General features: G+C 66.8%; 55 protein-coding genes and 2 pseudogenes. 26 read left to right on the plus strand and 31 right to left on the minus strand.

The window, feature by feature from the left end; translation table 11 throughout:
* The first annotated feature begins 128 nt into the window (after window positions 1-128).
* On the plus strand, window positions 129-329 hold the full coding sequence (locus tag ACFYE3_RS04450) for an IS3 family transposase (protein WP_387606416.1): 201 nt from the start codon (window positions 129-131) through the stop codon (window positions 327-329).
* Between the two features lie 241 nt (window positions 330-570).
* Here ACFYE3_RS04450 and ACFYE3_RS04455 read toward each other — a convergent pair whose 3' ends face one another.
* Window positions 571-1,818: an RNA polymerase sigma factor gene (locus tag ACFYE3_RS04455; RefSeq protein WP_387606418.1), complete on the minus strand. Its 1,248-nt coding sequence runs from the start codon at window positions 1,816-1,818 to the stop codon at window positions 571-573.
* A 3-nt stretch (window positions 1,819-1,821) separates the two neighbouring features.
* Entirely contained in the window at window positions 1,822-2,223 is a 402-nt protein-coding gene (locus tag ACFYE3_RS04460) for a YciI family protein (RefSeq protein WP_387606420.1), read from the minus strand.
* 1,121 nt (window positions 2,224-3,344) lie between these two features.
* Here ACFYE3_RS04460 and ACFYE3_RS04465 point away from each other — a divergent pair.
* The gene (locus ACFYE3_RS04465) at window positions 3,345-4,880 is read left to right on the plus strand and encodes a glycosyltransferase family 39 protein (protein ID WP_387606422.1); all 1,536 of its coding nucleotides are present in this window, start codon (window positions 3,345-3,347) and stop codon (window positions 4,878-4,880) included.
* A gap of 146 nt (window positions 4,881-5,026) precedes the next feature.
* Window positions 5,027-5,851, plus strand: coding sequence for an alpha/beta fold hydrolase (locus ACFYE3_RS04470; RefSeq protein WP_387606423.1), 825 nt, complete (start codon window positions 5,027-5,029; stop codon window positions 5,849-5,851).
* A gap of 119 nt (window positions 5,852-5,970) precedes the next feature.
* Here ACFYE3_RS04470 and ACFYE3_RS04475 read toward each other — a convergent pair.
* The 4 genes and pseudogenes from ACFYE3_RS04475 to ACFYE3_RS04490 form a co-directional block, all read right to left on the minus strand.
* Window positions 5,971-6,537: pseudogene (locus tag ACFYE3_RS04475) on the minus strand (transposase); the annotation flags it as partial.
* A gap of 57 nt (window positions 6,538-6,594) precedes the next feature.
* Window positions 6,595-7,176: a dihydrofolate reductase family protein gene (locus ACFYE3_RS04480; protein WP_387606425.1), complete on the minus strand. Its 582-nt coding sequence runs from the start codon at window positions 7,174-7,176 to the stop codon at window positions 6,595-6,597.
* Between the two features lie 63 nt (window positions 7,177-7,239).
* On the minus strand, window positions 7,240-8,079 hold the full coding sequence (locus tag ACFYE3_RS04485; RefSeq protein ID WP_387606427.1) for a helix-turn-helix domain-containing protein: 840 nt from the start codon (window positions 8,077-8,079) through the stop codon (window positions 7,240-7,242).
* A gap of 307 nt (window positions 8,080-8,386) precedes the next feature.
* Window positions 8,387-8,977, minus strand: a complete 591-nt coding sequence (locus ACFYE3_RS04490) for a GNAT family N-acetyltransferase (protein ID WP_387606429.1) — start codon at window positions 8,975-8,977, stop codon at window positions 8,387-8,389.
* Between the two features lie 246 nt (window positions 8,978-9,223).
* Between ACFYE3_RS04490 and ACFYE3_RS04495 the strand changes: the two genes are divergently transcribed.
* The 5 genes from ACFYE3_RS04495 to ACFYE3_RS04515 all read left to right on the plus strand — a co-directional run bounded on the left by ACFYE3_RS04495 (window position 9,224) and on the right by ACFYE3_RS04515 (window position 11,718).
* Window positions 9,224-9,472, plus strand: coding sequence for a YdeI/OmpD-associated family protein (locus ACFYE3_RS04495; RefSeq protein ID WP_387606431.1), 249 nt, complete (start codon window positions 9,224-9,226; stop codon window positions 9,470-9,472).
* On the plus strand, window positions 9,469-10,065 hold the full coding sequence (locus ACFYE3_RS04500) for a CGNR zinc finger domain-containing protein (RefSeq protein ID WP_387606434.1): 597 nt from the start codon (window positions 9,469-9,471) through the stop codon (window positions 10,063-10,065). Before ACFYE3_RS04495 ends, ACFYE3_RS04500 begins: the two co-directional genes overlap by 4 nt.
* Window positions 10,062-10,454, plus strand: coding sequence for a RidA family protein (locus ACFYE3_RS04505; protein ID WP_387606436.1), 393 nt, complete (start codon window positions 10,062-10,064; stop codon window positions 10,452-10,454). Before ACFYE3_RS04500 ends, ACFYE3_RS04505 begins: the two co-directional genes overlap by 4 nt.
* A gap of 51 nt (window positions 10,455-10,505) precedes the next feature.
* Window positions 10,506-11,369: a sigma factor-like helix-turn-helix DNA-binding protein gene (locus ACFYE3_RS04510; protein WP_387606438.1), complete on the plus strand. Its 864-nt coding sequence runs from the start codon at window positions 10,506-10,508 to the stop codon at window positions 11,367-11,369.
* 112 nt (window positions 11,370-11,481) lie between these two features.
* Entirely contained in the window at window positions 11,482-11,718 is a 237-nt protein-coding gene (locus ACFYE3_RS04515) for a hypothetical protein (RefSeq protein WP_387606440.1), read from the plus strand.
* A 46-nt stretch (window positions 11,719-11,764) separates the two neighbouring features.
* On the opposite strand, the gene ACFYE3_RS04520 is transcribed toward ACFYE3_RS04515, so the two are convergent.
* Genes ACFYE3_RS04520 through ACFYE3_RS04530 form a run of 3 tightly spaced genes read right to left on the minus strand, consistent with a single transcriptional unit; the run spans window position 11,765 to window position 13,237 of the window.
* A complete protein-coding gene (locus ACFYE3_RS04520) occupies window positions 11,765-12,385 on the minus strand; it encodes a dihydrofolate reductase family protein (protein ID WP_387606442.1) in 621 nt (206 codons plus the stop codon).
* Complete coding sequence (locus ACFYE3_RS04525) at window positions 12,385-12,891, minus strand: SRPBCC family protein (RefSeq protein ID WP_387606444.1); 507 nt, start codon at window positions 12,889-12,891, stop codon at window positions 12,385-12,387. The genes ACFYE3_RS04520 and ACFYE3_RS04525 overlap by 1 nt, the downstream gene beginning before the upstream one ends.
* A 4-nt stretch (window positions 12,892-12,895) precedes the next feature.
* Window positions 12,896-13,237: an ArsR/SmtB family transcription factor gene (locus ACFYE3_RS04530; RefSeq protein ID WP_387606446.1), complete on the minus strand. Its 342-nt coding sequence runs from the start codon at window positions 13,235-13,237 to the stop codon at window positions 12,896-12,898.
* A 362-nt stretch (window positions 13,238-13,599) separates the two neighbouring features.
* Here ACFYE3_RS04530 and ACFYE3_RS04535 point away from each other — a divergent pair, with 362 nt between their 5' ends.
* Both ACFYE3_RS04535 and ACFYE3_RS04540 read left to right on the plus strand, forming a co-directional pair.
* Entirely contained in the window at window positions 13,600-14,436 is an 837-nt protein-coding gene (locus ACFYE3_RS04535) for a methyltransferase domain-containing protein (RefSeq protein ID WP_387606448.1), read from the plus strand.
* Between the two features lie 12 nt (window positions 14,437-14,448).
* Complete coding sequence (locus ACFYE3_RS04540; protein ID WP_387606450.1) at window positions 14,449-15,687, plus strand: aminotransferase-like domain-containing protein; 1,239 nt, start codon at window positions 14,449-14,451, stop codon at window positions 15,685-15,687.
* Window positions 15,688-15,748: 61 nt separating this feature from the next.
* On the opposite strand, the gene ACFYE3_RS04545 is transcribed toward ACFYE3_RS04540, so the two are convergent.
* From ACFYE3_RS04545 to ACFYE3_RS04555, 3 genes are all read right to left on the minus strand, one after another.
* Window positions 15,749-16,450: a class I SAM-dependent methyltransferase gene (locus tag ACFYE3_RS04545; RefSeq protein WP_387606452.1), complete on the minus strand. Its 702-nt coding sequence runs from the start codon at window positions 16,448-16,450 to the stop codon at window positions 15,749-15,751.
* Between the two features lie 214 nt (window positions 16,451-16,664).
* The gene (locus ACFYE3_RS04550) at window positions 16,665-17,198 is read right to left on the minus strand and encodes a hypothetical protein (RefSeq protein WP_387606454.1); all 534 of its coding nucleotides are present in this window, start codon (window positions 17,196-17,198) and stop codon (window positions 16,665-16,667) included.
* Window positions 17,195-19,102 (minus strand): penicillin-binding transpeptidase domain-containing protein, encoded by a 1,908-nt coding sequence (locus tag ACFYE3_RS04555; RefSeq protein WP_387606457.1) that lies wholly within the window; start codon window positions 19,100-19,102, stop codon window positions 17,195-17,197. Before ACFYE3_RS04555 ends, ACFYE3_RS04550 begins: the two co-directional genes overlap by 4 nt.
* A gap of 189 nt (window positions 19,103-19,291) precedes the next feature.
* Here ACFYE3_RS04555 and ACFYE3_RS04560 point away from each other — a divergent pair, with 189 nt between their 5' ends.
* Together ACFYE3_RS04560 and ACFYE3_RS04565 are read left to right on the plus strand one after the other, a co-directional pair.
* Window positions 19,292-20,254, plus strand: a complete 963-nt coding sequence (locus ACFYE3_RS04560) for a LysR family transcriptional regulator (RefSeq protein ID WP_387606459.1) — start codon at window positions 19,292-19,294, stop codon at window positions 20,252-20,254.
* A 1-nt stretch (window position 20,255) separates the two neighbouring features.
* Window positions 20,256-21,179, plus strand: a complete 924-nt coding sequence (locus tag ACFYE3_RS04565; protein WP_387606461.1) for a serine hydrolase — start codon at window positions 20,256-20,258, stop codon at window positions 21,177-21,179.
* 119 nt (window positions 21,180-21,298) lie between these two features.
* On the opposite strand, the gene ACFYE3_RS04570 is transcribed toward ACFYE3_RS04565, so the two are convergent.
* The 11 genes from ACFYE3_RS04570 to ACFYE3_RS04620 form a co-directional block, all read right to left on the minus strand.
* On the minus strand, window positions 21,299-21,778 hold the full coding sequence (locus tag ACFYE3_RS04570) for a mycothiol transferase (RefSeq protein ID WP_387606462.1): 480 nt from the start codon (window positions 21,776-21,778) through the stop codon (window positions 21,299-21,301).
* On the minus strand, window positions 21,775-22,176 hold the full coding sequence (locus tag ACFYE3_RS04575) for a VOC family protein (protein WP_387606465.1): 402 nt from the start codon (window positions 22,174-22,176) through the stop codon (window positions 21,775-21,777). The genes ACFYE3_RS04570 and ACFYE3_RS04575 overlap by 4 nt, the downstream gene beginning before the upstream one ends.
* 363 nt (window positions 22,177-22,539) lie before the next feature.
* Complete coding sequence (locus ACFYE3_RS04580) at window positions 22,540-23,016, minus strand: hypothetical protein (RefSeq protein ID WP_387606468.1); 477 nt, start codon at window positions 23,014-23,016, stop codon at window positions 22,540-22,542.
* 50 nt (window positions 23,017-23,066) lie between these two features.
* Window positions 23,067-23,345 carry a helix-turn-helix domain-containing protein gene (locus ACFYE3_RS04585; RefSeq protein ID WP_387606470.1) on the minus strand — a complete coding sequence of 93 codons (279 nt, stop codon included), beginning with the start codon at window positions 23,343-23,345 and terminating at the stop codon, window positions 23,067-23,069.
* An 822-nt stretch (window positions 23,346-24,167) separates the two neighbouring features.
* A complete protein-coding gene (locus ACFYE3_RS04590; RefSeq protein ID WP_387606473.1) occupies window positions 24,168-25,265 on the minus strand; it encodes a zinc-binding dehydrogenase in 1,098 nt (365 codons plus the stop codon).
* A gap of 156 nt (window positions 25,266-25,421) precedes the next feature.
* Window positions 25,422-26,792, minus strand: coding sequence for an MFS transporter (locus tag ACFYE3_RS04595; protein WP_387606475.1), 1,371 nt, complete (start codon window positions 26,790-26,792; stop codon window positions 25,422-25,424).
* A gap of 173 nt (window positions 26,793-26,965) precedes the next feature.
* Window positions 26,966-27,880 (minus strand): alpha/beta fold hydrolase, encoded by a 915-nt coding sequence (locus tag ACFYE3_RS04600; RefSeq protein ID WP_387606478.1) that lies wholly within the window; start codon window positions 27,878-27,880, stop codon window positions 26,966-26,968.
* A 3-nt stretch (window positions 27,881-27,883) separates the two neighbouring features.
* The gene (locus ACFYE3_RS04605; RefSeq protein WP_387606480.1) at window positions 27,884-28,258 is read right to left on the minus strand and encodes a hypothetical protein; all 375 of its coding nucleotides are present in this window, start codon (window positions 28,256-28,258) and stop codon (window positions 27,884-27,886) included.
* Window positions 28,251-29,159: an NAD(P)-dependent oxidoreductase gene (locus ACFYE3_RS04610; RefSeq protein ID WP_387606482.1), complete on the minus strand. Its 909-nt coding sequence runs from the start codon at window positions 29,157-29,159 to the stop codon at window positions 28,251-28,253. The genes ACFYE3_RS04605 and ACFYE3_RS04610 overlap by 8 nt, the downstream gene beginning before the upstream one ends.
* Window positions 29,156-29,548, minus strand: a complete 393-nt coding sequence (pcaC, locus tag ACFYE3_RS04615; RefSeq protein WP_387606484.1) for a 4-carboxymuconolactone decarboxylase — start codon at window positions 29,546-29,548, stop codon at window positions 29,156-29,158. Before pcaC ends, ACFYE3_RS04610 begins: the two co-directional genes overlap by 4 nt.
* A complete protein-coding gene (locus ACFYE3_RS04620) occupies window positions 29,545-30,951 on the minus strand; it encodes an NAD-dependent succinate-semialdehyde dehydrogenase (RefSeq protein ID WP_387606486.1) in 1,407 nt (468 codons plus the stop codon). Before ACFYE3_RS04620 ends, pcaC begins: the two co-directional genes overlap by 4 nt.
* A gap of 367 nt (window positions 30,952-31,318) precedes the next feature.
* Between ACFYE3_RS04620 and ACFYE3_RS04625 the strand changes: the two genes are divergently transcribed.
* The 10 genes and pseudogenes from ACFYE3_RS04625 to ACFYE3_RS04670 all read left to right on the plus strand — a co-directional run bounded on the left by ACFYE3_RS04625 (window position 31,319) and on the right by ACFYE3_RS04670 (window position 41,006).
* Window positions 31,319-32,215 carry a LysR family transcriptional regulator gene (locus ACFYE3_RS04625; protein WP_387606489.1) on the plus strand — a complete coding sequence of 299 codons (897 nt, stop codon included), beginning with the start codon at window positions 31,319-31,321 and terminating at the stop codon, window positions 32,213-32,215.
* Between the two features lie 413 nt (window positions 32,216-32,628).
* On the plus strand, window positions 32,629-33,063 hold the full coding sequence (locus ACFYE3_RS04630) for a MerR family transcriptional regulator (protein ID WP_387606993.1): 435 nt from the start codon (window positions 32,629-32,631) through the stop codon (window positions 33,061-33,063).
* Between the two features lie 54 nt (window positions 33,064-33,117).
* Window positions 33,118-34,458, plus strand: coding sequence for an NtaA/DmoA family FMN-dependent monooxygenase (locus tag ACFYE3_RS04635; RefSeq protein WP_387606492.1), 1,341 nt, complete (start codon window positions 33,118-33,120; stop codon window positions 34,456-34,458).
* Window positions 34,455-34,961, plus strand: a complete 507-nt coding sequence (locus ACFYE3_RS04640; RefSeq protein ID WP_387606495.1) for a flavin reductase family protein — start codon at window positions 34,455-34,457, stop codon at window positions 34,959-34,961. The genes ACFYE3_RS04635 and ACFYE3_RS04640 overlap by 4 nt, the downstream gene beginning before the upstream one ends.
* A gap of 115 nt (window positions 34,962-35,076) precedes the next feature.
* A pseudogene (locus ACFYE3_RS04645) lies at window positions 35,077-35,826 on the plus strand (NADPH-dependent F420 reductase); the annotation flags it as partial.
* A gap of 55 nt (window positions 35,827-35,881) precedes the next feature.
* A complete protein-coding gene (locus ACFYE3_RS04650) occupies window positions 35,882-37,105 on the plus strand; it encodes an MFS transporter (protein ID WP_387606497.1) in 1,224 nt (407 codons plus the stop codon).
* Window positions 37,106-37,448: 343 nt separating this feature from the next.
* Entirely contained in the window at window positions 37,449-38,882 is a 1,434-nt protein-coding gene (locus ACFYE3_RS04655; RefSeq protein WP_387606499.1) for a DHA2 family efflux MFS transporter permease subunit, read from the plus strand.
* Window positions 38,883-39,080: 198 nt separating this feature from the next.
* Window positions 39,081-39,233: a hypothetical protein gene (locus ACFYE3_RS04660; protein WP_387606500.1), complete on the plus strand. Its 153-nt coding sequence runs from the start codon at window positions 39,081-39,083 to the stop codon at window positions 39,231-39,233.
* Window positions 39,230-40,003: an NmrA family NAD(P)-binding protein gene (locus ACFYE3_RS04665; protein ID WP_387606502.1), complete on the plus strand. Its 774-nt coding sequence runs from the start codon at window positions 39,230-39,232 to the stop codon at window positions 40,001-40,003. Before ACFYE3_RS04660 ends, ACFYE3_RS04665 begins: the two co-directional genes overlap by 4 nt.
* A 586-nt stretch (window positions 40,004-40,589) precedes the next feature.
* Entirely contained in the window at window positions 40,590-41,006 is a 417-nt protein-coding gene (locus ACFYE3_RS04670) for an OsmC family protein (protein WP_387606504.1), read from the plus strand.
* 767 nt (window positions 41,007-41,773) lie between these two features.
* Here ACFYE3_RS04670 and ACFYE3_RS04675 read toward each other — a convergent pair.
* From ACFYE3_RS04675 to ACFYE3_RS04710, 8 genes are all read right to left on the minus strand, one after another.
* Window positions 41,774-43,576 (minus strand): thiamine pyrophosphate-binding protein, encoded by a 1,803-nt coding sequence (locus tag ACFYE3_RS04675; protein ID WP_387606506.1) that lies wholly within the window; start codon window positions 43,574-43,576, stop codon window positions 41,774-41,776.
* Window positions 43,577-43,704: 128 nt separating this feature from the next.
* Window positions 43,705-45,138 carry a 2-hydroxycarboxylate transporter family protein gene (locus ACFYE3_RS04680; protein WP_387606509.1) on the minus strand — a complete coding sequence of 478 codons (1,434 nt, stop codon included), beginning with the start codon at window positions 45,136-45,138 and terminating at the stop codon, window positions 43,705-43,707.
* Window positions 45,139-45,210: 72 nt separating this feature from the next.
* Complete coding sequence (locus ACFYE3_RS04685; RefSeq protein WP_387606510.1) at window positions 45,211-46,086, minus strand: hydroxymethylglutaryl-CoA lyase; 876 nt, start codon at window positions 46,084-46,086, stop codon at window positions 45,211-45,213.
* A 7-nt stretch (window positions 46,087-46,093) separates the two neighbouring features.
* A complete protein-coding gene (locus ACFYE3_RS04690; RefSeq protein ID WP_387606512.1) occupies window positions 46,094-47,329 on the minus strand; it encodes a CaiB/BaiF CoA transferase family protein in 1,236 nt (411 codons plus the stop codon).
* A gap of 159 nt (window positions 47,330-47,488) precedes the next feature.
* The gene (locus ACFYE3_RS04695; RefSeq protein ID WP_387606514.1) at window positions 47,489-48,100 is read right to left on the minus strand and encodes an IclR family transcriptional regulator; all 612 of its coding nucleotides are present in this window, start codon (window positions 48,098-48,100) and stop codon (window positions 47,489-47,491) included.
* Window positions 48,101-48,498: 398 nt separating this feature from the next.
* Window positions 48,499-49,488, minus strand: coding sequence for an NAD(P)-dependent oxidoreductase (locus ACFYE3_RS04700; RefSeq protein ID WP_387606516.1), 990 nt, complete (start codon window positions 49,486-49,488; stop codon window positions 48,499-48,501).
* 84 nt (window positions 49,489-49,572) lie between these two features.
* Window positions 49,573-50,694: an isocitrate/isopropylmalate dehydrogenase family protein gene (locus ACFYE3_RS04705; protein ID WP_387606517.1), complete on the minus strand. Its 1,122-nt coding sequence runs from the start codon at window positions 50,692-50,694 to the stop codon at window positions 49,573-49,575.
* A 623-nt stretch (window positions 50,695-51,317) separates the two neighbouring features.
* Window positions 51,318-52,160, minus strand: a complete 843-nt coding sequence (locus ACFYE3_RS04710) for a PhzF family phenazine biosynthesis protein (RefSeq protein ID WP_387606518.1) — start codon at window positions 52,158-52,160, stop codon at window positions 51,318-51,320.
* 48 nt (window positions 52,161-52,208) lie between these two features.
* On the opposite strand from ACFYE3_RS04710, the gene ACFYE3_RS04715 reads away from it, so the two are divergent.
* From ACFYE3_RS04715 to ACFYE3_RS04730, 4 genes are read left to right on the plus strand one after another with little or no spacing between them, the layout of a single operon-like run.
* Window positions 52,209-52,814 carry a helix-turn-helix domain-containing protein gene (locus ACFYE3_RS04715; protein WP_387606520.1) on the plus strand — a complete coding sequence of 202 codons (606 nt, stop codon included), beginning with the start codon at window positions 52,209-52,211 and terminating at the stop codon, window positions 52,812-52,814.
* Window positions 52,807-52,950 (plus strand): hypothetical protein, encoded by a 144-nt coding sequence (locus ACFYE3_RS04720; RefSeq protein WP_387606523.1) that lies wholly within the window; start codon window positions 52,807-52,809, stop codon window positions 52,948-52,950. The genes ACFYE3_RS04715 and ACFYE3_RS04720 overlap by 8 nt, the downstream gene beginning before the upstream one ends.
* A gap of 4 nt (window positions 52,951-52,954) precedes the next feature.
* Window positions 52,955-53,854 (plus strand): dihydrodipicolinate synthase family protein, encoded by a 900-nt coding sequence (locus ACFYE3_RS04725; protein WP_387606526.1) that lies wholly within the window; start codon window positions 52,955-52,957, stop codon window positions 53,852-53,854.
* Window positions 53,826-55,043: an MFS transporter gene (locus tag ACFYE3_RS04730; RefSeq protein ID WP_387606528.1), complete on the plus strand. Its 1,218-nt coding sequence runs from the start codon at window positions 53,826-53,828 to the stop codon at window positions 55,041-55,043. Before ACFYE3_RS04725 ends, ACFYE3_RS04730 begins: the two co-directional genes overlap by 29 nt.
* The last annotated feature ends 87 nt before the right edge of the window (window positions 55,044-55,130 follow it).

The raw sequence follows: 55,130 nt of genomic DNA on the forward strand, positions 1-55,130 counted from the left end.
GTGTCTTGCCAGTGCTGGCGAGGCGAAAGGGACCGCTTTACATATGGCCGGTTAGTGGTGTTCCGCCCGCCTGGGGTTGGCGCCGAGTCCACTCGATGGGCCGGGTCGGTTCGGCCTTTGATAATGCGATGGCCGAGACCCTTTGCGCCACGCTGAAGACCGAGCTCGTCTACCGCCGGTCCTGGCCCACCCGGCACGAGCCGGAGATGGAGGTCTTCTCCCACCCCGAGGGCTTCTACAACCCTCGCCGCCGTCACTCCCGGCTGGGTGACCTCAGTCCCACCGACTGCGAGCAGCAGCTCGTGACACACAAAGAGGCGTCCGCCTGACGGGTGTCACTTCACGCCGAAACCGGTCCAGTTTTCGGCTAAGCGGGCCACCTGCCGCTTTACATATGGCCGGCTCATGGACACTGCCTACGGGAGACGATGCAGTAGGGGTTCCTCTGCGGTCGTTCCTTCCGAGTGAGGGATCAACGGTGGCACGTCGTCGCTCCCGCAAAGGAGCGGCGAGATCGGGGTCAGTGCGTCCGAATGGAGCCAGGAAACCTGTGGCGAGGGGCTGACTGGGTCAATGACGGTCGGTTTCGGTGCTGTTGAGTTGTGCCGCCCTGGTCGTCAGGTAGTACCGCTCTGCGGTGTTGGTGCTCAGCCGGGCGGCGAGCTCGTACGCGGTGCGAGCCTCCACCGGTCGCCCGGCACGTTGAAGCAGGTGCGCGCGGACGGCGTGGAGCCGATGGTGATCCGATAGAGCCTCCAGGCCCTCAAGCAGACCGAGTCCCGCCAGCGGGCCGGAGACCATCCCTACAGCAACCGCTCGGTTCAACGTCACCATGGGGCTGGGCACCATTCGTTCCAGGAGCGTGTACAGGGCGGCGATCTGCGGCCAGTCCGTGGCCTGGGTCGAGGACGCCTCGTCGTGCAGCGCCGCGATGGCCGCTTGCACTTGATAAGGACCGACAGTCCCGGCGCTCAAAGCGTGTAGTAATAGTTGGCGGCCTTCCTGGATGAGGTCCACGTCCCACAACCGACGATCTTGCTCGTCCAAGGGCACCAAGCGCCCGGCGTGGTCGGTCCGTGCCGGACGGCGTGCATGCGTGAGCAGCAGCAGTGCGAGCAGGCCCGCGGTCTCGGGGTCCTCCGGTGCGGAATCGGCCAGCAGGCGCGCAATCCGGATGGCCTCCACGGCCAGGTCCGGTCGGTCCAGGCCGCCCCCGTGGGAGACGTAGGCCTCGTTGAACATCAGATAGACCACCGACAGCACGGTCCTGCTCCTCTGGCGGCGATCCTCGGGTGCAGGCAGCTCGAAGCGGGCGCCGGCAGCGCGGAGACGTTGTTTCGCCCGGCTGATGCGCTGGCCCATGGTGGACTCCGGGACGAGGAAGGCGGCCGCGATCTGTGCTGTGGTCAGTCCCCCCACCGCACGCAGGGTGAGGGCGATCGCCGAGGCAGGGGGCAGGCACGGGTGGCAGCACAGCGTCAGCAGCGTCAGCGTGTCGTCCCCTGCCCCAGTCCCCGGGACCGTGTCATGGACCCCGCTGCCGGGTGCGGTGGGATCGGCGGCGAGGAGCTCCTCCCGGGTGCGTCGGGCCGCCTCGCTGCGGATCTCGTCGATGAGACGTCGCTGGGCGACCCGCACCAACCATCCGGCCGGGTTGGCCGGCACCCCGGACCGGGGCCAAGCTTCGATTGCGGCCAGCAACGCCTCCTGGACGGCGTCCTCGGCCGCGGTGAAGTCGCCGCAGCGGCGGGCCAACGCCCCGAGAACCTGCGGGGTCAGCTCGCGCAGCAGATCCTCAGGCACGTTGACCACCGACACGGGTCAGCTCTCCACGGTGGGGGCGGCCATCACCTGCCGCACCTCGATGGGCTGCTGGATGGGCACCCCGCCCTTGCCCGGGGCGGCGGAGGCCTTGGCCGCGATCTCGAGGGCACGCTCCTGGGAGTCCACGTCCACGGTCCAGTAGCCGGCCAGGAACTCCTTGGACTCGGCGAACGGCCCGTCCGTGACCACCGGCGCGTTGCGCCCGTCCCAGGTGACCGTCCTGCTGGCGTCCGGCGCGGCCAGGCCCTGGCCGTCCACCAGCTCACCGGTGGCGGTGAGCTCGCGGCCCAGAGCATGCTGGAAGTCGATGTGGGCGGCGATGTCCTCCGGCGCCCACTCGCTCATCGGCACGTCAGAGCCGGCACCACCTTCATAGTTCATCAACAGCATGTACCTCATCACGAACTCCCTCCGTCTCGGACGCCATCATGGCGCCTCACCCCAGTGTCGGAGCGCGCGGCACAGCTTCGACACTTCGCGCTGATGAATTATGCGCCTGGTGCAGGCGGTTGAGGCCGTCTGCACCAGTCAGCCTGCCCGATTCCTCGTACCGCGGTCCGTGGCTTGTGTTCACGTACGACATGTCTGGTAGTTCGTGATCTTGCGGTCGTCAAGGCCAGTACTAATTCCTATCCGGCGCGGGGAGGCCCACGATGACGATTCCTCGGTCAATGTCCCCTCCGGAAGGAGTTCATATGCTGATGTGGAAGTCGATCCAGTTGCCACTGGGCTCATCGGGTTTGCCAGACGCGGACGTGATGCCGCAGCAACCGGGGATGCCCTGAAAGCACGGGACGATGAGCAAGGGAAGCCGGCAGAGATGAGCGGGGGGCCTGGCCTGGGGGTCACAGACTCCCTGACCGCTTCGACCACCTACCGCAAGCGGTTGCCGTACTGAGGGGCGCAGTTGCCGAGGAACACGAGGCTGCGTTGCAATGTGTGCACCTATCCTGACCAACTCAGTTCGTTCAACGGCACCCGATCAACGACCAAAATTGCCAGTTGCCCGATCATCGTGCACTCCGCCAGCGTAGCCACGAGTAGGAACTGTCGATACCCCACGCCTCGTGGGACACCCCTAGCTCAAGAGAGGAAACCTCGTCGAAGATCACGGGAGAGACAGTACGGATCATGTCTTCAGGGTCGCCCGGATATGGCAGAAATTCGACGTACACCGTCATGAGTGCCACTCGTGGCGAGATGCCATGGCGAGGAGCATTGCTGCCATCAACAGTCGCACGGAGTAATCCGCGCCCTCACCGAGAGGTACCACAATGACGTTCCTGTCGCCCGAGTTGATCTGGCCGGAGCACCACGAACATCGTGGGGAGGCGCAGCGGGCCCATCGTCGACGGCGGTATCTGGACCGCTTCGCCCGGCCCTCCAGGACTACTTAATCTGGACGTGACTTGCGGACGGCGCTGTCCGGTCCGGGTCGCTGAGACGTATTCCCACCAGACCTCGCTACTCGTGGAGTGGGGACAAAGTGCGTGGTGCCCCTATTGCCGGAAAGGAATCGCATGACCGTGAGTACCGGTTCCTCAGCACTGAATGCGTCCCCCCGTCAGGAATTACTACCGGCCCCGCTTGCCCGGCAGGCGCTGGGTGGCGTGGCCGCACTGGTCATGGGGGTGCTGATCTCACTCAGTGACGGATACGGTTACCACCGCGATGAGCTGTACTTCCTGCGCGCCGGACAGAAACTCGCGTTCGGTTACGTCGACCAGCCACCGCTGACCCCGTTGCTGGCCCGGGTGGCCAGCGAGCTGTTCGGGGATTCTCTGGTCGGCCTGCGCCTGGCCTCAGCGGTGACCGCGGGGCTGGTGGTGTTCTTCACCGGGTTGCTGGCTCGAGAGCTCGGCGGGACGCGTGGTGCTCAGGTGCTCGCCGCAGCGTGCATGGCGGTCTCGGCGATCCTGCTCGCCGTCGGGCACCTGCTGTCCACGAGCACATTCGACCTCCTGGCCTGGACGGCAGTGTCCTGGGCGGTGGTCCGCGCGCTGCGTCACGGCGGCTACCACTGGTTGCTGGTCGGCTTGCTGGCCGGGGTCGGCCTGCAGAACAAGGTGCTGGTCGTGTTCCTGTTGGCGGGACTGGCAGCAGGTCTGCTGCTCGTCGGGCCTCGTAAGGTGCTGCGCAGTCGCTGGCCGTGGCTGGCGGCCGCGGTCGCGCTGGCGCTGTGGGCCCCGTACCTGCTCTGGCAGGCAACCCATGGTTGGCCGCAGCTGGAGCTCTCCAGCGCGATCGCCGCCGGGAGCTCCGGCACGAGCGAGCCCCGGTGGCTGTTCCTGCCCTACCAGTTGGTCCTGATCAGTCCGCTGCTGGTGCCGGTGTGGGGCGCGGGCCTGTGGCGACTGGCCCGGGACCCCGCGTTGCGGACCTTCCGTGCCTTCGCCGTCGCCTACCCGCTGCTGGCAGGGGTGTTCTTGGTAACCGGGGGCAAACCGTACTATCTGGCGGGCTTGTATCCGGTGCTGCTGGCCGCCGGTTCGGATCCGGCGCTGCGCTGGACGGGTCGGGGCGCCACCTGGCTGCGCAGGGTGCTGCTCGCCGGTGCTCTGGCGGTGAGCGCGGCGATCTCCACGGTGCTGTTCCGGCCACTGGTGCCGGTCCAGCACCTGGCGGCCACCCCGGTCGTGGACATCAACTACGACGCCGGCGAGACCGTCGGCTGGACTGCCTTCGTGCACACCATCGCCGACATACAGGCCGGCCTGCCCACCGAGGACCGGACCGGCGTGGTGGTGCTGACTCGCAACTACGGACAGGCCGGGGCGATCGACCGCTACCGCACCGAGCTGGGCCTGCCACCTGCCTACAGCGGCCACAACAGCTACGCCGAGTGGGGGCCACCACCGGAGGATGCTCAGACGGTGATCGTCGTCGGCTACGACCGGGAGTCCCTGCAACGCTGGTTCGGATCGGTCGAGCCCGCCGCACGTATCGACAACGGCGTCGGGCTGGACAACGACGAGCAGGGCACTCCAGTGTGGATCTGCCAGGAGCGGCTGACGCCTTGGGCCCAGCTGTGGCCACAAGTGCGCCACCTCGGATAGGGCCCCATAGCCAAGAAGAAGGGCAGCAAGGGGAACGAGCCTGAGATGCGTTGGGTGGGCGGTCGAAGCGTCATCTTCGCCGCTTGAGCTGGTTCGCCCACCCCACGACTACAGATCCGCTGGTGTGGTGATGGGACCATGGGCGCATGCATTTGAAGGAGCAGTTCACCTGGCGCGGCCGCCGCATCGCTTGGAGCACCAAAGGCTCTGGGCCCGCGGTCGTGTTCTGCCATGGCACTCCGTGGTCTTCCGTCCTGTGGGCGCCCTTCGCTGAAGCCCTCGCGAAGGATCACACCGTCTATTCGTGGGACATGCCCGGTTACGGGGCCTCGTCAATGGACCCCACCCATGATGTAGACCTGGTCGTGCAGGGCGAAGCATTCCTAGCGCTACTAGACCACTGGGCCCTCCAGAATCCGCATGTGATCGCCCACGACTACGGGGGTGCGGTCTCCTTGCGCGCCCACCTCCTGCACGGTGCGCCCTTCGCTTCCCTGTGCTTAGTGGACGCTGTCGCGTTACGTCCCTGGGGGTCTCCTTTTTTCAATCTGGTCAAGGACAACACCGAGGTCTTCGCCCAGTTACCTGAAGCCGTGCATCGAGGCGTGCTCGAGGCATACATCGCCGGAGCGAGCCACCACGGCCTCCGCGCAGAAAACATGACGGAACTGGCCGACCCATGGTGCGGGGCGATAGGACAGGCAGCGTTTTACCGCCAGATCGCCCAAGCGGACGAGACCTACACCGCTGTCTTGGAGCCACTCTTGGTATCGATGAGCATTCCGACGCACATCATCTGGGGTGAGAACGACACGTGGATCCCAGTCGACCGGGCTCACCGCCTGCACAAGGCGATCCCGGGAAGTACCTTGTCCCTCGTCCCCCAAGCAGGACACCTGATTCACTATGACGCTCCAGTCGCATTGGCCACCGAACTCACCCGGTGGCTCCACATGCTTTCCCGCACCTAAAAGAAGGACCAAGTCCAGCGTGGAAGTCCATCGGCACTTACCCGACGCCGGTGCTTGGCATGATGGTGGCGTTCATGGTCCTGTCGGATCATGGCTTTCTACTTGGGATTGGGGGCTCTTCACGATCGAGGGTGTAGTTGCGGCCTGAAGCCTCCGGTCTCAAGCAGTGATCTGGCGATGTAGTTCGTGAGGTTGCGGAACCCGAGTGCGGAACCGCGCAGGTGCTCGAGCCGGCCGTTGATCGCCTCGGTGGGGCCGTTGCTGGTGCCGGGACGGTCGAAGTAGGCCAGCACGTCGGCTGCGCGTTTGTTCAACGTGCGGCCGAGTGTGGTGACCTCGACCAGTGCGTTCGGGACACCGGTGCCGATCGTGTCGATCAGCTTGACCATCAGCTCGCGGCCACGGCGTCGGTCCTCGTGTCGGTGGGCGGCGATCATTCGCTGGTAGATGCCCCTGGTCGCTTCGACCTCGACATGCGCGTCGTCGGCGAACAGCGCGGTGAGCCGAGCGGCCTGCTTGTCGGTGAGCAGCCCTGCACCGGTGTGCAGGGTCCTGCGCGCGGAGTAGAGCGGGTCGTTCTTCATGCCGCGGTGACCGTGGATCGCCAACTGGACCCGGCGGCGGCACCGGTCCAGCGCATCTCCGGCCAGGCGCACGACGTGGAAGGGACCCATGACCGCTGTCGCAGGCCCCGTCTCGTGTCACCGTCGCAGTGGACTACTTCGCGTACCCACTCAGATTGGTCAAGTGCGCACCCGATAGCGCAGGTGAAGCACCCGGTTGCCCTGAACAACTACGTCTGGGTCCTCCAACAGGTGCTGCGCGTGGACCGACCCGAAGTAGCGCTTGCCGGACCCAAAGACCACGGGTGCAACGTCCATGCGCACCTCGTCGACCAGGCCCGCCGCAAGCGCCTGCCCACCGACGTCGCCGGCGGCGAACTCGACGATGCGGTCGCCCGCGAGCTCCTGTGCCTTGGTCACGGCTGCTTCAATGCTGTCGACGAAGTGGAACGGCGCCTCGGGGTCCCAGCCCTCGGGCGCCGGCCGGTGCGTCACGACGACGACGTGGTCGATCCCGCTCGGCGGCGTCCCGTCCCAGCCGTCCGTGATGTCGAAGACGTGGCGGCCGGCGATTGTCACCCCGACATGGTCCCAGTAGGGCCGGATGTGGTCGAAGGACGCCTGCGACACCTTCAGTACGCCGCTGTCGTCCAACGGCACATCACCGCTGACCAACCACCCGAACAGCGGACCGGGATCGTCGTTCTCAGCCGCGATGAAACCATCCACGGAGACCGACGCATTCATGACCACTTTTCCCATGGGCTCCTCCTCTGCTTGGAGTTCCAAGTTTTGCGTGTTGTGAGTGGTCGCTCTTGTAAGAAATCATTCGGCTGGCAGTGGCCAGCCGTCCAATACGTGACCGGGATGCTCGCGCAGGAATCGCCGCCGGACTTCGACATACCGGGTCGGCGTGAGCCCGGTGAACTCCCGGAACTCGTGGACGAAGTGGGCCTGGTCGAAGTAGCCCGCGCAGGCGGCAACCTCGGCCCAGTCGATCGGTGCAGCGACGTCGAGCGCCAACACGGTGAAGGTGAATCGGTAGCTGCGAGCCAGCCGCTTCGGCGTGACACCGACAACCGCCTTGAACCGCCTCGCCACATAGGTGCTGCTTGCGCGGCTTGTGACGCCGAGGTCGCTGATCGGCACCGCTCCGCCGGTCGCCGCGATGGCGCTACTCATTTGGCGCACGAGGTCCAGGCCGTCGATCTCGCGCAGCCGTCTCGTCAGCTCATCTTCGAGCAGCGTCAGCATCTCGTGCGGTGCGTCCGCCGTGGTCAGCCGGTCTCGCAGCTCAGCAATCGCCACCTGGCCCCAAATCTGCGCGACCGTCGCCGGCCGGTCGCACAACTCGGCCGCGGGCATCGGCAGGAACGGGGCTGGCCCCCACGGCTTGAAGTGGACGCCGACGGACCGGGTCGGGGTTGGGTAGCTGAACTCCCACGCGCGGGTGGGCGTGGTGACCACGCAGCCGTCGGTGTATTCCGCGGCTTCTACGTCGGTGCCTGCCCGGATGAGAAACGGCGCCCCGAGGTTGACGATGAGCAACGGCGCGGGCGCGGCCGGGAGCATCAGTCGGGAGTACGGCGGCGCACCCTCCAGGTAGTAGAGATCGTCGATCAGCCCGTCGAGCGGCGGACCGGGCACCCTGGACACATACTCCATGCTGACATCATCGCCGACGGCCCATCTGGCATCACGCGCCGGCGCAAGCATCGAGCCGGCGCCGATCCCTGACGGGTGCCCCGGCGCATTTCGGGCCCGAACTACACCCCACTTTGTGAAGAGCCGGATTGGGAGACCTGGGTATCAACGACCTCAGTCCGTTCTGGACTGCGGCCACTGTTGTTGCTGGGAATCATGCTCCACAGTCAGCGACGAGTCGTCTACGCCACCGCACGACCGGTGAGTCGAAAGCCCTCCCACCGCATCGAGGAGGGGCCCCCAGGGCTGTGGTGGCGATCGTCGAGGCTCAACTGCGGGTGCGTAGCTTCTCCGTCAGCGACAGCCGCACGGTGGGCCACTCGGAGTCGATGATGGAGAACACCACCACGTCGCGCATGGTCCCGTCGCGCCACAGGTCGTGGTTGCGCAGCACCCCGTCCTGCTTGGCCCCTAGCACGGCGATGGCGGCTCGGGAGCGGTGGTTGTGCCAGTGCGTGCGGAACTCCACGGCAATGCAGTTCAGGGTGTCGAAGGCATGGGTGAGCTGCAGCAGCTTCACCTGCGTGTTGACCCCGGTGCCTTGTGCGCTGGGGGCGATCCAGGTGGAGCCGATCTCCAGGCGCCGGTGGTCGGTGCGGATATTGAGCAATGTCGTCATCCCCACCGCCCGCCCATCCGCGGCACGGATAGTCCACGGCACGACCTGACCGGCGGCGTGGCCGGCCAGCCGTTTCTCGATTTCCCCGCTCATCTCATCCGGTGAGGGCAAACGGGTGTACCAGAGCTTGTAGAGCTCGTCCTCGGCCACCGCCTCCGCCAGCTCCTCGGCATGCTCGGGCGTCAACGGTTCGATCGAAGCCAGGGCACCGCGCAGAGGCGGGATCGCAAGGAAGTCCATGCCGCCAGGCTACTGAGCCAAGACGTCTCCGCCTGGTACCCGGGCAATCTTCAGCTATGAGACCAGGACCTAACCTCCAGCTCACATATAGATAGATGTGATGTCCAAGAACGTTGATGCTAGGCACGATTCTGATCTGTTCAAGGGCAAGCGCCTTACGTGGTGGGAGTAAAGGCGTCCAGTGAAGGCTTGCCGTTCCACAGAGAAGGTAGTCCTCTAACCGTTATAAGTGGTTAGAATGGTGCCATGTCACCTCGTGCTCGCCATTCGATGCCCCACGATGTCGCCGCAACTCTCGCCGCTGCAGGGGTGCAGGCTGATGACGACGGTCGGCCGGGGTATCAGCGCAACGACTACCTGGGCTGGATAGGCCAAGCCCAGAACGCGGACACGCGTTCGCGACGGATCGGGCAGATGCTCGAGGAACTCTCCTGCGGTGGGGTGTACATGGGCATGGCCCACGCCCCGTCGCGCGAGGATCGGAAACCGGCATGAGCGACAGGCACCAGACGGGCCAGTGGCTCGTTCCCTCTGATGGGCACCGATGGTTCTTCGACTCCGGTGCTATCAGCCTCGACTTCGGCTACACCGGCGACTTCGGGTACGGCATTGACGCTTGGGAGAGCTTGCGCACGCCGGCTGACCTGGACGCATGGCTCACCGATCGCTTCGGCCCGCCCCGGCCCGCCAGCGGCGCATCGGATTACGCAGGGGCACGGCAGCTGCGCGCGGCCATCACCTCGAGCGCCCGACGGGTCAGCTCCGGGCGGGCTCTGAAGGTGGCGGACGTTGACGCGATCAACAGGTGGGCGGCCCGGCCGGCGGTGCCTCCGTACCTGGCAGGCGGCACGTGCGCCCCTTCCCCTGCGAGCCCGGAGCAGATGCTCGCCAGCATCGCCCACGACGCGATCCGCACTTTCACGGCACCCCCCGGTCGGGTGCGCGAGTGCGCTGCCGATGACTGCCACCTGATTTTTCTCGACACCTCACGGCCCGGAAGCCGCCGCTGGTGCTCGATGCGCCGTTGCGGCGGCCGCGCGAAAGCTCGAACCCATTACGTCCGAACCACCCAAGGAGAACACTCATGACTACCGCGACCACCCACGTTGATCCGGCCCAGCTGTACAGCAACCCCGCCTTCACGCAAGGCGTGATCGCCCCTGCTGGCCCCACGCTCTACGTCGGCGGGCAGAACGGAACCGACGCAACCGGAACGCTGCTCGACAGCTTCGAAGCACAGACCGCTCAAGCCATGCGCAATGTGCTGAGCGTCCTGGCCGCCGCCGGCACCGGCCCCGAGCACGTCGCCAAGCTCACCATCTACCTCGTTGCAGGCGTCGACATCCGCGCCGGCTTCACCGCCTCACAGTCCGTCTGGGGCGGCCACCGCACGGCCATCACCGTTCTCACCGTCGCTGGACTTGCCCGTCCCGACGCTCTGGTGGAGATCGACGCCATAGCAATCATCCCCGAGTGATACCGCAGAGCCGGACGCAGATGACCGTAGTGGCACCCATGAAGTGGTCTCATGGACCTGACTGAGCAGTTCCAGGCGCAGCGTCCCCGGCTCATACGCATCGCCGCTGGCCTGCTCGATGACCGGGCCGAGGGCGAAGACATGGTCCAGCAAGCGTGGTTGCGCCTCCACGGCACCGAGGCCGTGATCGACAACTTGCCTGCTTGGCTGACGGTGGTCACAACGCGATTGTGCCTGGACCGTCTCCGCGCCAAGATTCCCGAGCCGACTGAGCCAACTGAATCGTTGCGGCCGGCTGGGACAGGGGTCACGCCGGACCCGGTGGAGCACGTGGTCATGGCGCACACGCTCGGGGTCGCTCTGCAGATCGTCCTCAACCGCCTCTCGCCGGCGGAGCGGGTGGCATTCGTACTCCATGACACCTTCGGCGTGGACTTTCGCACTATCGCGACCGTCCTCGACATCTCCTCGCCTGCCGCCCGCAAGCTCGCCTCGCGAGCTCGTTCGAAGGTCTCGGCTGCGGCACCAGAGGCGACGCCAGCTGACTGGGAAGTCGTCGATGCCTTCCTCGCAGCCGCCCGGGGTGGCAACTTCGCCCGCCTGCTCCACCTCCTCGCCCCCGATGTCCTGGTAACCGCAGATGCCGAGGCCGTCGCTGCAGGTACCCCTCAACGAATCGAGGGACGCGAGGAGGTCGCCACGATGTTCGACGGTGCCGCGAAGGCCGCTCTGCCGGTGTTCATCGGAGAGCGCCCTGGTGCTGCGTGGTTCTATCGCGGCCAACCTCGTGTGGCCTTCGACTTCACCATCGCCAACGGTGTTGTACGGGAGATCACCTTTCGTGCCGAGGAGGACGTGCTGGCATCACTCACTCGGCGCTCCGGTACTGGACGCAGGCAGCGCGGACGTCTCTGACCCCCATGTTGCTGGCGCCCCGTGGTCACATTGTCGATGCCGCGTTCGTCAACAGGATGGGACTCGCGACGAGACCCTACGACTGAACGCACCACTGCGGAAGGAACCCGTCATGAAGATCATGACCTGCCAGCAACTCGGTGGCCCCTGTGATTTAGCCCTTCGTGGCGATACCGCCGACGACGTCATCAAGGCCCAGGACCGGCACCTCAAGGAAGCCGTCCGGTCCGGTGATTCGACTCACCAGCAGGCTCACGAAGCGATGAAGGGTCGCTGGAAGAACCCGATCAAGGGCATGGAATGGTATCGAGACACCAAAAAGACCTTCGCAGTGCTTCCCGAGGTCTAGCGCCACCGATCTCGCTCGCACATGCTTTCTTTTTGGCCGCTCTCGGTTACCGCAGGTGCACGGCGTAGTTGAGATGTGTCGTCCGGGCAGAAGATTCCGTGTGGCTCTGCTTCAGAGCCACGCGGCTCGCGTCAACGCCGTCGAACAGTCGGATCCCGGAGCCGAACAGCACAGGTGAGAGCGCGACATGGAACTCGTCGACCAGACCGGCGTTCACGTACTCCACGATTGTCGCGCCACCGCCCGCGACGCGGACGTCTCGGTTGCCTGCGGCCTCGCGTGCCTGGCCAAGCGCGGACTCAACACCATCATTGATGAAGTGGAAGGTCGTTCCGCCCGGACGCTCCCATGGTTCACGCTCCTCGTGGGTCACCACGAAGACCGGCGTATGGAACGGTGGGTCTTCCGGCCACATCTGCTCGCCGGCGTCGAACATGCGCTTGCCCATCACGCTCGCACCGGTGCGCTCGAACGTCTCGGCCACGATGTCGTTGTCGCGCCCCACTTCACCGCCCTTTCCGAGCTTGAGATTCTCTCGGAAGTGCCGTTGCCGGAAGACCCACTGCTGCAACTCCATCCACTGCCGACCCATCAGTTCCTCGGGTGAGTCGGGTGCGATGAATCCGTCCAGTGACATCGACACGCTGAAAAACACCTTCCCGGCCATCAGTGCTCAGCTCCCTTCTGCCCGATCTCTGCGACGTAGGCAGCCAGGTTGCCCAGGGTCTGGCGGCCGCCCTCGAGCGCGCCGTGCTTCTCGATCGCATCGTCTCGCAGCTCCGTGGTGGGGAACACCGTGCGCATCTGAATCCGGGTCGTCTCCCCGTCGGCTTCGAACGTGAGGACCGATTCAAAAGCGTTCGGGTCGTCGCGATACTCCCCGTGGATCATCGCAATTTTTTCCGGTGCGGTGATCTCGGTCCACGTGATCCACTCTTGGTAGTCCGTCCCGTCTGGGCCGTGCATCGTGAAGTTCCACACACCGCCGACACGGAACTCGAATGCGCGCGTGGTGGTGGTGAACCCTCTTGGTCCCCACCAGCGCGAGAGGTGGCGCACCTCGGTGAACGCTTCGAACACCGGCTCTCGCGGACCGTCGATCACTCGCGTGATCACGATCTCGCGGTCTGCCACATCCGGCTGCGCCGGTGCTGACCTTTCCGTCGTATCCATCGTCTTAATCCTCCCGCTTCTCCTGTTTGAGGTCCTGCACGTATGCGTCCAGGCGATCGAAGCTTTCGATCCAGAACTGTTCGAACCCACCGGTCCAGTCATGCACCGACTGCAGCCCATGTGCGTCGAGAACGTAGAGGCGCTGCTTGCCTTCTCGGCGGTCGTGCACCAGGCCGACCTCACGCAGAACCCGCAGGTGCTTGGACGCCCCGGACTGGGACATTCCCAACTCCTCGGCGACGGCCGTCGCCGGCCGCTCGCCTGCCCGGAGCAGCATCAGGATGTCCCGGCGCTGAGGCTCGGCGATCGCGTTGAACACATCGGACGTCGTCGCTGCTCGTGCCATGGTCACTAACATATTCCCATATCAGAAAGTGTGTCAAGCCGGCGGCCCCTACTGTGCCGCTGGAGCGGGCGCGGGTGCGTTGCTCGTAACGCCCGGGCTCAAGGAGGCATCGGGCCCCGCCCGGTTCTAACAAGCAAGAACCGGCCCGCCGATCGAGAAGCAGAGAACAAAGAGCGAACGACGGCGTTCGACGACTCCGCACCCACCTCAACGCCTGCGCTTGGTCGTCGTTCCAAAACTTTGGTAAGGCTTTAAAAGCTATCCAGGGCGTCGTCTCACAGATTGACCCGCCCTTCCGGGTCCTTACCCACCCCTCTTATCGTCTTGCTATAAGAGATGGCCATCTTAGAATGTGAGACACCATGACGCGGTACGGTCTTGGGTACGCCTGCAGTGTCCTGCTCTCCCATGCTCAGCGGACGGCGGAGAACTCCGCGGCGTACCTGCTTCCTCTCCTGCGGCCGGATATGGTCGTGCTGGATGTCGGGTGCGGGCCCGGGTCGATCACCTTGGACCTGGCGGGGCACGTGCCGCAGGGGCGGGTGGTGGGCGTGGACGTGGGGGAGGAGGCGCTGGTCCTCGCCCGGGGTGAGGCCGCACGGCGCGGCGACACCCGCACCGAGTTCCTGCTCGCGGACATCGTTCGTCTGCCCTTCCCGGACGGGGTCTTCGATGTGGTGCACGCCCATCAGGTCCTCCAGCACGTGGCCGATCCCGTCGCGGCTCTACGCGAGATGGCCCGGGTGTGCCGGCCGGAGGGGTGGATCGCCTGCCGGGACGCCGACTACGAGGCGATGACCTGGTATCCAGGCTCCCCGGGGATGGCCCGGTGGTGGGAGGTCTATCGTGCGATGGCCCGGCTCAACGGGGGCGAGCCCGATGCCGGTCGGCGGCTGAAGTCCTGGTGCCTACAGGCCGGCTTGACCGAGGTGCAGGCCGGCGCCTCCACCTGGTGCTACACCACCGCGGAGAGCACCCGGTGGTGGTCTCGTTCCTGGGCTCAGCGCGCCCGCACGCCGGCTTTTGCCGATCGCGCACAAGAGCTCGGCTTGGCCACGGCCCAAGAAGTGGATCTCATGGTCGATGACTGGCTGCGGTGGGGGGCGGCAGAGGATGCCTGGTTCGTGCTGCTCCACGGCGAGGTGCTCGCCCGACCGCCCCGGCCCCAGCAGCATGGCATTCCCCCGGTAAGGCTCTGACGGGTGGAGGGCATGACCCAGGAACCGTGGGTGTTCCCCGTGGCCCAGCGCCTGAGAGGGGTGCAGTCCTCCCCGGTGCGCGACATCCTGGCCATCATCGCCCGCGGGGAGGTGATCTCCTTCGCCGGTGGCATCCCCGATGCGGACCTTTTCGCTCTGGAGGACCTGCAGGCCTCCTTCGCCCACGTTTTGGCCCATCAGGGGCGCCGGGCGTTGCAGTACGCCTCCACCGAGGGCGAACCAGAACTGCGGGAACAGGCCGCGGCCCGGGTCTCGAGGGAGGTGCCGAGTATCCCGGAGCAGATCCAGGTGACCTCCGGTTCCCAGGAAGGCCTGTACCTGGTGGGCCAGGCCCTGTTGGATGCCGGTGACGTGGTGCTGGTGGAACACCCCACCTATCTGGCCGCCGTGCAAGCCTTCACCCTCACCGGGGCGCGGATCATCGGGGTCCCCACCGACGAGCACGGGGTGGTCCCCGAAGAGCTGGAGCGGCTGATCGCTGAACACCGTCCGAAGTTCGTCTACCTCATCCCCACCTTCCAGAACCCCACCGGGACGACCATGCCGGTCCCGCGCCGCCACCAGGTCGCCGAGATCCTGCTGCGCACGGGCACCGTCCTAGTCGAGGACGACCCCTACGGGCTGCTGCGCTTCACCGGCGCACCGCTGGCCCCGATCGCCGCCCACCCCGGGATGGCTCGGCAGAGTCTGCTGCTGAACTCGCTGTCGAAGATCGTGGCCCCCGGGATACGGGTGGGCTGGGTGAGGGCCGAGGGTCCAATCCTGCGCACCATCGCCATCGCCAAACAGGCCGTGGGACTGCAGTCGGCCGTTGTCGATCAACTGGCCGCGGCCCATTACCTGGCCACCTGTGATGTCGACGCCCACGTCCGTCGGGCCGCCGCCGTGTACCAGCAACGCCGGGATGCCATGCACGCCGGCCTGCTACAGATCCTGCCGCCCGGGGCGAGCATCACCTCCCCGGACGGCGGGATGTTCTTGTGGGCGCGCCTGGGCCACGGCATCGACACCGCCGAGCTGCTTCCCCTGGCGGTGGAGGAAGGAGTGGCCTTCGTCCCCGGCGCCCCCTTCTACGCCCACGACCCGGACCACTCCACCCTGCGCCTGTCCTATGTCACCAACACCCCGGAAGTCATCACCGAGGGACTGACACGACTGCACCGGGCGATCCAGTCCTACCAGCAGGAGCACCGGATTTCGGAAGAGCCGACAGAGATCAACCTGCGCTGAACGGACCGACATCCCCCACCGCCTTTGACCTGTTGCACAGAAAAGGGTGTCCTGCTTGAACTCAGGTCGCCGTTCGTTGCAGGACGTATTGCGCGTCGAAGGTCTGCGGCGAGTACGTGAGCTCGACAATCGTGAACCCTGCTTTCAGGATCATCGGCTCCAAGAGCCAACGGAAGGTCGAGTGCTCATCGCGCACGTGCTCTTCGAGCTCAGCCCGGCTCCACTCACCCTCGACGTCGCTTCCTCCCAGGGCGCACCATGCCTCGAGGCGCTGATCCGCCTCGTGCGGGTCGAAATCGTAGACGACATCCCACAATCGAAGAATGCCTCCCGGTCGCAGCAGGCGACCCATACGAACCAGGGCAACCGCCTTCCAGAAATCAGGAAGGTGATGCAACGCATACCGCGAGTACACGAAATCAGCGGGCTCACCATTAGAGACAAAGCTCAGGAACCCGGCCTGAACCAGGTCAACGTTGCTCAGGTGCTCGCGAGCAACTTTCCGGCGTAGGTGCTCGAGCATCGGTTCGGACACATCCACCGCAACGACACGCGCGCCCGCACGTGAGGCCGCTGCCGTGAACTGTCCGGTTCCCGCCCCGAACTCCACGATCCGCGACCCGATCGTGAGTCCGTGCTGCCGGAGCAGGGAGACCTCGTCCTCTGCCTGGGAATCCATCTTGGAGTCATACCGGGCGACATGCTCCACATCCAGGTTCTCCCGGCCGGCGAGACGGATTTCATCCGGGTACCAACCTGCCATACGCGACCACCCCCTTGTCTGCTCAATTCTCCACCACCGGACCCTTGCCGGGACGAGCTCTGGACCTTGAAATCGGAGAGCGGACTCAGAGCGGAGCGAGCAATGATGAGTTGGACGTAGCCAACAGTTTCACGATGAGCTCGGCCCCGTCTGCTTTACAGATGGCAAGCTACCGGCCACTTTCCTCGAGGGGCTGTAAGAATCGAGTCGCCCGTCACTGCGTGCGAATGAGACCGGGGTTATGGGCGGGACTCAGGTGGTGCGGGAACGCTGTGTCGGGCGATCGCGGGATGTCGCGGTGGCAGGGCCGGTCTTCCAAGGTGATCGACTCTGGATGATCGGGACTGATGGTTGCCACGGCACAGGCACGGCCCCAGACGGGCACGTCGTCGGTGAAGGGATCGGCACCGGTGTCACTCACCCACAAGACGATGTGCATCATCTGGTCGGTAGCATCCGTATATGCCCGCAACGATGTTGGAGACGGACCTATCCTGGCGACGATCTCATCAGATGAATCCGTAACGGACTGGGCGGCGGCCTCAACGTTCTGTGGTGGGTGGTCTCCTAGTTCATCGGAGATCGCTGCTTGCAGACCAGGCAGCCAATACAAGGCGAAGTCATCTGCCTCACCTTGGCGGAAAGGGGCTGTGTAGCACCCGGTGAGCAGGAGTAGTCCTGTGGTGGCCAGAACCGCTTGGGGAAGACCTCGGGGCAGCCAGTACCCAAAGACGTTGTGGTTCCTCACGGCTGTCCTGCGGTGGCGGCCGCCTCAAGGAACTCGAGCATGATGGGTGCACCGGTGATCGATCCCAGGTCTCCGTCCTCGACGAAAACGGCCACGGCAAGGTCCTGGTGGGCGGCGATGACCCAGGAGTGCGTGCGGGGTGGGTTTTCGGAACCGAACTCTGCGGTGCCGGTCTTGCCGATCGCGGTGTCCGGGGACAGGATCCGGAAGGTGTCGAGGTGTCCGGTCGTGACGACCTCGCGCATGGTGGTGTGCAACTGTTCGGCTTCTTGGTTGGTCAGAGGCGTGGTGGTACTGGGTTGGGCGGCATCGGTCTGGACCAAATCCTCGGTGGTGACCAGTCGGGGTGTGACGAGTTTTCCGGCGGCGATCGAGGCGGTGAGATTGGCCATGGTCAGCGGGGACACCAGGGTGCGGCCCTGCCCGAACAGGGCAGCGGCGTGCTGGGCCGGGGGTTCGCTCTCAGGAATGGACCCGTAGAAGGCGCCTATCCCCAGATCTGTCTGCATGCCCACTCCCAGGGCCGCGGCGGCATCGGCGATTTCTCGCTGGGTGATCCGTTCGTGCTGGGCGATGAAGCTGGTGTTGCAGGAGTGGGCCATGGCCTCTTTGAGGGTGATGAGTCCGAGGAACTGTGCGGGGTAGGACTCGACGTTGTTGAACGTGGCGCCGTCGACGGTGGTCGAGGGGGTGCACTCCACGGTCGTGTCGGGGGTGTCGCCGTGGCGCAGCATGGCCAGGGCGGTGACGACCTTGAAGGTCGAGCCTGGGGCGTACTGGCCCAGCAGGGCGGTGGGGTAGCCCTCGGATCCGGGTCCGTTGGCGGCGGCGAGGACGTCTCCGGTGGAGGGACGGATCGCCACGATCGCTGAGGCGGAGTCGATGTCCGCCAGCAGCTGCTGGGCGGTGGCCTGCAAATGACGGTCCAGGCTGACCTGGATCGTTTCGCCAGGGGAGGGAGGGATCTGCACGAGTGGTTGTTCGGTGTGCGGGGCGATTCCGCCGTCGGCTTGCAGGCCGACTTTCTCCACGATGACACCGGGCTTCCCGCGCAACCGGTCGTCGTGGGTTTCCTGGAGTCCACCGCGGCCGATCATGGCTCCGGCCTCGATCTGCCCTTCCGAGGCCTGGAGATCTTCGGCGGTGGCCGCAGAGACGCTTCCCAGGATGTCCGAGGCGAACCCGCGGGAGGGCGCCAGGGGCACTTCGTCCTCCACCACGAGAAGCCCGGGAACGGCCTGCATCTGGTGGGGGTCCAAAGCCCGGAAGTCCTCTTCGCGTAAAGGAACAGCTTCGACGAACGCCTCCGGGCCGGCTTGTTCTACAGCCGTGATGTAGGGCGCCGTACCGATGTCCAGGGCCTCGGCCAGGTCTCGTGCGGCCTCTGCGGGGTCGGCCTCCGCTAGCTGAGATTTGTCGATGCCCACCCGGTGCACGGTCCTCTCCGTCACCAGAACTTCCCCGTGCGCCCCGAGGATGTCCCCGCGGTCGGGGGAGATGGGGACCAGGTGCAATCCCTGCCCGGTTTCCAGCGAGGGTTCCACGACGGTGGGAGACCAGCGCGCCACCCATTGGCCGTCTTGACCAGAACTGAGTTCCAGAGTGGAGTCGTAGGTCCAGTTCTGCTCCACCCCCGGCAGGTCCCATGACCAGGACAGGACCGCTTCACGGCGGTCCTCGTTGTCGGTGTCGCTCACCGAGCCCACCTCCACGGTCGGGGTGAGACCGCGCAGATTCTTCGTCACCGCCTCCAACTGCTGTTGGGCGGTGGCGGCATCAACGTTGGCGAACGACATCTGCGCCACCTCACCAGCAGCCAGGGCGGCCGCCACCGCCTCCGCCGTTGCACGCTCGTCATCGGGACGCAGGGCGCTGCAGCCGCTGGCCACCAGGACCAGCGACACCCCCAGACACAGTGGCCATGACCGGCGCGCCTGGGCGCGACCGGGAGCAGAACCAGATGGGACAGCAGACGTGGACGACATCGCAGGTCGACTTCCAGGGGGCGGCAGCGGGGGCATGAGCACACCGTAGGAAGATCTCGCTTCATATGTCCAAGACATCTACAGACACCGGGACATAGTCTGGGTGATATGGGAGCTCGTGTGCAGGGAAATCTTCTGCGGTGGCTGGAGTATTTCGTGGCTGTAGCCGAAGCCGGACACGTCGGCCGGGCCGCGGAAAAACTGGGCATCGCCCAACCCCCGCTGTCCCAGACCATCCGGCGCCTGGAGCACAGCGTCGGCATTACCTTGTTCATTCGCCATGCCCGCGGCGTGCGGCTCACCCCAGAGGGTGAACAGTTCTTGACCCGCGCCTATGGTGTGCTCGAGGCCCAGTCACAGTTGCTGGGCCTGCGCGCCGAGCTGGAGAGCTCCGCACCGGTGGTGACGGTGCGCGTCCCAGCCTTGATGCCGTCCGCCTGGGTGGCTGAGCTGGCCGCCGGCTGGTCCGCAGTCGCCACCGCCGCAGAGCCCCACGCCTCGGCTGCAACGCGACTGCGCTTCCACACCCAGACGAACTCGACCATGGCCTCTGCCACGGCCGCCGACCCGGACTCGGTGGGTCTGTTTATCGCCCCGGCGATCACCGGGCCCTTGACCGTGCACCCGGTGGTGGCCATACCGCAGTACCTAGTGAGCGCAGCAGAGCCGGACACGGTGTCGAGCCACGGAGCAGTTCCTCGGAGTCTGTCCCGTCGTGATGTCCGCCGGACCATCAACTCGCCCGTGGCGCTCACCCCTCGACGGGAAGCCCCCGCCGCCTTCGATCTGCGCAACAGCGAGCTCACCTCCCTCGGCGTCACCGTCCTCCCGCCTGTACGGGAGTACGAGCAGGAGCGAGAAGCCCTCGGCGACGCCGTCCAAGGGCACTGTGTGCTGCTGCGCCCGCACCTGGAACCGATGCCGGGGCTGGTGTTCTGGGCCCTGCCCGCAGGGATTCTGCCCTTGCGGCTGCGGGTTGCCCACTGCGCCGATGCCACCGCCATGACCCGGTCCGTCGCCGGTTTCCTCCACCACTGGCTGAGCAATCACGCCGCCTACGCGGGAAGCTGACATGCTGATCCGCGGCGCGTCCCACCAGGTCACTGCTGAGTTGGAAGCCCACCTCACGGCACTGTTCGACGATGCCGGAGTGCTGGGCAGCGTTCACGCGGCCGTGATCGGACACCCCGAGCTGCCCACCGTCAACGTGGCCGCTGACCAGCCCATGCCGGCGGCCTCCCTCTACAAGCTCCCGACGATGGTGGCGTACTGCCAGTGCGCAGACCGTGGCCACATCGACCCGCAACAACAGACACGTCTCACGGCGCAGACCCGCGCCCACGGACCCACGGGAACGGCGATCTGCCAAGACCCGGTGTCGATGTCCTGGCGCGATCTGGTCCGCATGATGATCACGATCTCCGACAACGCCGCCGGGGACGCGGTGCTGGAGCGGATCGGAATCACTACGGTGCAGACCACCGCCGAGGAACTGGGCATGGTGGCGACCTGCATCCGCGGTGGCACCACCCACACTGAGCAGCTGCTGCTCGAGGACCTGCCGGCCGCTGACACGGCCACGGCGATGACCCAGCTAATGGACCCCAACGCCGAACCCGCCACCCGAGCGCTGGATCCGCTGCTTGTTTCCGCCATCACCGCCCACGACGCCTGCCTGCTGCTGACCCGCATCTGGGAGAACACCGCAGCATCCCCGGAACAGTGCCAGTTCATGCGCAAAGTCCTAGCCCAACAAGCCTGGGGCCACCGTTTCGCCCAAGCCTTCGCCTACCCGGGCGCCGGCATCGCCGCCAAAACCGGGTCCTTCGGCCCCCTGCGCCACGAAGCAGGCGTCATCACCCACCCCGAGGAACCCCCCATCGTCGTCGGCGTTCTCACCCGATCAGCCAGACGCGACAAACGGGTCCCCGCCGCCGAGCACGTCGTCGGGCAAGCCGCCCTCGCCGCGGTGCAGTTCCTGCGGCAATACCTCTAACCGGAACCACCCGCGCCCGCATCACTTCCGACACAGAAACTACACAGTGGGAGGATGCTTTGGGGCGTTGCGTGGGCAGGGGGATAGTTCGCCGGTCCTGGCCGGTCCTGTCATCGGCATCATGTCAGGACCAGGTTCTGATGCCCGTCGATCAGTTCGCGCACGATATCGAGATGACCCGCGTGGATGGACGTCTCCACCAGCACGCGAAACACGACCTCGCGCCCATCGGTCATGGGTGGCGCCTCGAAGTCCCCTGACGCGGGCCACCAGCGGGGTGGAGCGTTCACATCCGACTGTGCCAGCACCTCAGTGCTTCGGGCGATCTCCTGCTGGTAGACCCTGATGGCGTCGGCGCCGGTCATCGGCTCGGATGCCCAGCCGTCGTGAAGGGCTGCGATCGTCGTCGGGTCACCCCCGAGAACGGCCGAGATCCAGAACGATTCGACATCGAAGGCGAGGTGATTGAGCAGTTGCGTCATGGTCCAGCCTGATGGGGTGAGCGCTCGGCTCATCGCCGTCTCAGTCAGCCCGCTCACGGCCTGGAGCACGTGGGTGCGCTGTTCTGCCAGCTGGGCCAGAAGGTGCGTGTCCGTCATGCCTGGGGCTCGTACCCGATGAGCCAGCGCAGTCCATGGCGATCGGTGACCTGCCCGTCCGAGGCCCCCCAGGGCCGCTGGGTCAAGGGATCGATCCGGGAACCGCCGATCGAGAGTTTCTCGAACCACTCGTGCAAGAGGGCCGGCTCGGCCGTCCCCAGCAGGGACAGCAGGAGACCCTCGAGTCGCATCGTCTCCGCACCCTCGGGCGCATCCGATCCTGCCAGGGCGACCACACCGTCGAGGACTCCGTGGGCAACAGCGTCAGGTGGACCGTCGGTCCTGCCGAACTCTTCATAGGAGTGCAGGCTCAGGTCACCGCCGAAGACGTCGGCGTAGAAGCTCAGTGCTTCTCGGGCGGTGCCGGGGAAGCTGAGGTAGACGAGAGGTGCGGCCATGTGAACACTCCTGGTGCCGGTTGCTCCGAGTTCGACCAAGTATTCGTGCAGTGTCACACGATTGGAAACGCTCCGCCGGAGTTCTGGCGGGCTGAACCGTTCTGCCCCCGCAGGACCCCTATTTGCTCGGGTCGGGCCGGTGGCGCCGATACGGGGTGGTGGCTGGGCGTGGTGAGTGACCGGTGTAGACGTTGGGCTGGAGCCACAGCTTCAGCCGGGTTTCGTTCCTGTCCCGGAGCGGTGCGAGGAGCCTCCCGAGGCTACTGGGCCGGGGTATGTGCCCGGTGTCAGCACCTCATAGTCGAGCTCAGTTGACACCTGAGAGACGCCACGGTGATCGCCGGTGGTAGCCACCGTTCTGGGTCACTCATGCCGTGGAACCCGGCTTCTGTGGTGCGTATCGGTGGCGTCGAGGCGTCCGCCGAGCCCGTCGAGGCCTTTGCGGATCATCGTGCTGTATCCATCGTCTCCCAGGGTGCCGGCTGCTGTGCGTCCCAGGGCGAAATGCTCGCGGGCTCGGGTGATGTGCCCCTGACGTCGGTAGCCCTCGCCCAGGTTGAGGTGGAGGCTGGGGGCCAGCCCTGCCGCCGAGGCGATACCGACCGGGCTCAGGTCGTTCTCGTGCACCTGGGAGAACTCCTCCAGTGCGATCTCGTCCCACCGCACCTCATCGGCCAGGTCCGGCTCCAGGTCAGCGAGGTAGTGGGCCAGGACGCAGCGCTGGGCGTGTTCGGCCGGGTGGCTGGCTTCCCACAGGGCTCGAAGCCGCGGACCCCCCGCTGCGGGATCGCCACCGAGGACGGCGGTCAGGGCGGTGGTGATGTCATTCCAGTCAGTCATGGGCCGACCCTAGGACAGGGTCGGAGGTGCCGGCTTGTACGTATCGGACGTCATCCCAGCGCGGTGCTGGGCAGCTGGCCGGCCAACGCGCGGAAGTCACGGATCAGGTGCGGCTGGTCGCTGTAGTCCGCCAGGGCGGCGAGATCGGCGATGGTCTTCCCCGAGGCGGGGTGCCACAGTGCGGCTGCCCGGTGCAGGCGCAGGATGCGCCGCACCAGCACCGGTGCCAGACCGAGATCGGCCACGCACCGGCGGTGGACCTGCCGAACACTCACCTCCAGCTCATCGGCGATCTGCTGGACGGTGCGATCGGCCACCAGGTGCTCCACGAGCCGAACGGTACGTGCAACAGCCGAATGATCCCTTGCCGTTCCGTGACGATGTGCGCGAGCAATTCCACGGCGGCGCCCTCACCGGCCACACCAGCCAGCCGATGCTCCGCTTCTACGGCTGCGGCCGTTCCCCAGACCTCGGTCAGTGGACACCACTGGTTGCGCCACCGGTCCAACGGGGCACCAGCGACGCTGCGTCCCTGAGCGAGCCCGATGCGCACCCCCACTACAGCGACCCCCGGCCGGGACGGCACCCAAGGGCTGGTGGCGGGTCCGAACCACCACAGGCGCCCCTGGACCCAGGCGACCCCGCACCGGGCATCCGGCACGACCGGCCGTTGTCTCTCCTGCCCGGTAGTAAGGGCGTAGCCCACATCGCACACCCCCGGCCCAAGAACCTGCCGAGGATACAGCCGTGGCTTGGGGCTCAAGTCCAGATGCCGATTCACAGCACCATTCTCCCCGCAGGGCACGAGTGCTCGAATCTCCCCGCAGGGCACGAGTGTTCGAAGAACGAAGGGATGCTGCGCCGGTGGAAACGCCACCACGATTGGCTGGTCTTTTTTCACTTCGCTTTACATATGGCCGGTTAGCGGCCGATTGGCGAGATTATCGGGATGATTTCAATCGTGGACCTAACATCTACCGGGTTCCACGCGGACGGCGTTGCAGTAGGGGCTCCTTTTCGAACGTCATGAAGGCGGTAGTGGCCACGGGAGGCGCTGTTTCGGAGGACGAGAGTCGTGAAGCGGCGATTCAGGAGTGCTGGCGTCCGGCAGCTAGTTGCCGAAGGAGATGGTCCGTTCAGGGCAGGGCGGTTCAGAGCACGATGGCGGCGCGGGTGACCTCACGCGCCAGGGACTTCTCCAGGGCCGTCGCGAGGTCGTCGAGGGTGAACTCGGCGTCGATGAGGTCCTCGAAGGGGTAGGTGTCGAGGTTGCGGGCCAGGAAGTCCAGAGCCTTAGCGAGGTAGCGGCCGTCGTAGCGGTCCACGTGCTTGATGGTCAGGGCTTTGCGGGTGACGTAGCCGGGATTGAAGGGCACCGTGGACCCGGGGGAGAGGTTGCCCATCACCAGGTAGCGTCCGCCGCGGCGCAGCTGCTGGAGGCCCTCGCTGAAGGCGGCCGGGACCCCGGTGACTTCCACGGCCACGTCGGGTCCCTGCCCACCGGCGAGCTCTTGGATGTGGGCCACGCGGTCCTGGAGGTCGGGGATCTCGGTGAGGTCCACGACGTCGTAGGCGCCGAAGCGTTTGGCCTGCTCCAGCCGGGCGGCGACTGCGTCGATGACGATGACGTGGGCGCCGCGTGCCTTGGCCAGCGCGGCGGCGTCGAGCCCGAGCCCGCCGGCGCCCTGGATAAGCACGGTCTCCCCGTACTGAAGCCCGACGGAGTCCAGCCCGAACATGACCTGGGACAGCGCACAGTTGGCGCTGGCGGCCACGGAGTCGGGGATGACGTCGGGGACCTTGTAGACGTGCTGACGGGGGTGGACGACGTAGTGAGTGGCGAAGGCGGAGTGGAAGTGGGGGTATTCCTCGGGCTGCCGGCCGAAGAACTGGTAGGCGTTGTCGCAGAGGTTGCGCTGCCCGTCCGCGCAGCGGCGGCACTGTTCACAGGTCTGGAAGTAGGTGCACACCACCCGGTCGCCCACGCTCAGGGCGTCGCCGCGGCTGTCGGTGGTCTTGCCCTCCCCGAGGGCAGCGACACGTCCGACCATCTCATGGCCCAGTCCACCGCGCTTTTTCACCGGGTGGCGACCGTTCCAGATGTGCAGCTCGGACCCGCAGACGTTGGCCCGGGTGATCTCCATGACCAGCCCGTTGGGCTCAGGATCCGGGACGGGGTACTCGGCGAAATCGAGCACACGGGGTTCGGCCATGAAGGCCAAGCGGCCGGTGTGGAGTGAGGTGTTCATGACTGGTTTCTCCCAGATCGGTGGAGTGGTGGCGGCTGTGGGGCCGTGAGAAGCGGGTGCGGGGTGGTGGTGTGGGTCCGCCGCCGGTGCTGCCCACCCGTGAAGGGCAGCGCCGGCGGCGGGGTCCTGGAGTGTCCGGGGATGGGCCGGTGGGGCTCAGTCGGCCAGTTCGGTCTCGGTCTCGGAGACACCGGCGTGGACAGGGTCCACGACGTGCGGGTGCTTGCGGGAGAACAGGACCGCGATGCCGGAGAGCATGCAGGGGATGGCGCCGAAGAGGAAGGCGGCGGTGGCCCAGGTGCCGTCGTTGGCCAGGACCGTGGCGGCCAGGGCGGAGGAGAAGATCGCCCCGATCGGGCCGACGGCGGCGACGAAGGCAGCGCCGCGGCCGCGAATGCGGGTCTCAAAGGACTCCCCGACAAAGAACAGGACGCAGGAGTAGGGGCCGATGAGGAAGAAGGTGCCGAGGCTGTAGAGCGCCACGACGGTCCAGAAGTCGCTGGGCCCGTAGATCATCGCGGTGAACACAATCCCGCCGGTGACCCAGCCGAAGGCGATGACGTTGCGCCGCCCGAACCGGTCGCCCAGGAACCCATGGGTGAGGTACCCGAGGTAGGCGATGAGGTTGGACATCAGCAAGATGGCCAACGAGTTCGTGAAGGATACGTTGTGCACGTTGACCAGCACGGTGGTGCCCAGGACGCTGAAGACCTGCACGGAGAAGTAGTTCAGGATGTGCCCCATGGACAGAGAGAGGGTGGTGCGCAGGCTGCGGCCGCGGAAGATGTCGGCCAGGGTGCTGCGGGTCTCGTGCTCCTCGATGCCCAGGGAAGCCGAGAGCTGCTCGGCTTCCTGGTGGGCGCCCTTGTCCTGGAGCCGTCGCAGCTTCTGCACGGACTGGAACTGCGGGGACTCGCGCAGTTTGCTGGCCAGGGCGGCGACGATCAGGGAGGGGATCGCGGCAAAGACGAAGCACCCGGCCCAGCCGATGATCGGAAGCATGATCGCGGTCAGGGCCGCGGCCAGGATCGCCCCGACCGGCCACCCGCCCTGGACCAGGGAGTAGATGAAGCCCTGGCGCTTCTTGATCCGCGGATCATCGGAGGCCCCGTAGAGCTCGCTCAGGTAGGCGCCGTTGACGCCTTGCTCGGACAGACCCAGCCCGCTCAGGGACCGGATGGCCACCAGTCCCCAGATCGGCACGACGGCGGCCAGGGCGGTCAGCGCTGAGGCGATGCCGGCCCCGGCGGTGGTGAAGGCCATCCCGGCCTTGCGACCGAACTTGTCCACGACCGGCCCGGCGAGCAGGCCCAGCAGCACCGCGCCGATGGCCATCCAGGTGATCAGTTCGGCCTGCTCCGCAGTGTCCAGGCCGAGATCCCTGCCGATCTCCGGGAGCAGGGTGCCGAAAAGGATGAAGTCGTAGACAGCGAAGGCCCAGGCGAAGAAGGCCAACACGGTAGCGAACTTGATCTGCCGGTTGGTGACGGGCGCAGGCCGCCAATCGGCTTCGTTTTGGATCGACATGATCCACCTCCATGGTGGTGACGGGACGTCAGGGAAGCACTCGGTGCCCGTGACGCGATGCCTGTGAGTGGTACGAGGGTGTGCTGAGTCAGGGCCGCGTGCTTCACGCGTCCCGACAGAAGTGAGAGGGTGGCCGGTTGGTCAGGCGGGCGGCCGGCCGCCGGGGCCTGTGACTACTGAGGCGTGCGGCCGGCTTCCTCCAGCGCCGGCAGATCGGAATTGTCGCTGATCTCCTGCAGGATCGGCAGCAGATACTGGCGGAACTCCTCGTAGTTCTCCGTCACCGGGAAGTGGCCCAGCTTGGGCATCGCCCAGAACTTGCACCCGGGCACCAGATCGGCCAGCTCCTGGGTCTCGGCCGGGGAGGTATTCGGGTCGTACTCACCGGTGAGCAGGTAGAGCATGCACTGGCTGGTGTCGATGGCCCGGGCCTCTTCCGGGGTGACGTGGTGGTCGTAGTAGTAGTAGTAGAGGTCCCCGGCGAACACCCCGGGTCCACCGCACTGGTACTCCCACTGGATCTCGCGCACGTTCGCCTCAGGGCTGTACGGGGAGATGTTGAGCATCATCGCCGCCCCAGTGGAGGTGCGCGAAACCTTCGGGTTGTCGAACTCCCGGCGGATCCCGGCCATCCCGACATCGACGTATTCCGCGGCCGAGCGCAGGGCGCCTTCCACGGCGATGGTCGCCCGGTAGCGGTCGGCGTGCTTGGAGGCCAGGTCGATGGCCAGGTGACCGCCCATGGAGCTGCCCATGTAGACCGGGCTGTCCAGCTCCAGGGCCTCGGCCAGGGCGTTGGGGAAGGCGATCATGCGGGTCTTGGTCATCTGGTATTCCTTCTCCCACCACTTCTCTCCGTGCGGGGGCAGGGACTTGCCGTGGAAGGGCAGGTCGAAGGCGATGACGCGGTAGCGGTCGGTGACCTCCGGGTCGTTGAGCAGGTGCCGGTACTGGCGCCCGTCGGAGCCGGCAGTGTGTCCCACGATCAGGGGGATTCCCTGGCCGGCCTCCTCGTAGTAGACCCGGTACTCGATGTCCTCGACGGTGAGATAGACGTAGCGACCGGTGATCGACTCGTGCTTGGCCATGACTTACGCTCCTTGGACGTTGAGCTGGCGGAAGATCTGCATCAGCCGGTTCAGGGCCGGCAGATAGGCGTAGAACTGGTCGGTGTTGCTCAGTTGCACCCCGTGCTTGATCGAGGAGGACTGCAGGGACTGGAAGAAGGGCCGGGGTTTCTCGGCCGTCATCTCCTCCCACTGCTGGCGGCTGCCGAAAATGGCGATCGCTGCGTCCTGGGGGTCGATGTCGGCGGCGGCCACCGACAGGAGACGGCCGTCGTCGAAGAGGGCCAGCCAGGCCTGGTCCCCGATGGTCACGTGGAGTTTGCCGGTGTAGTAGCGCATCTCTCGGGAGAACTCGAAGTCCTCGGTGGCGTGGTGGAGCACATCGGTGAAGTCACGCATGGGCTTGCCTTTCCTCAGTGGTCGAAACGGTGGAAGTGGGCCGGTCGAGGAGGGCGTACATCTTGGTGTGGTCCTCGGACCCGAAGCCCTCCTCCACAGCCTTGCGCCACAGATCGGCGCAGTGGTGGCTGAGCTCGGCCTCCACCCCGAGTTCCTCGGCCAGGGCCAGGGCGATGTTGACGTCCTTGGTCATCAGCCCGATGGGGAACCCGGAGCCGTAGGAGCCCGAGAGCATGAACTGGGCGACCTTGTTCTCGGAGGTGTTGCTGCGCCCGGAGGAGGCGTTGAGCACCTCGGTGAGGGTCTGCGGGTCGATCCCGAAGCGTTCCCCGATGTGCAGGGCTTCGACGGTCACGGCCACCGAGGCCGCCGAGACGAGGTTGTTCAGGGCCTTGGCCGCGTGCCCGGACCCGGGGGCCCCGACGTGGGTGATGGACTTGCCCATCACCTCGAACAATCGCTTCGCCTCGTGCACGTCCGCGGTGGCCCCGCCGGCCATGATGGCCAGCTGGCCGTTGACCGCCCCGCGCACACCCCCGGAGACCGGGGCGTCGACGTAGCGCATCCCTTTCTCCTCCAGGACAGCGCCCAGCTGCTGGGAGCGGGTGGGCTCGGCCGAGGACATGTCGATGAACAGGGTGTTCAACGAGGCCCCGGCCACGACCCGGCCCTTGAGCAGGACGGCCTCGACGATCGCGGACGTCGGCAGCATCGTGATGATCACATCCGCGGCCTGCCACCCGGCCTCCTGCGCCGCCGCGGCGGTGGGGTGGGTGGTGAGGAACTTTTCCACCGCCTCGGTACTCAGATCCTGGACGATCAGCGTGTGCCCGGCCTCGGCCAGGCGCCCGGCCATGGGGAAGCCCATGTTGCCCAGGCCGATGAATCCGATGGTGCTCATGCCTGGGCCTCCTCGGCGTCCATCTCGGTGAAGACCTCCCGGGCCAGCCGGAAGCTCTCCAGTGCGGCCGGGGCCCCGCAGTAGATGGCGACCTGGAGGAAGACCTCCTGGATCTGCTCCTTGGTCACCCCGTTGCGGATCGCCCCGCGCACGTGGACCTTGAGTTCGTGCGGGCGGTTCAAAGCGCTGATCATGGCCAGGTTGATCAGGCTGCGCTGAGCCCGCTCCAAGCCCGGGCGGTTCCACACATCACCCCAGCAGTACTGGGTGACCAGCTCCTGCATCGGCATCGAGAATTCATCAGCCCCGTCGAGGCTGCGCTGGACATAGGCCTCGCCGAGGACCTCGCGGCGGGTGGCCAGACCTTTGTCGAACAGTTCCTGATTCAATCTGCTACTCCTTCGTCGGTGCCGCCGCGGTTCCAGACGGCTTGGATGTTGGTGAACTCGTGGACCCCGAAGTGGGACAGTTCCCGGCCGTAGCCGCTGTTCTTCACCCCACCGATGGGGATCCGCGGATCGGAGACGGCGATGCCGTTGATGAACACCCCACCCACCTGCAGGCGCCTGGCCACCGTCGAGGCCAGCTCCGCGTCGGCGGTCCACAGGCTGGCGGAGAGCCCGAACTGGGAGTCGTTGGCCTTGGCGATCGCATCCTCCAGGTCCTCGGCGAGGATCAGGGAGGCGACGGGGCCGAAGATTTCCTCACGGAAGGCCGTCATCGAGGAGGTCACCCCGGCCAGGACGGTGGGCTGGTAGTAATTACCCGGCCCGTCGATCAGTTCCCCGCCGGCCAGTAGCTGGGCGCCCTCGGCCAGGGTGCGTTGGACCTGGGTATGGATCTCCTGGCGGATGTCGTCGCGGGCGATGGGCCCGATGTAGGTGTCCTCCTCGGTGGGGTCGCCCACCGTCAGGTCCTTGACCTTGGCCACGAACGCCTCGGTGAACTCCTCGGCGATCTCGTGATGGAGGATGATGCGCTTGGCGGCGATGCAGATCTGGCCGCTGTTCTGGAACCGGCCCTGGATCGCCGCGTCCACCGCTTCCTCCAGGTCCGCGTCGGCCAGGACGATGAAGGCGTCCGACCCGCCCAGCTCCAGCACGCTGCGCTTGACCACCCGGCCGGCCTGGGAGGCAATCGCCGCACCGGCCCCAACACTGCCGGTGACCGTCACCGCCGCGATCCTCGGGTCCGCAATAGCCGCCGACACTACCTCGTTGTCGGCGTTGAGGACGCTGAAGGCTCCCTCCGGCAGCCCGGCCTCCAGCCACAGGGCCTCGATCGCCACACCGCAGCCGACCACGTTGGGGGCGGGCTTGAGGACGTAGGCGTTGCCGCCCAAAAGGATCGTGATCCCCCCGCGCATCACCTGCCAGACGGGGAAGTTCCACGGCTCCACCGCCAGCACCGGGCCCAGGGGCAGGTAGGACACGTGGGCCTCGGGCCCGATCTGGGTGGGGGTGTCGGCGAGGATCTCCGCCCCGTTCTCGGCGTACCAGGACATCACCCGGGCCGCCTTCTCCACCTCCGCCCTCGACTGGGTGATGGGCTTGCCCATCTCGGCGGTGATCAGCGCGGCCAGCTGCTCGGCATCGCGGCGCATCAACCCGGCCATCCGGGCCAGAACCTCGCACCGGGTCTCGGAGTTGGTCTGGCTCCACTGCTCGAATCCTGCCTGTACCCGGTGCAGGACCGTGTCCAGGTCCTCGGCGCTGACGAAGGGGTGGGTCTCGATCACCTCTCCGGTGGCGGGGTTGCGCGACGTCGCGGTCGCTGATGCTTGGACAGTCACAATTACGGTCCTTTCCGGGGCCGGGTCAGGGAAAGTACGCGAGGTGGTCCGCTGCCCTCACCAGTACGGTGCGGGGGAGCGTCCACCCGGGGGGTCAGCCGTCGGCCGGGAGAGCTCCCGTCCGACGGCCGGCCCGAGCCGGCGATGGTGGGGCCGTCACATCGGTATGTGCCACTGGGGTGGCACTGCGGTGGATCGGGCCCCGGTCGCTGTGAGGAAGATGACTGCCCCGTGTGGTCGATCTCTCGGCCCCATCGGTTTCCATCTGTCTTGGTCTGTGCTAGCGACCTCTTGATAAAAGGCTAGAGGGGTGTCACCCTGCTGTGAACAAGCAGTTTCGGAACCTAAGCTTCTGGAAAAGAGAACGATGGAGTTTGCCCAACTGGAGATGTTCGTGGCCGTGGCCGAGCACGGCGGGATCACCGCCGCCGCCGAGAAGATGCTGCGAGCCCCCTCGAACGTGTCCACCCGCATCCGGCTCCTGGAGAAGGAACTGGGCATGGACCTGTTGCTGCGCGACAAGCGACAGGTCACTCTCTCCGCAGAAGGAGAGGCGTTCCTGGAATACGCCCGCCGGCTGATCGACATCGCCGGGGAAGCCAAGTCCCTGGCCACCGGGGAGCAACCCCGCGGGCGGTTCCGCATCGGGGCCCTGGAGAGCACCTCGGCGGTGCGAATCCCCTCGCTGCTGGCGGAGTTCCACCTCAACTACCCCGCGGTGGACCTCGAGCTGGCAGCCGGGGCCTCCGGGATGCTCTTCGACCACCTGCTCAGCGGACAGGTCAACGCCGTCTTCACCGACGGCGCACCAGCCTCACCGGTGCTCACCGGCCTGCACGCCTTCACCGAGGAGCTGGTCATCCTCACCCCCGAGCCGGTGAAAGCCATCGACGAGGAATTCCGGGCATCCAACCCCACCGCTTTCGTCTTCGGCACCGTGTGCTCCTACCGCCAACGGTTCGAGGAGTGGATGGAACAGAGCACCATCAACCCGGGCCGGGTCGTGGAAATCTCCTCCTACTACAGCATGCTCGCGTGCGTGGCCGCAGGGGCCGGGATCTGCATGATGCCTCGCAGCCTCTACGAGACCCTGCCCGGCGGCAACCGCGTCACCTGCCACCCCATCGAAGGCGAGTTGGGGCGAGTAGAAACCTGGCTCACCTGGCGACGCGACGCCCGCTCAGCCAATCTGAGGGCCTTCGTGCGCCAGACCAAGGAACATCTCGCGCACCTGGCCGAACTTCAGCCTGCAGCGGTCGGATAACCCCATCACCACGACCGGCCCGGCTTAACTTGTCAGGCAACGTGCGCCCGTTGAGGTGCCTGAATGGGACCATCACCTCACGCCGGCTCGTCCAGGTTTCACGGTTCGTGTGTCGCAGTAGCGGCCTCCTGACGGGCCTCCAACCCCCTGAGTCCAAGACGGTAACCACGGTCCCAGGACCGACCGAACGATTGCTGGTGGGCCTCCGGGCGGGTGGGTGCAAGGATGGCTCCGTCCATTCCGCTTTACACATGGCCGGCTAGTGGCCATCAAGCCAGGTCAGCTGTCACCTATTCGTGCGGCAGTCCCGTGGTCGGTTCTCACGGTCGTCTGCACAAATACTCAAGGACGTCTGCACGGGCGCAGACACGAGTAGCTCACCGTGCCACCCTTCCACTAGTGTGAAGGTTGACATGGGCTTAGTCACGACCCAAGGGGTGGGCATCTTGCGTATAGGCGAACTGGAACAGAGATCTGGAGTGCCTGCTCGGATGCTCCGGTACTACGAGGAGCAAGGGTTGGTGACACCGCGCCGCCTGGACAACGGTTACCGGGAGTACGACGAATACCTCGTGGACCGCGTAGCCAAGATCCGCGGCCTCATCGACTCGGGTATCCCGACCAGGATCATCGGCAATATCTTGCCGTGCCTGAACCAGCCGCAGACCGTCGTCGTCGATGACGCGGACCCGGAGCTCTTGGAGATCCTGCTGCACGAGCGGGATCGGATGACCCACAAGATCGACGTCCTCTCCCAGAACCGGGACGCCATCACCCGCTACATCCGCTCGCTGGAGGCCGCCGTCGGCAGCAAGAGCAGCATCGTCACCAAACGGCAGCCGGCGTAGCAGTAGGCTCGTGATTTGACCTTGTCACTAGTGAGAAGGTTGCACGATGGGTAGGTGACTTTCTCCTCTTCAAAAATGATCCTCGGCCTGCAGCTCGGTAACGGGTACGGCGCCCATGGATCGGCCTGGCGCGCCGCGGGCGTGGATCCAGCCAATTACACCGACTTCGACGCTCAGGTGCGGTACGCCCAGGCTGCCGAACGCGGCAAGTTCGCGTTCCTGTTCCTGCCCGACTTCCTGGCCTACAAAGCAGACGGCGTGCAGGAGGCGCCCATGCTCACCCTGGAACCCATGCTGACCCTGGCGGCCATAGCCCGCGCCACCGAGCGCATCGGTCTCGTGGCCACCGGCTCCACGACCTTCAACGAGCCCTACAACCTCGCTCGCCAGTTCAAGGCCCTGGACGTGATGAGTCACGGCCGAGCCGGATGGAACGCCGTCACGACCAGCGACCCCGGCTCAGCCGCGAACTTTGGGCAGGAGATCGCGCCCCGGCCGCAGCGCTACCAGCGGGCGCACGAGACCATCCAGATCACTCAGGCCCTCTGGGGCAGCTGGCAGCAGGACGCCTGGAGCAAGGACACGACGAACGCTCGGTTCATCGATCCGGAGAAGATCGAGGCCATCAACCTGCAGGGCAAATATGTCGCCTCCCGCGGGCCCCTGCCCATTCCACCGTCGGAGCAGGGCCAACCTGTGGTCTTCTCGGCCGGTGGAGGGGCGAACGGCCTCAAGATCGCCGGTCGGTACGCCAGCGCCGTCATCGGCGCCGTATTCACCATCGAGGATGCGCGCGCCCAGCGTGAAGCCATCCGCGATGCAGCGCGCAAGGCCGGACGCAACCCTGACGAGGTGAAGTTCATCGCCGGGGTCATGCCGGCCATCGCCGCCACCAAACGGGCGGCCCTGGACCGCCGTGTAGCCCTCGGTGACCAAGCCGCTCCGGCCCTCGTGCCCTATCTCGGCTCCATGCTGGGACTGACGCTCGATGCGAGCCAGATCGACGAGCCACTCAGTCCCGCCCAGTTGGCGGGAGCCCGACCCAGCCCCTTCGATCCCCGCTCCCCGCGGGCACTGGACGTCGCCCGCGAGGGATGGACGCTCCGCGACATCCTCGCTCACGGGGTGATCGACTACCACCCCACCCCCGTAGGCCCGGCATCCGTCACCGCGGATCACATGCAGGAATGGTTCGAAGCAGGCGCCTGCGACGGCTTCTGGGTGTCGATCGATGTCTACGAGGACGGGATCGACACCTTCGTCGACGAAGTCGTCCCCCTGCTCCAGGAGCGCGGTCTCTTCCATGACGACTACGAAGGCACCACCCTCCGCGACCACCTCGGCGCCCCAGCCCAGTACGGCCTGGACACCCGACTCGCGAACCCCACCGCATGACGACGACCGCCGGCACCCACCGCCACAGCATTGATCAGGGTCTCTTTCGCAGTACCGTCGGCCATTACGCCTCAGGCATCACGATCATCACCGGCCACGATGACCAAGGACCGATCGGGTTCACCTGCCAATCGTTCTACAGTGTCTCCGTCGACCCGCCGCTGGTGTCCTTCAGCGTCATGAAGACCTCCACCACCTACCCGAGGATCCGCGACGCCGGATCCTTCACGGTCAACATCCTCGCCCGCGAGCAGGAAGCAGTATCGAACCAGTTCGCCCGGCGAGGCACGGACAAATGGGCAGACATCCAGTGGAGTCGGACAGAACAGGGCAACCCGATCCTCGATCGAAGCCCGGCCTGGCTCGACTGCAGGATCTGGGCAGAACACGACGCCGGCGACCACCTCATCGTGCTCGGACGCGTCATCGAACTAGGGACGTCCCCTGGCGACCATCCTGATCCCCTGCTGTATTTCCAGGGCCGATACCGATCCCTCCGCTAGCGACACCCGGATTTGCATGCACTCACGACCCCGGACTCCGGCCGTGGTTCTCTTCCGGATTTGACCTTCACACTAGTGGCAAGGTTGAGACTGAAGGGACCAGGCACTTAAGAGGAGAACCATGAAAATCGGAATTATCGGCGCGGGCTCGATCGGCTCGACCATCGCTCGGCGGCTCAGTCGGCACGGACATGACGTCGCGATCGCCAACTCCCGCGGCCCGGAGACGATCGCCGCCGCAGCCTTGAGCACCGGTGCACGAGCCGTCACCGCCTCCGAAGCGGCCACCGGCGTCGATGTCCTCATCGTTTCCGTCCCGATGAACCGCAATGAGGACATCGCCGCCCACGTCCGGCGCGCACCCGAGGGCGCGGTCGTCATCGACACGTCCAACTACTACCCGGCCCGCGACGGCATCATCCCCGCCTTCTCCGAGGGACAACCCGAGAGCATCTGGTTGTCCGAGGTGTTCGGGCGCCCCGTCACGAAAGCCTGGAACGCCATCACCTCCCAGTCCTTCGACGCCAAGGCCACCGAGGCCGGTACTGCAGGCCGGGTCGCCATCCCGGTCGCCTCCGATCGCGACGACCACCGGAATCTCGCGATGTCCCTGGTCGAGCAAACCGGCTTCGACGCTGTCGATGCCGGAGTCCTCGCCGAATCGTGGCGCCAACAGCCCGGTGCCCCCGTCTACTGCACCGACCGTACGCGCGAGGAGGTGCCCGCCTTCCTGGCAGCCGCCGAGAAGGAGCGCGTCCCGCAGCGCCGGGATCTGGCCATGGACGCCATCGGCGGGTACATCGCCGCCGGCGGCAGGCCGGACGGCAAGTTCCTCGTCGCCATCAACCGTGCCTGCTACAGCTGACGCTGCGGCACCACAACTTCACTCCCACCCACACGCAAGCCAGGATGACTAACGCATGACTTCGCACGAAGCAACAGCAACACAAGACACCGGCGCTGACGGATCACGGTCCGACAGCGCAGGCCCGATGCAGAAACCATCATGGGCGGGCGTGGCCTCGCTGAGCGTGGGCGTGTTCGCCCTCGTGATGGCCGAATTCTTGCCGGCGAGCCTTCTCTCCCGGGTTGCCGCAGATCTGGGAGTTACAGAGGGTGTGGCCGGTCAGTCCGTCGCCATCACCGCCATCGTCGCAGCCGTTTCCGGCATCACCATCCCTGTCGTGCTCTCGCGCATGGACCGCAGGCACCTGATGATCATCCTTTCAGCGCTGGCCGTTGTATCCGATGTGCTGGTGGCGATCGCGCCGACCTACCCGATCCTTCTGGCCGCCCGCGTCTTGCTCGGCATCGCGATCGGCGGATTCTGGGCGCTGGCAATCTCCATCACAGCGCGCCTGGTTCCGGCATCGAAACTCGGTCTGGGCCTGACGATCGTGAATGTCGGCGTGACCCTGGCCACGGTCGCCGCGGTCCCGCTCGGCACGCTGCTCGGCGAGATCTGGGGTTGGCGTGCAGTGTTCGCTCTGGCCGCGGGCGTCGGCATCATCGCCATGGTCATCCAATTCTTCGCCCTGCCTTCGATGCTGACCGGCCCGTCGAGCGGCTTCCGGCCCCTGGTCCAGACACTGCGCTCCCGCATGGTTCTGCTCTGCCTGTTCACCATGGCTTTGATGGGGGCCGGTCATTTCGCCGGCTTCACCTACATCCGTCCTGCAGCGACCGAGGTCGGCGGGCTCGATCCCGAGCAGCTCGCTGTCCTGCTCCTGGTGTACGGCCTCGGGATTGTGGGCGGCAACCTGATCGCCGGACCTCTCGCCGACCGCACCCTGCGCACCGCGGCACTGATCTTCCCGCTCGTCCTCGGTCTCGCGATGATCGCCTTCGTGTACATGGGCGGCAGTACCGTGCTGCTCTTCGTCGCCGCCGCACTCTGGGGGGCCGGTTTCGGTGCCCTGCCGACTGTCATCTCGACTTGGCTCGCACGAGCCGAACCGAGCCGCCTGGAAAGCATCGGCGGACTGCAGACAGGGGTGTTCCAGGTTGCGATCGCCCTCGGCGCATTCCTTGGTGGGCTCCTCGTCGACGGTGCGGGCGTACAGACAGCCCTGGTCCTCGGCGGCCTCGCCTCCGTGCTCGGCGCCCTCATACTGGTGGCCGTCAAACCCCGGACACTGGCGTGACTGAAGAGGGCTAGCCGACTGAACCTATCTCCGGTGCCTGGCGCCCGCCGCATGCCAGGCACCGGAGATTTCTCACGGAGACGACAGACCCGAGCGCTGACGCCGACACAACTAAGGACGACGCTAAGCCGGAATTTGACCTTCACACTAGTGTGAAGGTGGAGACTGAATGCCGGCAAGCTCTCCGATGGCGTGGTGCTCTGTCCGGGCGGTGATCCTGTGGATTCCAACCCCGAGCCGATGAATGACACGAGCACCTTGGAGTCAACATTTCATGAGTAGTGACACGCAGCTCGCCCCTGCAACAGGGCCCGTCGGCATCGTCGCCGATCCCCCAAGAGCGGTGACCGGCCCGATCGCGACCAGCCCCGCACCGACGAAGCGATTGTCTCCGGGAGAGGTTCTGACGATCTCCGTCCTGGTCTTCTCGGCGTTCGTGGCGTTCCTGTCCGAGATGGTGGTCGGGGTGGCGCTGCCGCAGATCATGGACGACCTCAACATCACGGCTACGACCGGGCAGTGGCTCACCACCGGCTACGCCCTCACCCTGGCGGTGATCATCCCGACCACCGGGTACATCATGCAGCGATTCCAGCTTCGGACGATCTTCCTTGTCAGCGTCGGATTGTTCACCCTCGGCACCCTGATCGCGGCCGTCGCACCCGGCTTCGCGCTGCTGCTCACCGGCCGGATCGTGCAAGCACTCGGTACGGCGGTGTTGGTCCCGCTGCTGATGACGACATCGATCGGTCTCGTTGCGCCGTCTCGTCGTGGACGGATGATGGCGTTAGTCACTGCGGTGTCCGCTGTCGCGCCCGCCCTCGGTCCCGCCTTCTCCGGTCTCGTGATGTCGCAGCTGACCTGGCGGTGGCTGTTCATCATTATCTTGCCGCTGTCACTCCTCGGCCTCTTCATCGGGGCGATCAAGATGCCGAACCTCACCACGCCGCGGCGCATCGGATTCGACACGCTGTCGCTGGTGCTCTCCGCGATCGGATTCGGAGCGTTGGTGTACGGCTTAGCGAGTGCTGGCGAATCCAGCGGTGGCCACTTCTCGCCCACCTTCTGGATCGCGATCCCGCTGGGCGTGGCGGGTATCGCAGCATTCGTGTGGCGTCAGCTCCGATTGCAGCGCCGTGACGCGGCCGTTCTCGACATGCGAATCTTCATCCATGCCGGATTCGCACGACCGGTCATCGTCTTCCTGTTCCTGGTGATGGGCGCCTTCAGTCTCGCCACCCTGCTCCCTCTCATCCTGCAGGAATCCCTCGGACTCGGTTCATTGGAGACCGGGCTGCTCATGGTGCCGGGCGGCGCGACGATCGGGATCGTGTCCGTCCTCGTCGGCCGCTACTACGACCGCCTCGGAGCCCGCGGGCTTGCGATCCCGGGAGCTATCGTCGTCAGTGCCGGCTGGTGGTTCATGACGACCTTCACCGAGAACACCTCGATGTGGGTGGCACTGGCTACGTACGTGTTCATCTGCGCCGGACAAGCCTTCGCCTGGGTCGCTCTCTTCACCATGTCGCTGGGATCCCTTCCCAGCGCTCTCGCTCCGCACGGCAGCGCCGCACTCAACACCATCCAGCAGCTCGGTGGCGCGGCCGGTCTGGCAGTACTCATCGCGGTTCTCAGCTCGAACGCCGGCGGCACCGACGCCACCTCCATCGCAGATGGTGCACGCGCTGCCTTCACAGTCGGCACTGTTCTCGCAGTCGTCGCCCTCGTGGCCACGGCATTCCTTCCGCGACACACGCGCAACACGGACGAAGACTGAACGAGCAACAGAACATGACCTGCCGGCTCTCGGTCACGTCTGGCTGTGCCGAGATCAAAGCGCCACAGCCAGACGCCGGCGCCAAGCCAGAGGATCCCGAGCGCCGAGCTCACCATGACGCCGCCCTGATGTTCTGCGGCTAGATCGCTGCTCTGACGTCAGATCGACTGATACGTACCAAATCGAAAGGAAACCACCGTGGAAAATCATGCTGCAGAGGTTGATTCAACGAGACCCATCGTGCTCGTCATCGGGACGACCGGCCAGGTCGGCAAGCTCATCATCGACGAATTCGACCGTGACCCGGCAACGTTCGGGTCCGCTACGCCGCGCGCAAACTCGAGCAGGTGAAAGAACTGCGTGCAGCAGGACGGGACACGGTGCGCCTCGACCTGGACGATCCGAGCACCTTCGCCCACGCGCTGTACGGCGTGGACCGAGTTTATCTTCTGACCGGCTACACCGTTGCCATGCTGGCCCAGAGCAAGACGCTCGTCGATGCCGCGGTCAAAGCAGGTGTTGGCCACATCGTGCATCAAGGCGTGTTCGCCAACTGGGACGTCACCGATCCGCACTTCGTCTGGCACCAGATAATCGAACGCTACATCGAGGGAAGCGGCCTGGAGTGGACGCACCTGCACCCCAACGTGTTCATGGAGGGGCTGGCGTCAATGACTCCGGTCGACGACGGTGCCTTCTCCGTCTTCTGGGATGACCGCCGCGTCGGATGGATCGCCGCGCGAGACATCGCCGCTGTCGCCGCGACGGTGCTGCGCCAGGGGCCATCTCGACACGGCGGCAAGGAATACTGGCTGTCCACCGAAGTGGCCTCGGGACCCGAGGTGGCGGCCATCTTCTCCGATGTCCTGGACCGAGAGATTCGTTGCGACGTGCGCGGTCCAGAGGAGTTCAAGGCTTCGATCGCCGACCGCAGCCTCACGGTGGAGTCCTGGTACGCCGACGCGGGCGTGGAATTCACCCGGCAGGTCATCGACGGACGGATGGGATACATCGGCACAGTCCGCGACGACGTGGAGTTCGTCACCGGCAGCCCCTCGATCTCCTTACGACAGTGGGCAGTCGAGAACCGTGACCGACTAACTCCGAGCCCCTCCGCATAACGTTCGAGTCGCAAGTGCTGCGAGACTGCGCCAAGACAAACCTGATAGAACCACTTCAGGGTCCAGGTCGCCCGCGACCTGGGGATGTCCAAGGCCACCCTCTACCAACGGATCCAGGAGTTGCCGTAAGCGACGACCATCTGAGCTCCTCGTTGACTGTGGACATCACGATGCACATGTCGTGCACCGGATTCTGTTGATTGATGCAGCACCTTCTGTGATGGTGTTCCGTCATGGTTTTGTCCTCGTCCTCACCTGCGGGTCAGCGGTTCCTCGCTTCAATCCGGGAAGGGCGGGAGCTCAAACCATCCGCCCGCGACGCCGGCGTCGACAAGGGTAGGTCCGGCAGGCGGACCAGGTGCCGGTGGCCGGTGAGTCCGGGCTGTGCCGGGACGATATTTGGGGCGTGTCGTCGTAGCGGGAGCAGGAGCTGGGGCGGGCGTCACCGCAGGAAACCAAACGTGACGTCCGAACACGGACCAGGATGGCTCGTTCCTTTCGACGGTGTTGGCCTCGTCCTAGCATGGTGGGTGCACAACCTCGCGCCGCGGCGTGGGACGTCATGGCCTGATCATCAGGAGAAGCCATGAACATCGCCCTGAGTGAATCGATCGAGCGGATTACCGCCGACCCGGCCGCCGGACAGATCTTCCCGAAGGTGACAGCAACGCTGACGCAGGGCCGCACCCGCCTGGGCGCCGGCTCCTTCAGCTGGGAGACCGACCTGCCGGAACCGGTCGGCGGCTCCAATGAGTCACCGAGCCCTACCGCCTATCTGCTCGGTGCCCTGGCCGGGTGCGCGGTGGCCTTCATCCACGACACCCTCGCCCCTCAGCTCGGGGTCGAGATCACCGAGCTCAGCGCCACGGCCAGTTGCACCACCAACCTCGGCGGTCTGCTAGACGTCGACGGCATCACCCCGGATCTGCAGCAGCTGCGCATCGAGATCACCGTGTCCTCGACCAGCCCAGCCGAACAGGTGGAGGCCATGCAGCAGGCATAGTTGCAGCGCTGCCCGGTCTACCTCGCGCTGCGCAACCCCAACGACGTCGAGGTCCACTTCACCTCCACGTGATCCGCGTGGACCCCGACCCACCGTGCGGGGGAACGGGGAAGGCACCCTAGAACGCAGATGTGATTACGAACGGCGGAACCAAGACAGGCTCCGTCTCCTTGGCTTTACATATGGCGGGATAGCGGCCATCGAGCCAGCTCAACGTCACCTATCAATGCGGCAGTCCCGGTTGTTCTGGTTTGGGAAACGTAAAGATCCTCGTCCATCCGCGTGGATGGACGAGGAGCTTTCGGTGGGAGCACGGGGCGGGAAGTCATGGCGCACATGGAGCTTCCGCTGGTGACTCGTGTTTTCCTCCCGGCGCAGGCCTGTCATCGCGTCATGGCTGACTGCTCGAGACCTTGGTTCGGCACGTGGTGCACGCCCGCCGTGACCTTGACGCCTGGTGGCTCTCAACAGCGATGGAAGCGGTGCTCCTGGGTGGACAGCATTCGCCGCTCTCCGCACTTGAGTTCCCGGACCCAGGCCACGTGCAGGTGGGGCATGGTGTCGTCGACGACTGCTTGGTAAGGCTGGTGTCCCGGCGCGTGAACCTCCACATGGTCGCCAGGGCGTAGTGCCCAAGCGGAGATGGTTGTGTCCTCGGATAACGTTGCGTCCGCTTGTGGTGCCTCGGATGTGGGCATTGCGGGCCCGGAGATCTGGGGCGGTGGGGCGCCCTGACTATCGGCAGGGCTGGTGGGGAAGGCCATGGTCTACATCTTCTTGCCGGCGGTGAGGGAGGCGGCCATGAATTCCACGACGACTTTCTGGGAGATGGCCACGTCCAGGACGAAGACTCCTTCGTCGTGGGTGGCCAGCCAGTCGGTGAGCACGGCGAGGTCGGCCAGAGTCCGGGCTTTTGCTCCGTCCGCGCCCAGGCCCCGGCCGATGGCTGCGAAGTCGACTTCGTCGATGAGCATTGCGGTGGGGTCCAGGCCCTTGGAGGCGTATTGGTGCAGCTCAGCCCCGTAGGCGGAGTCGTTGAGCACGATTACCACTCCGCGGGCGGTGGCGCGGATGAAGGTCTCGAAGTCGGCCAGGCCCATGAGCCCACCGCCGTCGCCGGTGACGAACACCGTGGTGCGCTCGGGGCGGGCCACCGAGACCCCGGCCGCGGAGCCGAACCCCAGTCCGATGGACTGGAAGGCGGTGCCCACCAGGACCATGGCCTGCGGATCCGGCACGGTCAGGTACATCGGGGCCCAGCCCATGAAGTGGCCCCCGTCCATCACCACGGAGCGGTCCTTCGGGAGGATCTCTTCCAGGGCCGCGACCACGGTCCGGGGGTTGAGCCGGCCGTCGGGGCCGAACTCGGCCGGGTCCTCCACCGGGGCGGGTGAGCGGAAGGCCTCCCCGGCCACCTCGGGCACGGCCGCCCGCCAGGTGCGCGCCTGCTCGGTCGTGGGGATCCGGCCGGTGAGGGCCTGCAGGAAGGGGTCGAGGTCGGCGCGGATGTAGTCGGTGACGGCCGGGTGGGCCACCGCGGCCTCGGGTTCGTTGTCGATGCGGATCACCCGGGTGCCGGGCGCGAAGAGGGTTCCGTAGCGGGCTTGGAAGGCGTTGAGGCTCGCCCCGGCGACCAGCACCAGGTCGGCCTGGCGGACGAGCTCGAGGCGGTGGTCGCGGGTGAAGCCCCCGGCAATCCCCAGGTCCCAGGGGGAGTCGAAGAGGTTGGTGGCCATCACCGAGGTCATGAACAGGCCCCCGAGCCGGTCCCCGATCTCCTTGAGCGGGGCGGCGGCATCGGCCAGGAGCACGCCGCGCCCACCCAGGATCAACGGCCGGCGCGCGTCACGCAGCAGGGCGGCGATGCGGTCGAGCTCCTCGGACGGGGCGTTCCAGGCAGGCTTGGCCGGCAATGGCGGCAGCTGCACCGGCTCGATGAGCGGGGCGGTAGCGACGTCATAGGGGATGGCCACCACCACGGGCCGGAAGGTTTGCTGGGCCAGGTCGAAGGCCCGGTGCGTGATCGCCGTTGCGTTCTCCGGGGTCGCCACGAGCGTGGTGACCCCCACCGCCGTGGCGGCACCGGGCTGATCGATGTCGAAGGCTCGACGCCCCGTCGTTGGGGCGTCGCCCACCACCATCACCAGGGGGATACGGGCCAGGCAGGCCTCGGCCAGGGCCGTGTAGGCGTTGGTGAACCCCGCCCCGTAGGTGGTGGTGGCCGCCCCGACGCGCCCGGTGGCCCGGTGGTAGGCATCGGCCATGGTGACCGTGGCGGCTTCGTGGCGGGCGGAGGTGAATCCGAACCCGGCGTAGGTGAGGTGGCTGATCAGGTGGGCGTTGCCGTTGCCCATCAGCCCGAACAGGTGATCGGTGCGCGCAGCGATTCCCTCGGCGACGGCGGTGGAGACGGTGAGGGGCGAATCCGTGTTCTCACCCGTGGCGCTGTGTCCGCCGGGAAGGGGTTTCGTCCCGTTGCTCTCGGCTAGCACGTCGCTGTCGGCTGGCACGTCGGGACCTTGCTCCTTGTCGAGGGTGGGTGAGGGTTGGATGGAGTCGGTCTTCGTCATGGCACATGTCCTGTTCGGGTTTTGGTGATGACGGTGGCGGTCATGTGTTGCCTGTTGGTGCGGTGGACGGGGCGCTCCGCCGCCCTGGATCGGTGCGGCGGAGCGGTGCCGGTGGGGCGGGTCCCGGATCAGCCGGCCAGCAGCGGCACGAGCAGGGAGGTGACGAACAGCACCAGGGCTCCGCCGAGGCGGTTGGTCAGCGCCGCGAAGGGCATCAGGTGCATGCGGTTGGCCGCACTGAGCACGGCGACGTCGCCGGAGCCGCCGGTGTCGGCCATGACCAGGCCCGGGGTGATGGCGGCCTCCACGAAGTGGAACTTCACCAGCCAGCCCAGGACCCCGGAGGTGAGGGTGGCGATGACGACGGTGGCGATGGTGAGGATGATGAACATCGGGTTGCTCACCGAGGCGAGGACCTCCTGGATGTCGATGTAGGTCATGCTCACCCCGACGAGCAGGGCCGGGACCAGGATGGAGGCGATCATGTCGCCCCACTCGGAGGACCCGTCCTCGAGGTCCTTGGGCAGCAGCCCGAAGATCTTGACCGCGGCGGCGAAGAGGATGGTCCAGGCGTAGGGGTGCAGCACCGGCAGGTAGACCGCGACCAGGTTGCCGGCCACGAACAGGACCGCGGCGATGAGCAGGCCTTTGCCCAGGGAGAGGAAGGAGGAGAGCTCCTTCTTCGGCGGAGTGGCCATTTCTCCGGCCCGGCCCTTCACGCGCATGAGTTCACCGTGGCCGTTGAACCCAACGAACAGCTGCTTCTTGCGCTTGCCCAGCCCGTTGTAGACCCCGGCGATGAGAATGCACACGATGTTGGCCATCACCACCGCCGACATCAAATCACCCATGAACGTGGCGGCCTCCCCGCCGGTGCGGGCGGCGTACATCTCCGACATCGGTACCGCACCCAGACCCAGGCCCCCGGCCATGATCGGGGCGGCGATGAAGAGAATGCCCTCCATGAACCCGAAGCCGGTGACCGCACCGAGCAGCCCGATCAGGCTGAAGGTGGCGATCAGGCACCCGACCAGGGGGACCGCGAAGCGGGGCCCGGCCTTCAGGAGCAGTGCCCGGGGCATGCCGAGGATGGACCCGGCGATCAGGGCCATGACGAAGAAGTCCAGGAACCCGTAGCTGTCCACGAAGCTCTGCACCACGACCACGGCGTTCTCCGGCATCACCCCGGCGAACATGAGGGTGGCCGGGACGAAGGTGCACAGGACGGTGGGCAGCCCGTAGTCGCGGATCACGGGGAAGAGATTGCCGATCCAGATCAGCAGTCCGCCCAGCAGCATGGTGACGGCGAAGCCCGCGAGCATGGACTCGGGCAGGTTGCCGGTCACCGCGGCGATGAGCACCACGGCAGCGAACACGGCGTAGATCGGGGCGGGCGTGCTGGCGATGCGCCAGCCCTGGCGGCCGGGGTAGTGGGTGCCCCGGCGCGGGCCTGCGGTCGGGGCGACCGCACGGTGCATCCCGGTGCCCGGGTCCGCAGGCTGCTGATCCGATGCCTGGCCGGCGGGCTCGGTGGTCTGGGTGGTCGGTGGTGTCGTGGACATCGGGATCCCCTGGTTCGTGTGGGCACGGCGGTTCTCACAGGATCCGCTCGTGGATGGAAGAGGTGAAGTGGTCTAGCGTCCGGCGGGGTCCAGGGACCCGAGCGCCGGGGAGTGCGCAATGACGTCGCGGGCCAGGCGCACTGCCTCGGCGAGGCGGTCCTCGTCGATGCCGGTGTCGTGGCCGGTGGCGTGCAGGTGGGCTACGAGTTGTTCGGTGGCGATGTTGCCGTGGGCGCCGGGGGCGAAGGGGCAGCCGCCGTAGCCGCCCAGGGCGCTGTCGAAGCGGGTGATCCCCAGCCGTTCCACGGCGGCGGTGACGGTGTCCAGGGCCTGGCCGTGGGCGTTGTGCAGGTGCAGGGAGTAGGTCAGCTCCGGCTCGGCGTCCTGGACGTACGCCACGGCGTGGATCACCTGATGGGTGGGTGAGCTGCCGAGGGTGTCGGCAAGGCCGATGTCGGTGATGCCCATGGCCTTGAAGGCCCGCACCACCCGCAGCAGGTGGGCGGGGTCGATCTCACCTTCGAAGGGGCAGGTGAAGGCGGTGGAGATCCCGGCGAAGAAGTGGGTCCGCGGGTAGCGGGCCACTTCGGCGGCGAGGTCTGCCAGGGCGTCCTCGATGGACTGTCCGGCGTTGGCGCTGCTGTGGGCCTGGCTGGCGGAGGCGACGACCTGGACGTCGGTGGCTCCCGCTTCGACGGCCCGGGCGATGCCGCGGCCGTTGAGCGCCAGTGCCGTGTACGTCACCGGCTCGGGGTGGGGGAGCCCGGCCAGGACCTCGGTGGCGTCGGCCATCTGCGGGACCTTCTTCGAGTTGACGAAGGAGGCCACCTCCAGGCGGGTGAGGCCGGCGGCCACCAGGGCCTCGGCGACGGCGAGCTTGTCGGCGGTGGGCACGACGACGTCCTCGTCCTGGAGGCCGTCGCGCAGGAACACGTCGGTGATCTGCATGTCCAAATCAGCCCACCTCCTGCGGGGTGAGGTCGGCGATCTCCTCGGGGCTCAGCCCGGCGATCTCGTGCAGGACCTCCTCGGTGTGCTGGCCCAGCTCCGGACCGACCCACTGGACCCGGCCCTGGTGGCCGGGGATCTTGGGCACCACCCCGGGGAAGCGGATGAGCTCGGGCTCGTCCTCGACGACGACCTCGTGGGTTTCGATCATGCCCCGGGCGAGGTAGTGCTCGTCGGTGGCGATGGACGGGGCGTCGTAGACCGGCCCGGCCGGCACACCGGCGGCGTCGAGATGCTCAAGCACCTCCTTGAGCGGCATGCTGGAGGTCCAGGCGGTGATCGCCCCGTTGAGCTCCTCCTCCCGGGCCCCGCGCGCCTCGGTCGTCAGCAGCGACTCGTCGGCGGCCAGATCTGCCCGGCCGATGGCGGTCATCAGGCGGCGGAAGACGGAGTTGGAGTTGCCGCCGATGACGACCTCCAGGTCGTCGCCGCAGGGGTAGGAGCCGGTGGGCACCACCCCGGGCAGCCGGCCACCGGTGCGGGTGCGCACCAACCCGTAGGCGTCGTAGTCGGGCACCAGGGACTCCAGCAGGCTGAACACGCCCTCGTAGAGGGCGACGTCGACGACCTGCGGGCCCTCGGAGCGGGCGCCGCGGGCCTTCTGCAGCATGAGCATCAGCGCCCCGATGACTCCGTAGAGCCCGGCCACGGTGTCGCCCAGGGACGCCGCGGCCCGGCCGGCCGGGCGGTCGGGCTCACCGGTGACGTAGCGCAGCCCGGCGAAGGACTCCGCCGAGCTGCCGAAACCGGCGCGGTTGCGGTACGGGCCGGTCTGTCCGTAGCCGGAGATCCGCACGATCACCATCTCCGGGTTGAGCTCGGTCAGGACCTCGGGTCCCAGGCCCCACTTCTCCAGGGTGCCGGGGCGGAAGTTCTCGATCACCACGTCGCACTTCGCGGCGATCTTCTTCACCGCCTCCCGGCCGGTGTCCGAGCGCAGGTCCAGGGCTACCGACTTCTTGTTCCGGGCCACGGTGCGGAACAGCATCGAGGTGGCCCCGCGGGTCTTGCGCCAGTCGCGCAGCTCGTCGCCGCCGGTGGGCTTCTCGATCTTGATGATCTCGGCGCCGAAGTCGCCGAACAGGCGGGCGGCGAAGGGGGCGGCGATGAAGCTGCCCAGCTCCAGCACACGGATGCCCTCCAGCGGGAGGGAGGTGCCCTCGAGACGGAGATTGTCGGTCATGGTGCCTGCTTCCTTGGTTTGGCCTTGCGACGTCCCAAGCTTCTCACTGGGTGGGATATCACTGTCGTTTAGCGGGAGGACATTAGCGCGTGACCCAGAACACACACAACCCCCTCGGCGAAAAAGCCGAGGGGGTTGTGGAGCAAATGTGGTGGGGAACTACAGGGCGGCCTGCTCGAGGTCGCCACTGATACGTCGGGCGGCAGCGACGACGGCGTCACCGAAGTCGGCGCCAGGGGAGTCCTGCACGCGGGCCAGCGGCATGGCCAGGCACACTGCGGCAATGGTCTGCCCGCGCAGCACCACCGGGGCGCTGACCGAGCCCAGCCCCGGAGTTCGCCGGCCGACGGATTCCACCCACCCGTGGGCCTCCATCTCCTCCAGGGCTTCCGGTTCGTTGGCCAGGAGGCGTCCGCTGGAGCCTGCCGGCAGGGCCAGACGCGATCCCGGAGGCAGTGTCGCCCTCAGCTCCTGGGGGCTGTCGAGGTTGAGGAGGCAGATGCGGTCCTCCCCGCGACGGATCCACAATTGGGCGCTCTCACCGGTCGCGTCCCGTAGCGCGGTCAGTGCCGGTAGCGCGACCTTCTCCAGGGCGGACTGCACGAAGCGCTGTCCCAGCCGGAAGTTCCCGGCCTCGGTCCGGCGCAGGAATCCGTACTCGACCATCGACAGGGCCAAGCGGTGGGCGGTCGAGACCGACAGGCCCGTTCGGCGAGCCAGCTCGCTGGCCGAGGCCGAGGAGGAATCCACGGCATCGAGGATCGCGGCCACACGCTCCAGGGTGCGGTTGCTACTCGGTGACTCAGAGGACGACATGGAGCCACCTTATGGCCAGGTGTCTGTTCTACCGCGCAACAGATCCCAGTTCTCGGGCACCCGGACTGTGCGGCCGACGGTGCCCACGGGTGCCCCGGATGGAGCTGACGTCACACTCGTGCCGGCCACTTGGGCGCTCAGGAGCAGGAGGGCACGAGCACTGCTCGACGTCTCCCGTGGTGCCCATGGCGGATTGCCGGCCGCCTCGCGCGGCAGCATCGACACCACCCCTGACAGCGACCCGGGCGCCGAACCACAGGCCCCGGCAGCCGCTGATCACACGGTGACCGCCCCCGCGCCATCCCTTCGACCGAATCCATACGGTTCATCCGGCATCGCGGGTGGGTGGCACGCTACGAGACCGACAGGTGGGCCGCTCGCTTCGTCTCTGTGACGACCCCGCTGGGGGTGTCACCACGCAGGACCGCATCGAAGTTCTGCCAGACCGTCGCGATCCTGCGCTGGACGTTCTCCCAGCCCACACCGGCCATGTGCGGGGTGCACACCACCTGCTCCAGATCCAGCAACTCGCTGGCGGTGTCCAACGGCTCTCTGTCGTAGACATCAAGTCCTGCTCCCGCGATGCGCCCCTCGCGCAAGCATTCAATGAGGGCGCGCTCATCCACAACCTCACCACGGCCGACATTGACGAGAACACCGCTGCGCTTCATCAGGGCCAGTTCCTCGCGCCCGATCATCTTGTCGGAGTCCGCATTCAACGGAACATTCACGCAGACGATGTCGGAGATCGCCATGAGCTCCTCCAACGAGACGGGGCGAGCCGGGATGAGCTCGGACACCGTCAGCGGGATCTCCGCGTTGTCGTAGAAGACCACGTTGGCGCCGAACCCGTGGTGGACGACCTTGCCGACCCAGCGCCCGATGTTCCCCAGGCCGACGATCCCGACCGTCTTGCCGTACAGCTCCGAGTAGGACATCTCGTCCAGGTCCTGACGCCACTTCCCATCGTGCATCAGCTGCATGGAGGCCGGGATCCGCCGCAGCACCGTCAGCATCAACGTGACCGCATGCTCTCCGACGGAGATCGAATGGGTCTTCATCTGCGCCACCGGAACCCCCAGCTCGTTCAGGACACTGATCGGCAGCTGCCCGTAGCCAGAGCTCATGTACTGGATGAACTTGGCGTTCTTGGCGGCCCGGAACACCTCCTCGGGCACGTCGACGCCCGAGATGAGGAAGTCGGCATCCGCCGCCTCACGGCACATCGCCGACACCTCCGCCCCGGGCGGCATCACTGTCACCTCGAAGCCCTCCGGTGCGGAATCCACCAGGCGGCCGACATAGTCCTTCAGCGGGTTGAGGAACAAGACTTTGTAGGTCATGGGTGCACATCTTTCGTGAGTCAATGCCTGCCGACTGCGGTATGAGAGGTTGAGGGAGCAGAGTGAGAGCCTGGCGGTGCAGGGTTATCCGTCGGTCACGGCGGCGACGTGGTGCTCCAGCCGCCCAGCTCCCAGCTCCGCCGGCAGGGCGCTGAGGACCGCCTCCACCACTTCCCGGGTGCCGGCCGTTCCGCCCAGGTCGCGTGCCCGAGGACCTGTGGCCAGTGTTGCTTCGACGGCGCCGTGCATGCTTCGTGCTGCCTGGGTGCACAGGTCGTCATCGTGGCGTTCGCCCAGCCATTCCAGCATCATGGCGGCCGAGAGGATCATTGCCGTCGGATTCGCGATGCCTTTGCCCGCGATGTCGGGGGCGCTGCCGTGGGAGGGCTGGAACACGCCGTGGGTCAGGCTGACGTCGGCGGAGGGCGCGACGCCGAGACCGCCGACGAGGCCGGCTGCGATCTCGGAGACGATGTCGCCGAAAATGTTCTCCGAGACGACGACGTCGTAGCGTTCCGGATCGGTGACCATGTACATCGATCCCGCGTCGATGTAGAATTTCGCGCTTCCGACATCGTCGTTGCGCGCAGCGACCTCGTCGAACACCTTCTCCATCAGCACGTTGCTGCGCAGCGCGTTGGACTTGTGCAGCAGGGTCACGTGTCCCGGGGTGCCTCGCTTGCGGCGTGCTCGCGCCTGGGCGAAGGCCACGTCGAAGAGCTTCTCGCACGTGGCCCGGGTGATCGTCATGCGATCACTCGCCCGCTCATCACTGGGCTCGTGCTCATCGGCCAGTCCCGCGAACATCCCTTCGGAGGTTTCCCGGATGACGAGCATGTCGATTTCCTTCGCCTTGACCGGGCTCTCGACTCCCGGGAAAAGCCGCACCGGCCGAAGGCTGGCAAAAAGCCCGTAGTGGGCCCGCATCTCGACCTGGGCGCCCAGTTCAAGGCCTTCCGGTCCACGCACATCTGGCAGCCCCATGGCGCCGAACAACACGGCGTCCGCCTTGCCGATCTCATCCATGTCGGCGGCAGTGATCTTTCGACCGGTGCGGCGGTACAGGTCTGCGCTGAAGTCATAGAACGTGTAATGGAACTTCAGTCCGTAGCGGGTTTCGCATTCCTTCAGGACGGACAGAGCGGCGTCCACGACTTCGGGGCCGATACCGTCCCCGGGAATTACGGCAATTTCGTAGTGAGTCATGGTTCTCCTGACTTGCGGTTCACGAGCGCTTCCTCGCAGGGTGATCGCCCCGGTGCCGGGGGCATTGCCCACGCGACGCCCCGCACAGTATTCCCACCCAATGGGAAATACTTTCTGCGAAGCGGGAAGACCATAGCAGGAGGTGACTCGACTCACAAGAGATTTGGAGGAGAGGTGTCCGCGACGCGCCCGCCAGTAGGGCCATGGGGATGCATGGCGGCGCCCTCGAGTCGTTCGGGGGTATGGAGGTGGGGTGTAGGCCTTGGTGCGGAGGTGGGAAAAGGCGGGGCGTCGGGAAGAGGTGACACAACAGGACGGTGCGGGAGCAGGCGTCGGGATCAACGCAGGCTGAGCACTCCTGTGACATCGCCCAGGTGGGGACCCGCACGGAGGATCGGCTTGCTGAGACCGCCGTCTGGGGAGTGGTGGCCGGACACTCTCCGCTTTACATATGGCGCCATAGCGGCAGCCTCGACAGGCCGAGTCACCTCTGCGGAGCTGCAGGGTCGACACGCGGGTCGGTGGAACTCGTACCTGACCTCCACCGCGAGGCCCTGCTTCAGGCAGGGTGGGCCCTGCCCGTCCTCGAGATGGCCCGTTCCCAGCCCAGTGCAGGCGGTGAGTTACAGCGCGGCGGTACCGAAGACGACGACGTCGGCTCGTCCGCCGACCCAGATCCTGTCGCCCTCGGTGCTGATGTGGATGCGACCGCGTCGGCCCATGGCGGTTCCCTGGGTGGCGAGGTACGGCGTCGTCGTGTCTTCTCGGGCCAGGAGCCACTGGGCGGCGGCGGCGTTGAGGCTGCCGGTCACCGGGTCCTCCCGCAGGGGCTCGGCCCCTTCGGTGAAGAACGCGCGCAGCTCGAAGTCGGCTTCCGCATCCGCACCGTGCGGCCCGATCACGCCGATGTCCCACCGGCCCGGATGCGCCGACGCATCGGGGCGCAGCCCCAGGACGGTGTCGGCGCTGTCGAGCAGGACCCCGACCCAGCCCGGCCCGTTGTCGAGCCACTCCGCGTCCACGACCTTGTCCGGCGCCACACCCAGAATCTCGATCACGGCAGTGAGCATGCCGGTGCCGACGGGGCCGGACCGGATCCGCGGCGGGGCGGCGAAGGCGAGCCGATCACCGTCGACGCGCACGGACACCAGGCCCGCACCGCACTCCTGTACCACCATCCCCGGGGTCCCCGGTCGGCCTCCGGCATCCAGCCATGCCCGGGCGGTGCCCAGAGTGGGGTGCCCGGCGAAGGGCAGCTCGCTGCTGAGGCTGAAGATGCGCACCCGGTAATCCGCACCGGGGGTGGTGGGCGGGAGCACGAAGGTGCACTCGGACAGGTTCGACCACACGGAGAACCGTCGCAACGTCTCGTCGTCGAGACCCTGCGCGTCGAGCACCACCGCCACCGGGTTGCCGGTGCACGTGTCGTCGCCGAACACGTCGACCTGACGAAATCCTCGAGTCATACTGCCGAAGCATAGACGGTGCACTGAACAATGCAATATATTGCACTCATGGATCAGGGCACGACGACTCTCATGGCGGCCATCGGCGCCCGGGTCAAACAGCAGCGGCAGTCCCGGCGCTGGACGCTGGACCAGTTGGCCGAGGTCGCCGGGGTCAGCCGCCGGATGCTGGTCAACGTGGAGCAGGGTGCGACCAATCCCAGTGTGGGGACCTTGCTGCGGATCAGCGACGCCCTGGGCATCGGACTGCCCGCGCTGGTCGAGCTGCCCGAGACGGCATCGTTGAAGGTCACCCGGTACGGCGAGGGGGCGGCCTTCTGGAGCGGGGAGGCCGGCGGCCGGGGGGTTCTCGTGGCCGGGACCGCACCGCCGGACGTGGTGGAGCTGTGGGACTGGACCTTGAGTCCCGGTGACCGGCACAGCAGTGAGGCCCACACCCGGGGCACCAAGGAGCTGCTGCAGGTCCAGCAGGGGACGGTCACTCTCGACGTCGCCGAGCAGTCGATCACCCTCGAGGCCGGGGACGCGGTCTCCTTCCCCGGCGACGTCGCCCACGCCTACGCCAATCCGAGCGCCGAGCCGGCCCGGTTCTCCCTGACCGTTTACGAACCGGGCGTGGGCTCGGGACACCACTCGGAGGTCTCCGATGACTGAGCTGAGCGTGCTGGAGCAGGTCCTCGCCGGGGCCCGGGTCGAGGACGAGGTGTTCGCGCTGCGACCGGACCACCGCGCTGTGCTGCTCGCCGTCGACGGGCTCGGCGCCGGCACGACACCCGATACAGGAGCCTGATCCGATGATCACCGGCTTGAGCGCTTTTCCCCTCACCCCGCTGGCCGACGATGCCGTGGACGAGGCGGCTTTCACCGGCCTGGTCCGAAGGCTCGCGACCGCACAGGTCGACTCCATCACCGCTCTGGGGTCCACCGGCTCCTACGCCTACCTCAGCACCGAGGAACGGAGCCGTGTCGCCCACCTGGCGGTCGAGCACGCCGGGGGCGTCCCGGTGTTCGTCGGGATCGGGGCGCTGCGGACCTCCCAGGTCCTCACCCACCTCGAGCACGCCCAGCAGGCCGGGGCCTCCGCGGTGCTGCTGGCGCCGATGACGTATCAGCCCCTGACCGACGACGACGTCTTCGCGCTCTTCGACACCGTCACCGCGCACTCATCGGTGCCGGTGATCGTCTACGACAACCCGGGCACCACCCGCTTCACCTTCACCACCGAGCTCTACGGACGCATCGGGAAGCTGCCCGGCATCGCTTCCGTCAAGATCCCCGGCGTGCCCGCCGACCCGCAGCAGGCACAGGCGCGGGTGAGCGAGATCCGCGCGGTGATTCCGGGGCACGTGAGCATCGGGATCTCCGGGGACGCCATGGCGGCCGCCGGGATGGCCGCCGGGTGCGATGCCTGGTACTCGGTCATCGCCGGCACGCTGCCGGGCCCGGCGCTGCGCCTGACCCGCGCCGCCCTGGACGGGCGCGCCGACGAAGCGTCGGCCGCCTCCGAGCGGCTGGCACCGCTGTGGCAGCTCTTCGCCGAGTCCGGGAGCCTGCGGGTCGTGGCCGCGATCGCCGAACACCTGGACCTGACACCCAGGGGCTGTCTGCCGTTGCCGATCCAGGGGCTGGACGAGAAGCAGCGCGCCCGGGTGGCGCAGATCGTCGATGACCTCGGACTCGACCATCGACCCTGACACCCGGCTTCCCCCAGGGGGAGAACGCCGGGGCGCGGCGCTGGCACGCTACGTCTTCGCCGCGACCCTGGTGCGCAGTGCCGACGGGGGCGCGGTGGTCGCCATCGTGCTGCTGGCCCAGGCCAGCGGACTGCCCGGGTGGGTGGCGGGACTGCTGGGTGCTTCGATCACCGCCCCCCACCTGCTCGGACCGTTCATCGCCCGACGCCTGGACACCGCCCGCGACGGGCGGCAGGTCATCGCGGTCTCAGCCGTGCTCCACGGCGTGCTGCTGGGTGCGGCCGCGATCCTGCTGCCGATCACCTGGCCGGTCGTCCCGGCCGTGCTGCTCTTCGTCTCCGGTCTGTTCGGGCCGATGCTCACCGGCGGGATCAGCAGCCGCCTGCCCGCCATCGCCGGACCCGCACAGCGCAGCCAGCGCAGGGCCCAGAGCTGGGACGTGGCCAGCTACGGACTCAGCGGCACCCTCGGCCCCGCCGCCGTGGCCTGGATCGCGGCCACCACCGGCCCCCTCGCCGCGACCCTGGCCCTGGCCGCGGCCGCGCTGCTCGGCGCCGGTGCGGTGCTCGCCCTGCCCCGCCAACAGCCACGCGATGCGACCGTGGAGGTGCCCTCCCCGGCGCGGACACTGCGTACGATCCTCAGGTGCGGCCCGCTGCGCCGCACGCTCGGGCTCACCGTGACGGTCGCGTTCTCCGTCGCCGCGCTCCCGATCTACGCGGTGGCCGTCGCCGCGCAGCTGGGCGGGGCCGCCGCGGCAGGCACCTTGGTGGCGGCCTACGGCGCCGGCAATCTGCTCGGATCGGCCGGGCTGATGCTGTGGCCGCTGCGCGGGGAGGCGGACCGCCTCATGAGCGCCCTCGCCGTCCTCGTCGCGGCCACCCTCACCGTGGTCGTGCTGGCCCCGACCCTGACGACCGCACTGGTGGCTTTCGGGCTCGCCGGGATCGGCAACGCGATGTTCTTCGCAGCCACCCTGGCCGCGCGCAGCGAGTACGCACCCCTCGAGTCCCGCGGCCAGGTCTTCATCTGGGTGGGCGCGCTCAAGATCGCCGCAGGCTCAGCCGGCACCGCGGCCGCCGGCGCCACCATCACCCAGGCCGCCTGGGTACCGCTGGTCCTGGTGAGCGCCCTCACCGCCGTTGCCGCCACCGCCAGCGTTGCTGATCGGTCCCGCCCGCGGCGGTGAAGGTGCTGTCGACGACGTGCGGCGCAGATCGGCCCGCCGTCGTGTCCATCGCGCTGCTCTCGTGCGAGTCGACCAGGGTCGTCGGGA

Origin of the sequence: Kocuria arenosa, assembly GCF_042879215.1 — a bacterium.
In the GTDB taxonomy this organism is placed as follows: domain Bacteria; phylum Actinomycetota; class Actinomycetes; order Actinomycetales; family Micrococcaceae; genus Kocuria; species Kocuria arenosa.

What these genes read in the sequence shown, in the direction of transcription:
- ACFYE3_RS04630 (WP_387606993.1), top strand. Translation starts at nt 32,629, where the DNA reads ATGGGCTTAGTCACGACCCAAGGGGTGGGCATCTTGCGTATAGGCGAA.
- ACFYE3_RS04530 (WP_387606446.1), bottom strand. Translation starts at nt 13,237, where the DNA reads ATGGCACGAGCAGCGACGACGTCCGATGTGTTCAACGCGATCGCCGAG.
- ACFYE3_RS04480 (WP_387606425.1), bottom strand. Translation starts at nt 7,176, where the DNA reads ATGGGAAAAGTGGTCATGAATGCGTCGGTCTCCGTGGATGGTTTCATC.
- ACFYE3_RS04650 (WP_387606497.1), top strand. Translation starts at nt 35,882, where the DNA reads ATGACTTCGCACGAAGCAACAGCAACACAAGACACCGGCGCTGACGGA.
- ACFYE3_RS04600 (WP_387606478.1), bottom strand. Translation starts at nt 27,880, where the DNA reads ATGGCCAAGCACGAGTCGATCACCGGTCGCTACGTCTATCTCACCGTC.
- ACFYE3_RS04450 (WP_387606416.1), top strand. Translation starts at nt 129, where the DNA reads ATGGCCGAGACCCTTTGCGCCACGCTGAAGACCGAGCTCGTCTACCGC.
- ACFYE3_RS04640 (WP_387606495.1), top strand. Translation starts at nt 34,455, where the DNA reads ATGACGACGACCGCCGGCACCCACCGCCACAGCATTGATCAGGGTCTC.
- ACFYE3_RS04500 (WP_387606434.1), top strand. Translation starts at nt 9,469, where the DNA reads ATGAGCGACAGGCACCAGACGGGCCAGTGGCTCGTTCCCTCTGATGGG.
- ACFYE3_RS04710 (WP_387606518.1), bottom strand. Translation starts at nt 52,160, where the DNA reads ATGACTCGAGGATTTCGTCAGGTCGACGTGTTCGGCGACGACACGTGC.
- ACFYE3_RS04680 (WP_387606509.1), bottom strand. Translation starts at nt 45,138, where the DNA reads ATGTCCACGACACCACCGACCACCCAGACCACCGAGCCCGCCGGCCAG.
- ACFYE3_RS04545 (WP_387606452.1), bottom strand. Translation starts at nt 16,450, where the DNA reads ATGGCAGGTTGGTACCCGGATGAAATCCGTCTCGCCGGCCGGGAGAAC.
- ACFYE3_RS04730 (WP_387606528.1), top strand. Translation starts at nt 53,826, where the DNA reads ATGACCTCGGACTCGACCATCGACCCTGACACCCGGCTTCCCCCAGGG.
- ACFYE3_RS04715 (WP_387606520.1), top strand. Translation starts at nt 52,209, where the DNA reads ATGGATCAGGGCACGACGACTCTCATGGCGGCCATCGGCGCCCGGGTC.
- ACFYE3_RS04565 (WP_387606461.1), top strand. Translation starts at nt 20,256, where the DNA reads ATGCTGATCCGCGGCGCGTCCCACCAGGTCACTGCTGAGTTGGAAGCC.
- ACFYE3_RS04700 (WP_387606516.1), bottom strand. Translation starts at nt 49,488, where the DNA reads ATGACCTACAAAGTCTTGTTCCTCAACCCGCTGAAGGACTATGTCGGC.
- ACFYE3_RS04605 (WP_387606480.1), bottom strand. Translation starts at nt 28,258, where the DNA reads ATGCGTGACTTCACCGATGTGCTCCACCACGCCACCGAGGACTTCGAG.
- ACFYE3_RS04515 (WP_387606440.1), top strand. Translation starts at nt 11,482, where the DNA reads ATGAAGATCATGACCTGCCAGCAACTCGGTGGCCCCTGTGATTTAGCC.
- ACFYE3_RS04725 (WP_387606526.1), top strand. Translation starts at nt 52,955, where the DNA reads ATGATCACCGGCTTGAGCGCTTTTCCCCTCACCCCGCTGGCCGACGAT.
- ACFYE3_RS04485 (WP_387606427.1), bottom strand. Translation starts at nt 8,079, where the DNA reads ATGGAGTATGTGTCCAGGGTGCCCGGTCCGCCGCTCGACGGGCTGATC.
- ACFYE3_RS04590 (WP_387606473.1), bottom strand. Translation starts at nt 25,265, where the DNA reads ATGAACACCTCACTCCACACCGGCCGCTTGGCCTTCATGGCCGAACCC.
- ACFYE3_RS04610 (WP_387606482.1), bottom strand. Translation starts at nt 29,159, where the DNA reads ATGAGCACCATCGGATTCATCGGCCTGGGCAACATGGGCTTCCCCATG.
- ACFYE3_RS04470 (WP_387606423.1), top strand. Translation starts at nt 5,027, where the DNA reads ATGCATTTGAAGGAGCAGTTCACCTGGCGCGGCCGCCGCATCGCTTGG.
- ACFYE3_RS04580 (WP_387606468.1), bottom strand. Translation starts at nt 23,016, where the DNA reads ATGACTGACTGGAATGACATCACCACCGCCCTGACCGCCGTCCTCGGT.
- ACFYE3_RS04460 (WP_387606420.1), bottom strand. Translation starts at nt 2,223, where the DNA reads ATGAGGTACATGCTGTTGATGAACTATGAAGGTGGTGCCGGCTCTGAC.
- ACFYE3_RS04570 (WP_387606462.1), bottom strand. Translation starts at nt 21,778, where the DNA reads ATGACGGACACGCACCTTCTGGCCCAGCTGGCAGAACAGCGCACCCAC.
- ACFYE3_RS04495 (WP_387606431.1), top strand. Translation starts at nt 9,224, where the DNA reads ATGTCACCTCGTGCTCGCCATTCGATGCCCCACGATGTCGCCGCAACT.
- ACFYE3_RS04675 (WP_387606506.1), bottom strand. Translation starts at nt 43,576, where the DNA reads ATGACGAAGACCGACTCCATCCAACCCTCACCCACCCTCGACAAGGAG.
- ACFYE3_RS04535 (WP_387606448.1), top strand. Translation starts at nt 13,600, where the DNA reads ATGACGCGGTACGGTCTTGGGTACGCCTGCAGTGTCCTGCTCTCCCAT.
- ACFYE3_RS04690 (WP_387606512.1), bottom strand. Translation starts at nt 47,329, where the DNA reads ATGACCGACAATCTCCGTCTCGAGGGCACCTCCCTCCCGCTGGAGGGC.
- ACFYE3_RS04490 (WP_387606429.1), bottom strand. Translation starts at nt 8,977, where the DNA reads ATGGACTTCCTTGCGATCCCGCCTCTGCGCGGTGCCCTGGCTTCGATC.
- ACFYE3_RS04625 (WP_387606489.1), top strand. Translation starts at nt 31,319, where the DNA reads ATGGAGTTTGCCCAACTGGAGATGTTCGTGGCCGTGGCCGAGCACGGC.
- ACFYE3_RS04520 (WP_387606442.1), bottom strand. Translation starts at nt 12,385, where the DNA reads ATGGCCGGGAAGGTGTTTTTCAGCGTGTCGATGTCACTGGACGGATTC.
- ACFYE3_RS04525 (WP_387606444.1), bottom strand. Translation starts at nt 12,891, where the DNA reads ATGGATACGACGGAAAGGTCAGCACCGGCGCAGCCGGATGTGGCAGAC.
- ACFYE3_RS04465 (WP_387606422.1), top strand. Translation starts at nt 3,345, where the DNA reads ATGACCGTGAGTACCGGTTCCTCAGCACTGAATGCGTCCCCCCGTCAG.
- ACFYE3_RS04685 (WP_387606510.1), bottom strand. Translation starts at nt 46,086, where the DNA reads ATGCAGATCACCGACGTGTTCCTGCGCGACGGCCTCCAGGACGAGGAC.
- ACFYE3_RS04705 (WP_387606517.1), bottom strand. Translation starts at nt 50,694, where the DNA reads ATGACTCACTACGAAATTGCCGTAATTCCCGGGGACGGTATCGGCCCC.
- ACFYE3_RS04505 (WP_387606436.1), top strand. Translation starts at nt 10,062, where the DNA reads ATGACTACCGCGACCACCCACGTTGATCCGGCCCAGCTGTACAGCAAC.
- ACFYE3_RS04595 (WP_387606475.1), bottom strand. Translation starts at nt 26,792, where the DNA reads ATGTCGATCCAAAACGAAGCCGATTGGCGGCCTGCGCCCGTCACCAAC.
- ACFYE3_RS04510 (WP_387606438.1), top strand. Translation starts at nt 10,506, where the DNA reads ATGGACCTGACTGAGCAGTTCCAGGCGCAGCGTCCCCGGCTCATACGC.
- ACFYE3_RS04560 (WP_387606459.1), top strand. Translation starts at nt 19,292, where the DNA reads ATGGGAGCTCGTGTGCAGGGAAATCTTCTGCGGTGGCTGGAGTATTTC.
- ACFYE3_RS04540 (WP_387606450.1), top strand. Translation starts at nt 14,449, where the DNA reads ATGACCCAGGAACCGTGGGTGTTCCCCGTGGCCCAGCGCCTGAGAGGG.
- ACFYE3_RS04720 (WP_387606523.1), top strand. Translation starts at nt 52,807, where the DNA reads ATGACTGAGCTGAGCGTGCTGGAGCAGGTCCTCGCCGGGGCCCGGGTC.
- ACFYE3_RS04575 (WP_387606465.1), bottom strand. Translation starts at nt 22,176, where the DNA reads ATGGCCGCACCTCTCGTCTACCTCAGCTTCCCCGGCACCGCCCGAGAA.
- ACFYE3_RS04670 (WP_387606504.1), top strand. Translation starts at nt 40,590, where the DNA reads ATGAACATCGCCCTGAGTGAATCGATCGAGCGGATTACCGCCGACCCG.